At 58.9% G+C, this 57,671-nt stretch carries 44 protein-coding genes, 1 tRNA gene and 1 pseudogene; 12 read left to right on the top strand and 34 right to left on the bottom strand.

Translation table 11 applies throughout. The features are described 5' to 3' along the window. Positions 1 to 99: 99 nt before the first annotated feature. The 13 genes from smpB to glf form a co-directional block, all read right to left on the bottom strand. Positions 100 to 594: an SsrA-binding protein SmpB gene (gene smpB / locus NML54_RS01265; protein ID WP_254755498.1), complete on the bottom strand. Its 495-nt coding sequence runs from the start codon at positions 592 to 594 to the stop codon at positions 100 to 102. A 19-nt stretch (positions 595 to 613) separates the two neighbouring features. Further along, positions 614 to 1,741 (bottom strand): peptide chain release factor 2, encoded by a 1,128-nt coding sequence (prfB, locus tag NML54_RS01260; RefSeq protein WP_254755496.1) that lies wholly within the window; start codon positions 1,739 to 1,741, stop codon positions 614 to 616. A gap of 262 nt (positions 1,742 to 2,003) precedes the next feature. Further along, positions 2,004 to 2,597 carry a pilus assembly protein TadG-related protein gene (locus NML54_RS01255; protein WP_254755494.1) on the bottom strand — a complete coding sequence of 198 codons (594 nt, stop codon included), beginning with the start codon at positions 2,595 to 2,597 and terminating at the stop codon, positions 2,004 to 2,006. Next, positions 2,560 to 3,081 (bottom strand): pilus assembly protein TadE, encoded by a 522-nt coding sequence (locus tag NML54_RS01250; RefSeq protein ID WP_254755493.1) that lies wholly within the window; start codon positions 3,079 to 3,081, stop codon positions 2,560 to 2,562. The genes NML54_RS01255 and NML54_RS01250 overlap by 38 nt, the downstream gene beginning before the upstream one ends. Continuing rightward, on the bottom strand, positions 3,047 to 3,502 hold the full coding sequence (locus NML54_RS01245; protein ID WP_254755492.1) for a TadE family protein: 456 nt from the start codon (positions 3,500 to 3,502) through the stop codon (positions 3,047 to 3,049). Before NML54_RS01245 ends, NML54_RS01250 begins: the two co-directional genes overlap by 35 nt. Then, entirely contained in the window at positions 3,502 to 3,729 is a 228-nt protein-coding gene (locus NML54_RS01240; protein ID WP_005505403.1) for a hypothetical protein, read from the bottom strand. The genes NML54_RS01245 and NML54_RS01240 overlap by 1 nt, the downstream gene beginning before the upstream one ends. Before the next feature lie 108 nt (positions 3,730 to 3,837). After that, a complete protein-coding gene (locus tag NML54_RS01235) occupies positions 3,838 to 4,770 on the bottom strand; it encodes a type II secretion system F family protein (protein WP_254755491.1) in 933 nt (310 codons plus the stop codon). Beyond that, on the bottom strand, positions 4,767 to 5,621 hold the full coding sequence (locus NML54_RS01230) for a type II secretion system F family protein (protein WP_254755490.1): 855 nt from the start codon (positions 5,619 to 5,621) through the stop codon (positions 4,767 to 4,769). The genes NML54_RS01235 and NML54_RS01230 overlap by 4 nt, the downstream gene beginning before the upstream one ends. Then, positions 5,621 to 6,883, bottom strand: coding sequence for a TadA family conjugal transfer-associated ATPase (locus NML54_RS01225; RefSeq protein WP_254755488.1), 1,263 nt, complete (start codon positions 6,881 to 6,883; stop codon positions 5,621 to 5,623). Before NML54_RS01225 ends, NML54_RS01230 begins: the two co-directional genes overlap by 1 nt. Positions 6,884 to 7,350: 467 nt before the next feature. Then, positions 7,351 to 8,124 (bottom strand): ABC transporter ATP-binding protein, encoded by a 774-nt coding sequence (locus NML54_RS01220; protein WP_254755486.1) that lies wholly within the window; start codon positions 8,122 to 8,124, stop codon positions 7,351 to 7,353. 4 nt (positions 8,125 to 8,128) lie between these two features. Beyond that, positions 8,129 to 9,010 (bottom strand): ABC transporter permease, encoded by an 882-nt coding sequence (locus NML54_RS01215; protein ID WP_254755484.1) that lies wholly within the window; start codon positions 9,008 to 9,010, stop codon positions 8,129 to 8,131. Beyond that, positions 9,007 to 11,013, bottom strand: coding sequence for a glycosyltransferase (locus NML54_RS01210; RefSeq protein WP_254755483.1), 2,007 nt, complete (start codon positions 11,011 to 11,013; stop codon positions 9,007 to 9,009). The genes NML54_RS01215 and NML54_RS01210 overlap by 4 nt, the downstream gene beginning before the upstream one ends. Before the next feature lie 2 nt (positions 11,014 to 11,015). Beyond that, positions 11,016 to 12,203 (bottom strand): UDP-galactopyranose mutase, encoded by a 1,188-nt coding sequence (gene glf / locus NML54_RS01205; protein ID WP_254755482.1) that lies wholly within the window; start codon positions 12,201 to 12,203, stop codon positions 11,016 to 11,018. Positions 12,204 to 12,821: 618 nt separating this feature from the next. On the opposite strand from glf, the gene NML54_RS01200 reads away from it, so the two are divergent. Next, a complete protein-coding gene (locus NML54_RS01200; RefSeq protein ID WP_254755480.1) occupies positions 12,822 to 17,288 on the top strand; it encodes an FtsK/SpoIIIE domain-containing protein in 4,467 nt (1,488 codons plus the stop codon). A 32-nt stretch (positions 17,289 to 17,320) separates the two neighbouring features. Here NML54_RS01200 and NML54_RS01195 read toward each other — a convergent pair whose 3' ends face one another. Beyond that, positions 17,321 to 17,761, bottom strand: a complete 441-nt coding sequence (locus tag NML54_RS01195; RefSeq protein ID WP_254755479.1) for an alpha-N-acetylglucosamine transferase — start codon at positions 17,759 to 17,761, stop codon at positions 17,321 to 17,323. A 472-nt stretch (positions 17,762 to 18,233) separates the two neighbouring features. Between NML54_RS01195 and NML54_RS01190 the strand changes: the two genes are divergently transcribed. Beyond that, on the top strand, positions 18,234 to 18,482 hold the full coding sequence (locus NML54_RS01190) for a WhiB family transcriptional regulator (protein WP_006889167.1): 249 nt from the start codon (positions 18,234 to 18,236) through the stop codon (positions 18,480 to 18,482). Between the two features lie 155 nt (positions 18,483 to 18,637). Here NML54_RS01190 and NML54_RS01185 read toward each other — a convergent pair whose 3' ends face one another. From NML54_RS01185 to NML54_RS01175, 3 genes are all read right to left on the bottom strand, one after another. After that, the gene (locus NML54_RS01185; protein ID WP_254755477.1) at positions 18,638 to 20,212 is read right to left on the bottom strand and encodes a sensor histidine kinase; all 1,575 of its coding nucleotides are present in this window, start codon (positions 20,210 to 20,212) and stop codon (positions 18,638 to 18,640) included. A gap of 343 nt (positions 20,213 to 20,555) precedes the next feature. Next, positions 20,556 to 22,235 (bottom strand): CpaE/TadZ family protein, encoded by a 1,680-nt coding sequence (locus NML54_RS01180; RefSeq protein WP_254755475.1) that lies wholly within the window; start codon positions 22,233 to 22,235, stop codon positions 20,556 to 20,558. Next, positions 22,232 to 22,924, bottom strand: coding sequence for an SAF domain-containing protein (locus tag NML54_RS01175; protein WP_254755473.1), 693 nt, complete (start codon positions 22,922 to 22,924; stop codon positions 22,232 to 22,234). The genes NML54_RS01180 and NML54_RS01175 overlap by 4 nt, the downstream gene beginning before the upstream one ends. Positions 22,925 to 23,286: 362 nt before the next feature. Here NML54_RS01175 and NML54_RS01170 point away from each other — a divergent pair, with 362 nt between their 5' ends. Further along, positions 23,287 to 23,520 carry a helix-turn-helix domain-containing protein gene (locus NML54_RS01170; protein WP_254755472.1) on the top strand — a complete coding sequence of 78 codons (234 nt, stop codon included), beginning with the start codon at positions 23,287 to 23,289 and terminating at the stop codon, positions 23,518 to 23,520. A gap of 191 nt (positions 23,521 to 23,711) precedes the next feature. Here the strand turns inward: NML54_RS01170 and NML54_RS01165 are convergent, their stop codons facing one another. After that, positions 23,712 to 24,350 carry a histidine kinase gene (locus NML54_RS01165; RefSeq protein WP_254755470.1) on the bottom strand — a complete coding sequence of 213 codons (639 nt, stop codon included), beginning with the start codon at positions 24,348 to 24,350 and terminating at the stop codon, positions 23,712 to 23,714. Between the two features lie 210 nt (positions 24,351 to 24,560). Between NML54_RS01165 and NML54_RS01160 the strand changes: the two genes are divergently transcribed. Continuing rightward, on the top strand, positions 24,561 to 25,589 hold the full coding sequence (locus NML54_RS01160) for a LysM peptidoglycan-binding domain-containing protein (RefSeq protein ID WP_254755468.1): 1,029 nt from the start codon (positions 24,561 to 24,563) through the stop codon (positions 25,587 to 25,589). A 120-nt stretch (positions 25,590 to 25,709) separates the two neighbouring features. Further along, positions 25,710 to 26,405, top strand: coding sequence for an Rv3235 family protein (locus NML54_RS01155; RefSeq protein WP_254755466.1), 696 nt, complete (start codon positions 25,710 to 25,712; stop codon positions 26,403 to 26,405). A gap of 135 nt (positions 26,406 to 26,540) precedes the next feature. Here the strand turns inward: NML54_RS01155 and secA are convergent, their stop codons facing one another. The 10 genes from secA to NML54_RS01105 all read right to left on the bottom strand — a co-directional run bounded on the left by secA (position 26,541) and on the right by NML54_RS01105 (position 40,507). Further along, positions 26,541 to 29,156: a preprotein translocase subunit SecA gene (gene secA, locus NML54_RS01150; RefSeq protein ID WP_254755465.1), complete on the bottom strand. Its 2,616-nt coding sequence runs from the start codon at positions 29,154 to 29,156 to the stop codon at positions 26,541 to 26,543. A 371-nt stretch (positions 29,157 to 29,527) separates the two neighbouring features. Further along, positions 29,528 to 30,169: a ribosome hibernation-promoting factor, HPF/YfiA family gene (hpf, locus tag NML54_RS01145; protein ID WP_254755463.1), complete on the bottom strand. Its 642-nt coding sequence runs from the start codon at positions 30,167 to 30,169 to the stop codon at positions 29,528 to 29,530. Between the two features lie 209 nt (positions 30,170 to 30,378). Next, positions 30,379 to 31,323, bottom strand: coding sequence for a ComF family protein (locus NML54_RS01140; protein WP_254755461.1), 945 nt, complete (start codon positions 31,321 to 31,323; stop codon positions 30,379 to 30,381). A gap of 36 nt (positions 31,324 to 31,359) precedes the next feature. After that, positions 31,360 to 33,066 (bottom strand): LpqB family beta-propeller domain-containing protein, encoded by a 1,707-nt coding sequence (locus NML54_RS01135; protein ID WP_254755459.1) that lies wholly within the window; start codon positions 33,064 to 33,066, stop codon positions 31,360 to 31,362. Positions 33,067 to 33,348: 282 nt separating this feature from the next. Next, a complete protein-coding gene (mtrB, locus tag NML54_RS01130) occupies positions 33,349 to 35,100 on the bottom strand; it encodes an MtrAB system histidine kinase MtrB (RefSeq protein ID WP_254755457.1) in 1,752 nt (583 codons plus the stop codon). Positions 35,101 to 35,134: 34 nt separating this feature from the next. Continuing rightward, positions 35,135 to 35,836, bottom strand: a complete 702-nt coding sequence (gene mtrA / locus NML54_RS01125; protein ID WP_371925774.1) for an MtrAB system response regulator MtrA — start codon at positions 35,834 to 35,836, stop codon at positions 35,135 to 35,137. A 55-nt stretch (positions 35,837 to 35,891) separates the two neighbouring features. Further along, complete coding sequence (locus tag NML54_RS01120; protein ID WP_254755455.1) at positions 35,892 to 37,199, bottom strand: uroporphyrinogen decarboxylase/cobalamine-independent methonine synthase family protein; 1,308 nt, start codon at positions 37,197 to 37,199, stop codon at positions 35,892 to 35,894. Positions 37,200 to 37,349: 150 nt separating this feature from the next. Further along, complete coding sequence (locus tag NML54_RS01115) at positions 37,350 to 37,739, bottom strand: chorismate mutase (protein ID WP_254755453.1); 390 nt, start codon at positions 37,737 to 37,739, stop codon at positions 37,350 to 37,352. Between the two features lie 101 nt (positions 37,740 to 37,840). Then, positions 37,841 to 39,064 (bottom strand): tRNA 2-thiouridine(34) synthase MnmA, encoded by a 1,224-nt coding sequence (gene mnmA, locus NML54_RS01110; protein WP_254755452.1) that lies wholly within the window; start codon positions 39,062 to 39,064, stop codon positions 37,841 to 37,843. 195 nt (positions 39,065 to 39,259) lie between these two features. Then, entirely contained in the window at positions 39,260 to 40,507 is a 1,248-nt protein-coding gene (locus NML54_RS01105) for a cysteine desulfurase family protein (protein WP_254755450.1), read from the bottom strand. 158 nt (positions 40,508 to 40,665) lie between these two features. Here NML54_RS01105 and NML54_RS01100 point away from each other — a divergent pair, with 158 nt between their 5' ends. Both NML54_RS01100 and NML54_RS01095 read left to right on the top strand, forming a co-directional pair. After that, on the top strand, positions 40,666 to 41,133 hold the full coding sequence (locus NML54_RS01100) for a tRNA (cytidine(34)-2'-O)-methyltransferase (protein WP_254755448.1): 468 nt from the start codon (positions 40,666 to 40,668) through the stop codon (positions 41,131 to 41,133). A gap of 1 nt (position 41,134) precedes the next feature. Further along, positions 41,135 to 41,782 (top strand): uracil-DNA glycosylase family protein, encoded by a 648-nt coding sequence (locus tag NML54_RS01095; protein ID WP_254755446.1) that lies wholly within the window; start codon positions 41,135 to 41,137, stop codon positions 41,780 to 41,782. A gap of 177 nt (positions 41,783 to 41,959) precedes the next feature. Here NML54_RS01095 and NML54_RS01090 read toward each other — a convergent pair whose 3' ends face one another. After that, a complete protein-coding gene (locus tag NML54_RS01090; protein WP_254755445.1) occupies positions 41,960 to 43,273 on the bottom strand; it encodes a S1C family serine protease in 1,314 nt (437 codons plus the stop codon). Positions 43,274 to 43,636: 363 nt separating this feature from the next. Between NML54_RS01090 and NML54_RS01085 the strand changes: the two genes are divergently transcribed. The 5 genes from NML54_RS01085 (at position 43,637) to NML54_RS01065 (ending at position 49,909) form a co-directional block, all read left to right on the top strand. After that, positions 43,637 to 43,804, top strand: a complete 168-nt coding sequence (locus NML54_RS01085) for a hypothetical protein (RefSeq protein ID WP_254755443.1) — start codon at positions 43,637 to 43,639, stop codon at positions 43,802 to 43,804. Positions 43,805 to 44,440: 636 nt separating this feature from the next. After that, positions 44,441 to 44,986: a hypothetical protein gene (locus tag NML54_RS01080; RefSeq protein WP_254755441.1), complete on the top strand. Its 546-nt coding sequence runs from the start codon at positions 44,441 to 44,443 to the stop codon at positions 44,984 to 44,986. Between the two features lie 39 nt (positions 44,987 to 45,025). Beyond that, positions 45,026 to 46,543, top strand: coding sequence for a non-ribosomal peptide synthetase subunit (locus NML54_RS01075; RefSeq protein WP_254755439.1), 1,518 nt, complete (start codon positions 45,026 to 45,028; stop codon positions 46,541 to 46,543). A 269-nt stretch (positions 46,544 to 46,812) separates the two neighbouring features. Further along, complete coding sequence (locus NML54_RS01070) at positions 46,813 to 48,879, top strand: TPM domain-containing protein (protein ID WP_254755438.1); 2,067 nt, start codon at positions 46,813 to 46,815, stop codon at positions 48,877 to 48,879. Between the two features lie 265 nt (positions 48,880 to 49,144). Next, positions 49,145 to 49,909: a PspA/IM30 family protein gene (locus NML54_RS01065; RefSeq protein WP_049342210.1), complete on the top strand. Its 765-nt coding sequence runs from the start codon at positions 49,145 to 49,147 to the stop codon at positions 49,907 to 49,909. A 119-nt stretch (positions 49,910 to 50,028) separates the two neighbouring features. Here NML54_RS01065 and NML54_RS01060 read toward each other — a convergent pair whose 3' ends face one another. From NML54_RS01060 to NML54_RS01040, 5 genes and pseudogenes are all read right to left on the bottom strand, one after another. Beyond that, positions 50,029 to 52,500 (bottom strand): S-layer homology domain-containing protein, encoded by a 2,472-nt coding sequence (locus tag NML54_RS01060; RefSeq protein WP_254755437.1) that lies wholly within the window; start codon positions 52,498 to 52,500, stop codon positions 50,029 to 50,031. Positions 52,501 to 53,970: 1,470 nt separating this feature from the next. After that, the gene (locus NML54_RS01055) at positions 53,971 to 54,471 is read right to left on the bottom strand and encodes a site-specific integrase (protein WP_256370628.1); all 501 of its coding nucleotides are present in this window, start codon (positions 54,469 to 54,471) and stop codon (positions 53,971 to 53,973) included. 456 nt (positions 54,472 to 54,927) lie between these two features. Beyond that, positions 54,928 to 55,521, bottom strand: a complete 594-nt coding sequence (locus tag NML54_RS01050) for a protoglobin domain-containing protein (protein ID WP_005505324.1) — start codon at positions 55,519 to 55,521, stop codon at positions 54,928 to 54,930. A 98-nt stretch (positions 55,522 to 55,619) separates the two neighbouring features. Further along, positions 55,620 to 56,854: pseudogene (locus tag NML54_RS01045) on the bottom strand (IS256 family transposase). A gap of 642 nt (positions 56,855 to 57,496) precedes the next feature. Further along, positions 57,497 to 57,573, bottom strand: a tRNA-Met gene (locus NML54_RS01040). Positions 57,574 to 57,671: the final 98 nt, after the last annotated feature.

Below are 57,671 nucleotides of genomic sequence, written 5' to 3'. Positions count from 1 at the left end.
CGCCGCGAATTTTTAACCATTATACGCAAGGAACCGCGCCCCGCCACCCCCTACCGGCAAGTTCCTGGAGCAGCCGTGCATCCCGCCGTTGCCTCAGCCCTAGCCTAGGTTGCGGTAACGCATCGCACGGCGCGCCTCCAGGTCATCCTGACGCTCACGCAAAGCCTGACGCTTATCGTACTCACGCTTACCGGTCGCCAAAGCAATCTCAACCTTCGCACGACCATTCGAGAAGTACAGCTTCAGCGGAACCACCGTGTAACCGGTCTCCTTCAGCTTCTGCCCCAACTTATTAATCTCAGAACGATGCAACAACAGCTTACGGCGACGACGAGCCGCATGGTTCGTCCACGTACCGTAACCATACTCCGCGATATGAATACCCTCGAGCCACAACTCGTTATCGGTCACTTGGCAGAAACCATCCACAATGGACGCCCCACCATCACGCAGAGACTTCACCTCAGTACCCAGCAGAACAATACCCGCCTCATAGGTATCCACAATGTTGTAGTTGTGGCGAGCCTTCTTATTCTGGGCAATAATCGCGTTATTCGGGTCCTTCTTCGCGTCTTTCTTCTTTTTCTGAGCCATCACTCAATCCTTATACGTCTTAGCTCTCTTCAGCCGCGCGCCCCGAAGCACGCCAGCGAATACCAGCATCAATAAAGGCGTTCAAACCGCCATCCAAAACATTAGAGGTATTACCCTCCTCATAGCCGGTACGCAGGTCCTTCACCATCTGGTACGGATGCAGAACATAGGAGCGCATCTGATCACCCCAGCTTGCCTTAATATCACCGGCAAGCTCCTTCTTCTTCGCGTCCTCCTGCTCCTTACGCAACAGCAACAGGCGAGACTGCAGCACACGCAAAGCCGCCGCACGGTTCTGCAACTGCGACTTCTCATTCTGCATCGACACCACAATACCGGTCGGCAAGTGAGTCATACGCACCGCCGAATCCGTCGTATTCACCGACTGACCACCCGGACCCGAGGAGCGGAACACATCCACCTTAATCTCAGACTCGGGAATCTCAATAGCGTCCGTCTGCTCAATTAGAGGAATCACCTCAACCGCCGCGAACGAGGTCTGGCGGCGGCCCTGATTATCGAACGGCGAAATACGCACCAGGCGGTGAGTACCCGCCTCCACCGACAGACGGCCAAAAGCGTACGGCGCGTTCACCTCAAAGGTCACCGACTTCAGGCCTGCCTCCTCAGCGTAGGAGGTGTCCAGAACCTTCGTCGGGTAGCCGTTCTTCTCCGCCCAACGCAGGTACATGCGCAGCAGCATCTCCGCGAAATCAGCAGCATCCACGCCACCGGCGCCCGAACGAATCGTCACCACAGCCTCACGCTGATCGTACTCACCCGACAGCAGCACCAGCACCTCAAGATCCTCCAGCTTGGCGCGGATCTCACCGCACTCACGCTCAGCATCAGCGAGTAGCTCGGCGGCAGTTTCCTCATCCTCAGCTTCGGCAAGCTCCACCATCACCTCAACATCATCAATGCGAGAAGACAGCGAACGCAGACGATTCAGCTCCGACTGCTTATACGACAGTGCGCTCGTCACCTTCTGCGCGTTCTCCGCGTCATCCCACAAATCGGGTGCGGTAGCCTGCGCAGACAGGTCCTCAATGGCGCGCTCAATCCCCTCAATATCGCTCACAGCAGCAATAGAGGTGAAAATCGCGCGAAGCTCTTTAATCTCAGCAGAAAAGTCGAAGGATGCCATAGCTTTTAACACTATCGCGAAACGGTCAGAAAGTCCCGCCGTTACAGCCTGCAACAGCCCACAGCGCAGAAGGATAGGGCAGGCAGAGGGCAGAAGCCACGCAACGAAGACCTAAAAAGGGCATAAAACGAGGGCGCATCCGCTAGCCGTTACACTACCTTGCAGATGAACCCTCGCAGTCTATGGGGATCACAACACACCAATAAGCGAGTGAACCGATATGCCCGTGCGCCGATATGCCCGTGCACCGTTGACGGACGCACTAATCGGTGGAGGGGCCCTGGCTCGTCTTCAAACGCGACGAACCGTGAGCGGTCACCTCAATACCATCAGGCACCAGAATCGACACCAGCGGCGGACGAATACGAGCCGAGAGGTACACATGCACGCTGTGATCAGAATCCACGGACACGTTCTCCAGACGCAACGCCTGAAAATCCTGCCCCGGCTGAACCTCAGTCAGGTACGCGCTCGCATACTCCCACGCTGCCGAACCACTCGCTTCATCAGGAGTGCGCATCGTGCGGGTAATCGAGTTCGCCTGAGCGTCCGCCATATCCTGCAGATGCTGAGTCTGCAGATACGCGCCCGTAATCGCCACCGTCACCGAGCCAATGAGCAGAAGCAACGCCAGCATGCCCACAATCAGCGGGGCAATACTGCCCTCTTCCGGGTCTGAGGCAAGGCGGTCTGAGGCGAGCGCCCGGCTCTGCACACGGGCGCGAACCTGTAGACGGGCACGACGGTATGCGTTAGCGTAGCGCTCCCGCACAGAGGAAAGCAGGTGATCCGGCGAGAACAGATGAGCGGGCGAACCATTAGGAATCAGCATGACCAGACCCCCAACTCGTCGCATGAGAACTCACCGGAATCACGCCGCCACCCATAAACGAAGGCAGAAGCGGCAGACGTGCCTGAACCGTCACCGTGGCGTACGCCTTCGTACCCGAGACGCACTCCCCCGACGCACAGCTCAACGACACGCTCACATCGGAAGGCTCAACCCCGTAATCAGCGGCAGCATGCACCGCCAGACGCTGAGCCAAATCCGGGCCAACCGACGAGTCCTGCGGCTGCTCCTGCACATACAGCACCACCTGGGCGCTCGCCGCATGAGCCGCCATCACCGAAGACTGCAAGCTAAAAATCGTCAGAATGCCGTAGAGCACCGGGATGAGCAGAGTAATACCCAAACCCAGGAACTCCACAATGGCGCTACCCTCTTCAGAGTCGTGTTGCTCAGAAATAGGCCGATTAGAGCGGCTCTTCAGGCATTCCTTCACCCGCTGCCGAAGCAAAAAGCCGCTAATCACCGGAACGATGCTCCGCATAAATCGCATGCCCCTTCACCTCAATAGAATCCGGAAAACCCCACGGGCCCAGCACCGGCAACGGAGACTTCACCGTCACCTCCAAAGTGCGCACACCCGTAGAATCACTACCCTGACGGTACGAAATATTCTCAGCATACGAAGACGGAAGAACCCCCTCAATCATCTGACGGGTACGCTCCATGCCCTCCTGCGGAGTGCGGTCACGCATCGTACCGTAACGTGCCCCAGCCGCCGCAGCATCCACCAACATGGTTCGTGCATACAGGGCGAAAGAAACCTGCAGAATCGCCATGGTCAGCAACACCAACAGCGCACCAACCATGACGAATTCCGTGCTGGCGTCACCGCGCTCGCTATCCTCCACAGAATATTCCGCGGAGGATAGCTCAGCGGCAGTCAGCTCAGAAGCGATGCGGGGTTTACGCATTACTGGTGAACCAGAGCGATCGCGTCGTTGAACATCTTGGTCAGAGCGGGCTGAGCAATCGCCAGGATAGCGGCAACCAGCACGGCGCTCATCATGGTGATCATGACCCAGCCGGGCACGTCGCCGCGCTCGGGGTCATCCTGCTTGTTCTTCAGGCGCAGAGCCAGCACGGATGCGATAGCCAGGGCGATCAGCACGGTGAGGGTGGTGCGGAAACGACGGAACATGATTTTCTCCTTCTATCAAAGGGTGTAGTGTGTGGTTGGTGCGGTGCTCCGGGCAATCAGCCCAGCCCACCACGGTGCAGCCGGTACGGTGTGTACCCGCCGCAAAATCTAAAAGTTCAAACGCATGAGCGACAAGCCCGGGAAGACCGCAAAAATTACAGTCAGCGGCAGAATGAAAAACACCACCGGGGCGAGCATCGCAATCTCCTTCTTACCGGCTGTTTCCATCAGATCACGCTTAGCGTTATCGCGCACATCCTGAGCCTGCGCACGCAACACATCAGCCAGAGGGGTTCCACGCTCAATCGCAACAGCAATACCCTCAACGAAGCGGCTCAACGCCGGAACGCGAGTACGCTCCGCGAACTCCTGCAGCGCACTCAGCAGCGAAACGCCGGTGCGGGTCTGCGCCAAAATCTCAGAAAACTCACGAGCCAACTCGCCTCGAGAGGTCAAACAGATACGCTCCAAAGCCGCCAGCGCCGACTCGCCTGCCGTCACCGACAGGGCCATCATCTCCGCCAGCGCCGGGAACTCAGCAACCAGCTGCTTCTCACGCTTAGTCACCGCCTCACCCAGCCACCAGTCACGTGCCAGAAAGCCGCTCAAACCGCTCACCAGCACCAGCACAAGAGCCACCATGATGGAGAAACGCTCCTGCACTACGCCAATGACGGTCAAAGCACTCATGACGGTCACTCCGGCAAGAGCCCACAGCAGCTGCTCAGCACGAAACGCGCTCACGCTCTGCGAAGAGCCAGCACGACGCAGACGCTCCTGCACCGAACTATCGCTCAGCGACGAGCCGCTCAACGACGAAGACAGCGAACGCAGAAGCGGCGCGCAGAACGCCGAAATCGCCTCCAGCAGGCTCGGCTCACGGCGCTCCTGCTCTTTCAACAGCGACTCACGCAGAGTCTCACTGCGGAGCTGCGACGCCACACGATCAGAAAACGAAATACTGCGAGTATTCAGCACCGACGAAAGAATCAGACCGACGCCGATCGCCAACAGCAGACTAAAAATCAGAGGCAGGTTCACCCGAAAACCCTCCGTTCACGCGGCAACTCACCAATACGCAACATCAGACGGTACGCCGCCAAAGAAATAGCGGCACCGGCAATCATCAGCAGCGCACCGGCAAACGAGTTATAAACCATGCGCGCGGCAGGCTGAGTCGCCATCAGACACAGCACAAACCAGGGCGCCACACAGGAGAGACGAGCCGCATTCACAGTCCACGACTGGCGAGCCAGAAGCTCCGAACGGGTACGCGCATTCTCACGCAAAAAATCGCTCAGCGTGCCCAGCAGCTTACCCAGGTCCGAACCACCCACCTCGCGGGCAATCTTCAACGCCTCAATAATGGTGTCCGCCACCGGGTCAGAGAGGTACTCCTTCAAACGGTTCAGCGACGGCACAAATTCACCCGACGCACGGTAATCACGCGAGAAATGGGCGAAAGCATCACGCAGCTCTTCCGGGCCACGGTACGAAAGCTGAATCAGCGCCTCCGGCAAGGACAAACCCGCACGAATCGCCGAACGCAGGTGGTCCACCGCATCCGGCCACAACTGCCAAATACGGGCATCCGCCGCGCGGGCACGATGATTCACGATCACGCGAGGCGCCGCAAAACCACCAATCAGGCCCAGCAGACCCAAGGGTAGAAGCTGAGTAAGCATCAGCAACAGAACCGACGCGCTCACACCGCTAGCGACGCTCACCGACATGAACGTGCGAGGAGTCAGCGAATGCATACCCGCCTTACGCAACGCCACAACCAGCGCCGGGTCGTTACTCGGCCTCGGCGGCTTGCCGTTATCAGGAAAACAGGAAAGGTAAATCAGACAGACGCCCAACCCTAAAATCAGGCTCAGAAACAGAGGCATTACTGACCCGCCTTCGCCTCAGCCAGCACCTGCTCGGGGCGGTGACCGGCACGAATCCAACGGTCCGGGTTCGGCAGCTCCAACGCCACGCACACCATCTGACCGCCACGGCGCACAAACAGCGGGGACATCTCAATCACGCCATCCTCAACGCGGCCACCCAGCATGCTAATCTCTTCGACCTGACGCTGACCGCGCGAATCGCGGCCGCAATGCACCACAATGTCAAAGCAGGATGCCACGGTCGGCACCACGAACGCCGAGGAAATATTCTCACCCGCCAGCAGCGGCAGGGTACAAATCTTGGTCACCGCGTCACGCGCCGAGTTCGCGTGAATCGTGCACATACCCGGCAGACCTGCGTTGAGCGCAATGAGCATATCCAGGGACTCCGCCTCACGCACCTCACCAATGAGGATGCGGTCCGGACGCATACGCAGAGCCTCCTTGACCAGGCGGCGCAACTCAATCGCGCCGGTGCCCTCAAGGTTCGGCTGGCGGCACTGCAGACCCACCACATCGCGTAGCGGAACCGCGAGCTCAAAGATTTCTTCGCACGTAATCACGCGCTCACGCGGCGGAATGGATGCCGACAGGCAGTTCAGCATCGTGGTCTTACCCGCCTGGGTTGCGCCCGAAACGAGGATGTTCATGCCACTCTCCACCGCCGCGTGCAGCAGGGACGCTGCGCCGGCGCTCAGCGAGTTCATGCGCACCAAGTCGGGCAGTCGGCGGGCACGCACCACGAACTTACGGATATTGATGCTCGTGTGCCTGCGAGTAATATCCGGAATCACCGCGTGCAAGCGGGAGCCATCCGGCAGAGATGCATCAACAAACGGGGAGGAAAGATCCACGCGACGACCCGAAGGCTTGAGCATGCGCTCCAGCAGACTATTAATCGCCTCGGCGCTCAGGTGCAAACCGGTCAATTCACTTTCGCCGTTGCGGGCGATAAAGATTTCGTCGGGAGAGTTAATCCAGATTTCTTCAACGCTCTCATCATCGAGGAACGGCTGAATCACGCCGAAGCCGCAGATTTCATCGTGCAGGCGCTGAATCACGGATTCGCGGTCACCCAAATCCGGCAGGGAAATGCGGGTGCGCCGCTGCTCATAATCGTTCAGGTGCTCGTCAATGAGCCCGCGAACGGCGTGCTGGTCCTCGTGCGGGTCCAGGCTGCGTTGGCGCATTGCCTCGCGGATATTTTCTTCGAGCAGAGTTAGATGCTCCGCCCGGGTATCCAGTACGGTGTTCTCCATTGAAGTGATCCGATGCTGTGTGTGGTGTGGTTGTGTGGAATACGGTGAAGCATTGATACATCAATGCCACCATCACCCTACCCTCAGCGCATCAAATTTATCAAAATGTAATAAAACGCCCCTTAATATTTACGAGTATAGTATTTGAGCATTTTTGACGCATAGAATTGCACATATCGTTACCCAACGTGCACTAAAATTCAAAACACCTAGTCAGCTATGAATCACAGAACAGCCACACGTACTTCCCTTCAAACCACCCACCGTTACTCACCACCATATTGCACTCGGTGCACACGTAACATTTCGTCTTATAACCCCGCAACCGCCCCTAGTAAAACGCAATAACCCTACCCAGCAGCACCTTCCCGGGCACAACTTTCGAGCACAGTAAATTCGAGCACAGTAAAGGGGCGTGCACTCCCCCATCGGGAATACACGCCCCATTACCAGCAATCACCTAGCAGTTAGTCGCCGCCACGAATCACCTTCACAGCTTCCTTAATCGGACCGTCAAAACGCAGGTTACCGTGCTCCAGCACCACGCCGCGGTCACAAATCTTAGAAACCAAATCCAGGTCATGGCTCACCACGGCAAGAGTCTTACCGGCAGAGCACAGCTCCTGAATTTTCGCAATACACTTCTTCTGGAACGGCTCATCGCCCACCGCAAGAATCTCATCCACCAGGAAGATATCCGGGTTCGTATGAACCGCAACCGAGAACGCCAGACGCAGGTACATACCCGAAGAGTAGAACTTCACCTCGGTATCGATAAAGTCGTGAATCTCAGCGAAATCCACAATCGAATCGAAGGAAGCCTCAATCTCTTCCTTGGACATACCCAAAATCGCGCCATTGAGGTACACGTTATCGCGACCGGTCAAATCCGGGTGGAACCCAGCACCCACCTCAATCAGACCCGCAATATTGCCGCGAGTGAGAACCTCGCCCTCATCGGCGCGCATCACGCCAGAAATCATCTTCAGCAACGTGGACTTACCCGAGCCGTTCAGACCCAGAAGAGCCACACGCTCACCCTGACGAATATCCAGGCTTACGCCGTTGAGCGCATTGAATTTCTCCGAAAGATCACCCTTGCGGCCCTTAATCAGCCACACAAAAGCTTCCTTCATCGAACGGGTGTGGCGCAGAACGAAGCGCTTCACCAAATTCTCCACGTGAATCACCACGGGAGTGTCCGGGCTCGCCGGCGGGAACTCAAGCTTCTTAATATCCACAGAATCAGAGCTCCTGGGCGAAGTTGCCCTCAAACTTACGGAAGAGCAAATCACCAATCAAAACGGTCAGCAGAGAAATACCAAGGGCAATCGGAGTCCAGAAGCTGAAGAGATGCGGAACCACCTGCGAAGCAGGAAGCGCCAAATCCTCAGGACGGAGCGTCGGATGCCAGAAGCCATAGTGGAACAGCTCCACCGCAACAGTCAGCGGGTTAATCATGAACACGTTAAACACCCACGGGTACAGGGTGTCACGCACCATGGTCCAGGAGTACAGCACCGGCGAGAACCAGGTAGCCACCATCAGTAGCATGTCCACAATGTTCTCCGAATCGCGGAAAAACACGTTCGCCACACCGAAAATCAGACCCAGACCATAGGACAGCATCATCACGATGAGCATGCCCGCCAGAATCGACCCAAACGCCAGGAAAGTCGGGGACCAACCCACCAAGAAGCAGGCCAACAGCATCACAGCGATCTGAGGCACAAAATGCACCAGAGCCACCCATACCGTCGATAGCGAGAACAGCTCACGCGGCAGGTAAATCTTACGAATCAGCGCGCTGTTAACCACCATGGCGCGAGCACCATTACCAAACCCCTCCGAGAAGAAGTTAATGGCAATCATGCCCGAGAACAGGTACACAGCATAGTTGTGCATACCGCGTTCCAAGCCAAGGAACATACCCATGGCAATGTAGAACACCAAGAACTGCACACCCGGCTTAATGTACGACCACAAAATGCCCAGTACCGAGCCGCGGTAGCGGACCTGGATTTCCTTATCGACCAGCAGTCGAAGCAGGTAGCGGTTCTTCACCGCATCCAGGATGCCCCGCCCACGGCCGGGCGCCTTCAGGGGAACAGACTTCAGATCGTTCATCGGGTCAGCTCAGAATCCGTATGCTCGGCGAAGGTCTTAGCCCACGCATCGTAGGAGGCAACCTCAGCAGCCTTCGAACGGTACTGTTCACGCAGCTTCTCCCAGCTGGTCACCAGCTGAACGTGCAGCTTAGCGGCCTGAGCTAGTTTCGACTTGAGCTGCTCGGGGTCGCGGCGGTACCAGAACAGGCCGGTACCCTCAGCATTAGTAGCCAGAGCCGAATCGAACTTCGACAGGGTCCACCAGTTAGTCTCACCGTAGTTCAGCTGAATCTGCGGGTGAGCCTTCGCCTCTTCGCTCACCGGCTTGAACAGCTGACGAGCAACAGTCTTCGCGGTCCACGAAGCAAGCTTCTTGTAACCGGGGGACGCAAACGCGCGGCGACCACGGAACGGAGGCTTCTTCGTCTGGATAGCCGGGAAATCATCCACGTTCGGTTTCACCTGAGACTCCGGGTACTCCTTAGCCATCGCACGAATCACCGGCAGACGCTGCGAGAGCGAGGGGTGCAGGTGCTCGGGGCCGGAGAGCAGATCCTCCAGCGCCATCAGGCGGCCAGCCTCGGTATAGTACTGCATGGACAGTGTGTGCTTGACGTCCAAGAACAGGGAGTCCAGCAGCACGCGGCCACCCTTATCGAAGGGCGAGTGCAGCAGCGCCGTAATGAGGCGGTTGCGTTCGTGGTAGTACGCCTGCCAGCCAACCGAGTCATCCTTATCGGTCCAGGACACGTGCCACACACCCGCACCGGGGAAGGAGACAGTAGAGAAGCCCGCAGCCTTAGCGCGCAGACCGTACTCAGCGTCATCCCACTTCAGGAACAGGGGCAGAGACAGACCGATTTCCTTGATGACGGTGGTCGGGATGAGGCACATCCACCAGCCGTTATAGTCCACGTCCACGCGGCGGTGCAGCCACGGGGTGTTACGCAGGTTGTGGTGGCCCAGGTTGTGGCCCATCGCCATGTCATCGTGCGGCTTAGCGTAGAAGTTACGCCACGGGTCAACAACCTCACCGAACGCGTGCAGGACCGAACGGTCGAACATGTCGAACATGTGCGCACCCACGATGGTGGGTTCCTTGCAGTAGTTCGCGAAGGTCACCATACGCAGAATCGACTCAGGCTCAACGATAACGTCGTCATCGAGCAACAGCACGTAATCGGAACCGTTGTTAACAGCCTCAAACATGCCGCGCGAAAAGCCACCGGAACCGCCCAGGTTGCCCTGGTTGATAATGCGGAACTTACCGGAGAGGGGCTTGACGACCTCTTCGAAGTCCTCGTGGTCCTGCACCTTCTGGGTGCCCTGATCCACAATCAGGAACTCGTGCACAGCATCGAAAATCTCGGGGCTCTCACCCAGAGCACGAATGTTGTTGATGCAGTACTCCACCTTGTTCATGGTGGTAATCTGCACGGTCGCCTGGCCACCCTTCACGTCTGTGCGAGGCTCAATGTCGCCCAGCCAGTTCGCTTCAATCAGCTCAAGGTCGCCGGTGCCAGCCAGGTCGAACCAGTACCAGCCGCCGTCACCGAACGGTTCCAGGGGCAGGGTGAAGGTGTTAGTCTCCTCGTCGGAGAGCAACTTCGCATCCACGCGCTGAATCACGCCACGGCCATTGGACTTATACACAATGACCATGCCCTCGCCACGAGTCTGAACGCTCAGCACGACCTTCTGCAGGTCAGTCCAGCGGCGCCAGTACGAAGCGGGGAACGCATTGAAATACGTACCGAAAGACAGGCTCTGACCCGCGTTCACGGTGATGGAGCGGCGGCTGTTCAGGCTGTTCGCGGCATCACGGTTCGCGCTGGCGCTCGACACAGACAGACCGGAGGTGTTCATCGCCTCCGCAATGGAGGTGGAAGCGTCGCCGTCAATACGGGTGGGTAGCTGAACGCCGGTTGCGACACTCGCGTCCACGTACAGGGGCACGACGTCAGTCTCAACCGTGCTTGGGAAAATAACCCGCTGCAGGTTCTTCAAAGTCTTATCATCCATGGTTATGCGTCAACACCACCGGACTCGATCTTCGCACCGTTAGCGAAGTGCGGGCGGATTTTGTTGTCGAACATGGACAGTGCAGCGCCGATAGCCATGTGCATATCCAGGTACTTGTAGGTACCCAGGCGGCCACCGAACAGCACGTTGTTCTCACCCTTAGCCAGGTCGCGGTACGCCAGCAGCTTCTCACGGTCCACGGAGGTGTTGACCGGGTAGTACGGCTCGTCACCCTTGTTCGCGAAGCGAGAGTACTCGCGCATGATGACGGTTGCGTCCTTGGTGTAGTCACGCTCGGGGTGGAAGTGACGGAACTCGTGGATGCGGGTGAAGGGAACATCACCATCTGGGTAGTTCATCACGGAGCAACCCTGGAAGTCCTCAATCGGCAGGACTTCTTCTTCGAGGTCGATGGTACGCCAGGACAGGTCGCCCTCAGCGTAGTCGAAGTAGCGGTCAACCGGGCCGGTGTAGACCACGGGAATCTGACCCAGGACGTTCTCGCGAGAGTACTGGTGACCGGGCTCGAAGAAGTCAGTGTTCAGGTGCACCTCAATGTTCGGGTGCGCCGCCATACGCTCCAGCCACGCTGCGTAGCCGTCAACGGGCAGACCCTCGTACTTATCGTTGAAGTAGCGGTTGTCGTAGTTGTAGCGAACCGGCAGGCGGGAAATGATGGATGCGGGCAGCTCTTCCGGCGGGGTCTGCCACTGCTTAGCGGTGTAGTGCTTGATGAACGCCTCGTACAGGGGGCGACCAATCAGGGAGATACCCTTGTCATTCAGGTTCTGCGGGTCGGTACCAGCCAGCTCGCCAGCCTGCTCAGCGATGAGCGCCTTTGCCTCTGCGGGAGAGTAAGCTGCGTTGAAGAACTGGTTGATGGTACCCAGGTTAATCGGCATGGGGTACACGATGCCGTTGTGGCGGGTGTACACGCGGTGTACGTAGTTGGTGAACTCGGTGAAACGGTTCACGTACTCCCAGACACGCTCGTTGGAGGTGTGGAACAGGTGCGCACCGTAGCGGTGCACCTCAATACCGGTCTGCTTCTCCTTCTCGCTGTATGCGTTACCACCGATGTGGGAACGGCGGTCCAGCAGGGCAACCTTCAGGCCCAGCTCAGTGGCAGCCTGTTCTGCGATGGTCAGACCAAAGAGGCCCGAACCGACTACTACGAGGTCAGCGGTCAATGTTTTCTCCTGTATTATCACGGCGCACCGCCGCTTCTGCGAGGGCGGTATTCACCTACCAGATTGGACACATCCGAGGGTTCTCAGTCGCGCCGCAATCCGCACGGGTGGGTACAAAAACCCCCTCCCGTGATGGATATAGTCATAATCTAAGATACCTGTTTATCAAGCACTACGCATACTTATGACGTGCTTTTAGGGGCTTTTGGACTATTGTTCGCACGCTCTTTCTCCGGGCGAGTATTCTTCGCGAACCCCGAGGTCAAGCCGGTCTGAGATAGTTCTTTCTTCTGCGTATTTTTACGGTCTACTACTCATGGTGAAGGAATTTTATTTACGGGTAAATATTCACCCTGCCTTAGTTGCGGCAGTAATTAGCCGCCACCTAGAGCTGTAGGCACAGGGGGCGAGGGGGGCGTTTCATGGCTCTCACACGCTACAAAGAAGTACCCCCATCAGCACTTTTGGGGATGCGCACCGGTGTATGCGAGAGGTGATTGAAGTGGTTTATCCACAGTTTTTTGAAAAATAGAGCAAAAAATTCAAAAAATACGAACATAATAGTTTATCTATAGATAATTTATTGAGCTTTAATGCTTTTTAATGTTTTCTAAGGGTATGACTCTCTTCTTTCTCGACCACCACAACACCACCCTCCCCTACCCCGGCGTACTCCGACTCGACGGCGAGGCGGCACCCACCGGAATACAGCTGCTCCCCGGTAGCGCACACCAGCAGGCTCTAGAGCAGGCACTCAACCACGCCCTGCAACACCCTGCCACCAGCAGGCACGCTCAAGCACGGGAGACGACGTTCCAGCTACACCCCGCACACGATATGGATCCCGCCTGCGCCTCGATTGCGCCAAACAGCCGCATTCTGAACGAATCTCAAAACCCGGGCGCGCCCGCCATCAGCCTCCTGCACATTCTGCGCGGCCCCGACGCAGGTACAACTTTCCCCATCAGACGCGGCCGCACCAGCCTCGGCAGGGCGGCGCTAGCCACCCGCGGAGGAGAACAGCCGCGCCACATTCACCTGCAGGACCCCTTCCTCAAGCCGATGCACGGCAGCTTCTATGCCGATAGCTCCGGCATCCGATGGATCGAAAAACGCCTCGCCTCGAGCGAGGGCAGCAAGAGGGTGCAGGGCGCCGAGCCACGCATCCTGCGCTGGGACGAGCCTTTCTGCCTCGGCTCCTCACTCTGCATGCTCACCTCACCCAGCGCCGACCGCAAACGTACCGCCACGAAGGCGAGCGCCACCGCTACCCCCGGTTCTTCCCTGGCTTCTTCCCTCGGCTCTTCTCCTGGCAAGCCCGCGCAGATGCTCGCTCCCCTGAGCGATGCCGGAAACCCCTTTGAGCCGGTGGTGGTGAACCCTCCCGCGCCGCGTAAGCTCAAGCAGATTCTATTGAGCGTGTGCCTGCCGATTGTGGTGGGCCTGGTTATTGCGCTGGTGACCGGCATGTGGTTCCTTCTGCTGATGTCTGCGGCGTCTTCGCTGCTGATGCTTCTGCATTTCTTTGGCGGTCGGGCGGAGAACCGTGCGGCATCGCAGCAAACTCATCAGGCGGCACTGCAAGAGAAGGAACGTGCCCTCGCTCTGCCGACCGCGGGCGACCTGGCGATTTCGGGACCCTCTGCCCTGCATGATGCCGCCTACCCGGCTATTGTGCTCGGGTGCGGTCCCCGCCAGCCGTACCTGCGCGGCCGCAACCTCCCGCTGGGCACTCTGGAGAAGCAGGATGCGCCCCACTATCTGCCGCTACCCACCCCGACTCTCGGTCACTACCTAAAGCTGGAGGAGGCACATCTGCGCGCCTACCTGGTGCAGCTAGTGGCGGGTTATCCGGGTTCAGTGCATGTTCTGCTGGCTGGTGCCGATAGCTCTGGTCAGCAGCGAACCAATCGTCTGCTGCTGACTCTGGCTGTGGTGCCGAGTGTGAGCGTGCATTGTCTGCCGGACGTCCAGCAGGAGAAGTATCTGCAGGCCCTGCAGAGCAGCTTGCAGTCGGAGCTCTCGGTTCCGCCGCTGATTCTCATGCCCCTGCAGGCGAGCGCTGTCTACGCTCCCCTGCTGACCGCGCTGAACTCTGGGGCGGTTGCTGAGTCTTCGCAGTCCCGTGCGTTCGCTTCCCCGCGTGATCATAAGATGAACGCCCCGGCGCTCTGCGTCCTGGGCAGCGCTGGGGGCGATAGTTCCGCCCATGCACCCGGTACACTTTTTGGTGCCGCCTGGGTTGAGTATGCGAGTGAGGGCAGCCACCGTCAGAGCATTCGTTACCGTACGCAGGGTTATGCGGCGCCGCCGGTGCAGCCCACCGAGGGTGTCTACCAGGTGCATCCTTTGACGTGTGAGGGTCTGTGTCAGCACGCCGATGGGCTCAGCGTTGAGGCGTTCTGTGCCGCTCTTGAGAATCTGTACCGCGCCGGATGCGAGCAGGAGCAGGGCGCGCTTGGTGAGGCTCAGGTGCACCAGTTGGCGCATCTATTCTCTTCCCTGCAGGCGCAGAGCACCCGGCAGAAGAACCGCACCGATGACATGGCGGTGGAGTCCGTTCTGCAGCGCTGGTCCGCTCAGCGTTACGCCTCCGATATTCGCTGCTACCTGGGTGTTTCTTCGGGCGGATCGCTGAATATTGGTTTGTCTGAGCACGGCCCGCACTGGTTGCTCGGTGGCACGACCGGTGCCGGCAAATCGCAGCTGCTGCGTTCGCTGGTGCTCAGTGCTGCGCTACGTTACCCGCCCGAGCGCCTCGGCCTGATTCTGGTGGATTTCAAGGGCTCGGCTGGTTTGGGTCCTCTGGCTCAGTTGCCGCATGCGCTCAGCGTGTTGAGCAATTTTGATGTGTCCGCGGTGGAGCGTGCGCTCGAATTTTTGCGCGCCGATATTCGCAGACGTGAGGTGGATCTGCAGGCGCTCGGCGTGAACTCCTACCGCGACTACCTGGCGTCATGCCAGGCGGCGGGTACCTCTCCGCGCTACCCCGAGCTGCTGATCGTGGTGGATGAGTTCCGCATGCTCATCGATTCTATGCCGGACGCTATGGCTGAGCTGATGCGCATCGCCACGATTGGCCGCTCCCTGGGTCTGCACCTGGTGTTGGCGACTCAGCGTCCGCAGGGTGCTATTTCGCAGGATATTCGCGCCAATATTGCCACGAGTATTTGTCTTCGTGTGGCGAGTGCGCAGGATTCTTACAACCTGCTGGAGCATGAGTCTGCGGCGTATATTTCGGCGGCGCATCCGGGTGCCGGGTATGTGCGTCTGCCGGATGGTCGTTCCCTGCCGTTCCGCGCCCCGCTAGTGGATGCGGTCCCGTCGAGCAGCGATGCCCGTCCGGTGCAAGTGCTGAGTCTTGAGGAGGGCGGCTGGCGTGAGCTGACTGCCGCTTCTGCCGTTCAGCCGTTGGGTGGCAATGAGGATGAGCTTCTGATTCGTTCGGCGCAGCAGATTCGTACGCTCTATGAACGCGAGTACGCTCCGAAGAATCTTCAGAAGAATGCGGCGGTTCAGGATGAGTACTGCCCGATTCCGCCGGAGCTTCCCGAGAGCACCCCGTTGCCTGTGGTGGAGGCGCCGGTGAGCGAACCGGCATCGTACGGTATTGATCCGGCGGCTACCCCGCAGGAACCCGCAGACTCTGGCGCGGCTTCCGAAGGGTACCTGCTGGGCGAGCTGGAGATTGCCCGCTACGGCGTGCGCCGCGCGGTGAGCTGGTCGGGTCAGCAGACTCTGGCGCTGCTGGCTCAGAGCGCCGAACGGGCCCCGATGCTCTACGGACTTTTAGCTCAGGCATTCGCCGCCCGCACGCCGGTTGTTCTACTGACCTCTGACGGTGCGCTCTACCGCGATCTGGAACCCTATGCCGGTGCCTTTGAAGCGCTCGTGGGCGCGCAGGAGCTTTCGCATCTGCGTTTCTGCCTGGAGGAGCTGCGCGCTCCGAATCTGTGGGGCACCGAGGCTTCCGCCCGCCCGCTCATTATCGTGGACGGGCTGGACAGTTGGCTGGAGGCGCTGGTTCGCCAACCCGATACGGAGAACCTGCTCTACGACTTGCTCTCGCAGGGGTGCCGTCGCGGCTGTTCGGTGGTGTTCACCTCCGCGTTGAACCCGCGTGGTCGTTTCGCTGCTGCGGCACATTCCACGCTGTTGAGCCGCCGTTTCTTGGACTCCGACCTGATGCGTTCAACGAGCAAGGACTACCCGACCCCGGCGCAGAGCCATTACTGCGTGGAGGGTACCATTAACGAGGAGCTGATTGGGGATCAACCACTGAGTGCGTCGATTCTTTCGCCCTGCGTTGCGGGTTTCCGGGAGCTGGTTCAGGTTCTGCGGGGTAACACCGCGAGCACTTCCAGCGGGTCAAATACTCACCCCGGCACTCTTCTGCGGCAATTCCCCGAGTACTATCGTATGCCCTCGACCGAGTACGTGACCGCCACCCACGCCGTCTGCAATCCGCAGGGCGCTAAGCTGCTGGTCGCATTTGACCGCCGGCAGATGCCGGTGTGGATGAGCGCCCCCGCTGGCGCGGTAGTTCCGGTGCAAGGTTCCCGGTCGGCGGGTAAAAGCACCCTGCTGGAAAGCATTACTCGACTCAACCCGCAGCTGAGCACCCTCGCCTTTGAGGGTTCTGGCGGAGCCTCGGGTGAGCCGCCAAGCGTGGAACGTACCCGTGCGCTTCTGGACTCGGTGAAGAACCCCACCCAGACGCTCGTGCTCATTGACGATCTGCAATACCTGCAGCCCGCCGTTCAGCAGCTACTTCTGGAGCGTCGCGGTGAGTTCCGCGCCATGCTGGTCGCCTACACACCCTGGCCGAGGCGCGCCTCCTCACCCCTGCTGGCTGCGCTCATGGGATGCTCGCGTGCACTTCTGCTCGCACCCACATCCCTGGCGGACGCCGACATGTGTACGGTGACCGCGCTACCACTGGATCGTTTCACGCAGGGTAAGCAGCCCGCCGGCCGTCTTGTAGTGGTGGATGGTGCCTCCGTGTGCGCGGCGCAGGTTCCCCTGGCTCTAACCACGGCAACGCAGGCTGTAGCAGCTGTGCAGAAGGTGCCGGTAGCGGTCTAGAACTGAGCCTTCTAGGCTGAGCCGTTTAGGGTTTAGCGGCGTCGGCGGCTGTACTTCTCCGCCTCTTCACCCGACGCCTCGGTGACCGCCTCAATATAGCGGCGGCTACTGGGCATGAGCACAAAGATGAAGGCAGCCGCCGCACCAATAACACCCGCAATCGTGATGGCCTGGCCAATATTCAGGCCGTAAGCGCTCACGTTCATGACGAGGGTGCTTGCTGTGACCCACAGTGCGCAGAGGGTAATCAGGATCATAGGCAGGCGCGAACCGAAGCGGCCGCGGTAGAAACGCAGGCCAAAGTAGGTCATACCCGCGGCAATGAACATCTGGAGCACACCGCCCACAATCGCCTGAGCGGTAGACATTCCGCTGACGATAAAGGGGTAGAGGATACCGCGAATCAGAATGTATGCCGCGAAGATCTCGGTCAGAACGAATGCGTAGATGATGTTGAACGGACGTGACGTCACGGTGGGCTCCTCATAGGCAGTGTTGGCGGCAGACCGGGGTGTATTTGGTCCGATGTGTTGGTCGATATGCTGATACGTTAGCAGGTGGGTGCCCCCTGTCTTGGGTTCACCGCCTCGTCGTCGGTGCGGTATTTCAGGGGTAGGTACCGCTTTATATTATGCCTGAGGCGCCGTTCACCCAGCCGCCCGCGTCTCGCCTATGAGACGCGGCGCAGAATATGTGTGTCAGCATGCGATTCCCCGCCCTCTCAATTAGACAAAGGTTTGCCTAAGTGATAGATGCCTCAGTATAATACTGAAGTTTTTAGAGAAAAGTACTTGTCACATCCGCTCCAACATGCGAAAGTTGATAAGTCAATTTTCACCCCAACCCTGGGTGAGCGTCCCATCAGCGGATGTATTTGACACGCGCACAGGAAAATAGATGTGTCTTGCCACCGCGTGAGACCGTAAATCATGAAGGAGGTCCACCGTGGATTGGCGTAGTCGTGCAGCTTGTTTGGATAAGGATCCGGAGCTGTTCTTCCCCGTAGGAAACACCGGACCCGCCCTGTTGCAAATTGAAGAGGCCAAGACTGTCTGCCGCTCTTGCGAGGTTGTAGACGTCTGCCTGAAGTGGGCCATCGATACCGGCCAGGACTCCGGCGTATGGGGTGGCACCAGTGAAGACGAGCGTCGTGCGATGAAGCGTCGCGCAGCTCGTGCCCGCCGTGCATCCTAACTTCCGGAGTATTCAATAGGGCATCAAAAGCGTGGTGCAGTGATATAGAGTCACTGCACCACGCTTTTGCCATATACAGAACCTATCTGGACAGCAAACTGCCGCCACCCCGCACTCGGGGCGGCGGCAGTTCAACATATCATACGAGAAGGGGCTTAGACGAGCACCGCGGTGATAACCACGCGGGTACCGGTCGGTTCGTTAGCCTCCCAGCGGATCGAGCCGTTCAGCTCGCTCGCCACTAGGGTACGAACAATCTGCATACCCAGGCCTTCCCTACCGGTCACCGGGCGGTAGGCGTTTGGACCGGACTCTTCAATCTTCTTATCGCCCATGCCCTTACCGTCATCGGTAATCACAACGGTGAGGATATTCTCGCCCTGATCGTTGGTGCCGCGAATACCTTCGAGAGTCACGGTGCCGGTCTCGCCGTCCAGGCCGTGCTCCACAGCGTTCGCGACAACCTCGTTGATAACCAGCGCCAGAGGGGTAGCGAACTGGCTCGGCAAAGATCCAAAGGAGCCAATCAGCTCGGTGGACACGTGCTGACCGGGGGAAGCAAGCTCAGCGGCAAGGTGGAACTGACGCTCAATTAGCTCGTCAAAGTCGACGTTCTGAGTCAGACCCTGCGAGAGTGCCTCGTGTACGGTAGCAATCGTTGCCACGCGACGCATCGCCTGCTCCAGGCCCTGATGCGCTTCTTCCGTGGTCATACGACGCGACTGCAAGCGCAGCAGAGCGGACACGGTCTGCAGGTTGTTCTTCACGCGGTGGTGAATTTCGCGGATGGTCGCGTCCTTAGTCATGAGCTCCAGCTCGCGGCGGCGCAACTCGGTCACATCGCGGCACAGAATTACGGCGCCTTCACGCTCGATGCGGGCACGCTTCTGCGCCAGCAGCGGGATGGATCGCATGGTCACGCGAGCACGGGCAATGACTAGTTCGGTGCGCAGGTCACTACGACCGGCAAGGACCAGCTGCAGAGTTTCATCCGCCTGCTCACCGGCAGGAAGCATCGCGCGGGTGACGTCGGCGAGGTTTCGCTTTTCGAGGTAGCCGGTCATGCCCATGCGGTTGTACATGGAGTTTGCGTTTGGAGAAGCGACGACCACACGACCGGAGGGGTCGAGCACAATAATGCCGTCAATCACTCGGGGGTTACCCTGGGTGTTGTTTCCCTCCGTGAGGGGGTCGGGCCACAGGCCGGAGTGCACCATGGAGAGCATGGTGTCGGCGGCGAATTCGTAGATTTCGTCGCTGACGGAGGGGTAGCCATTGGGTGTGGCAATCTTGTGACTGGTCAGCAGTGCGATGGTGCGGTTGTTGCGCACGATGGGCACGAAGGTCACGTGTACGCGCGGGCGGGCGCCAACGCCTTCGCCCCTTCCTTCGTCGGTGTAGGTGCTGATATTCTGGTCGATCCAGACGCGGTATGCCTCGTCGCGGATTCCCTCATCCATCTCGCGCTCAATGATGTCGTGGTGGAAGAGGGTTCGGACGTTGGAAGGGCGCACGTGAGCGATAGCACAGAAATTACTGGTTGCGCTGGGGCCGGAGACGGCATCCGGAGAGCTACCGTCGGCAACAATGTAGTCGGTGGGGAACCATAAAACTAGGTCGCTCTGGGCAATATCAGAGATGATCTGCCATTCACCCTTGATGAGGTGAATGCGTTCAGTATCGCCAGGACCGAAGTCGTAGGCGCTCATAATTCCTTCTGCAAAAGACATATGTTTGTGTGCTTCCCATGAGTTCGGGTGTATTCAACCATTTTACGGTTTGTTCGCCGCAATTCACATTCAAACGACAATACGTGGAATAGTTTACAGAGCATTTCTTGGAGCGCGCTTTTAATCGCATGTATGACACCGTGAGATGAGATGAACCCCTCAACTTTGAGGTGAAATATTCGCGCTACTGCTCTGCCCTCAATATGCGTAAAGCGCAGAAAACCCGACCTACCGGCGCTCCCAATTTCGGGACCTTATACAGACAGGTCGGGTCTTCTTATGACCGCTTCTAGCAGGCGATATTCTTAGTGCTCTGGCATCACGCTACGCACCGGGTTTGACGCTATGCGCCCGGGTGTACCGCGTACATGCCTTCGAGCATCGCTTCCAGGGACTGCACGACCGCGTGGCGGGGTGCGACTTCCAGCAACGCTTCACCGTTGCGGCGCAAACGGTCCATGACCTTACGCTCGTACGGGATCACCCCGGTGAGCGGAACCGACAGGTAGCATGCCCAGTTATCGCGAATCTTCGCCTCGGGGTTGAATCCGGCGGCTTCGCGGCGGCTGCGGTTGAGCCAGTACTGCACATCCGTTTCGGGGGCGAAAAGATCCGGACGCGACTGCACCTCGCGGACGAGGTTAATCAGGCGCGGCAGGCCGATGACATCCGCTTCGCCGAGCGCAATCACGCGGTCGGAGCAGGCGAGCGCGGTGAGGGTCGCGGCGTTACGGCGCGGTGCCGGGCCGTCAAAGGTCAGTTCCTCATCGACCTCGACGGGGGCGGCAACATCGCAGATGACCAGGTCGTAGCGGTGCTTGAGCCATTCGAGCACCTCGGCGAAGGCGCGGGCACGCACCTCGGGCCAACGCGAGGAGGAGGTGATACCGCTCAAGAAATCGAAGGTACCGTTTTTGAGGGGCACGCGCTCCATGATGGCGCCGGCTTTCTTCTCGTCAAGCTGGGCACGGTCGGCGTCCGAGCAGAGAATTGCCAAGCCGGAGCCGGTATCTTCGAGCGCCATAAGCGCATCCAGGCTGGGTGCGTAGGTGTCTGCGTCGATGAGGCAGACCTGCTGACCCTGCTGCGCCGCGAGGGCGGCTAGGTTGAAGGCGATAGTGCTTCGGCCGGGTGCGCCGTGAGTACCCCAGACAGTCACGATCTTGCCGAGGCGGTGGCCGGGCTGGTAGCGGCAGGGCGCGGCGGGGTCCTGGTGGATATCCGGGTGCTGAGGCATAGTGCCATCGTTGTTCTCGTTCTGCACGTGCAGTGCGTAGTCGCTGCCGGGTGCGAAAGAGTCGACGATGGCGGCGGCCTGGCTGAGCACGGATTCCTCGTTGCTGGGCACAACGGAGGAGGCTTCTGCCGGGTCGTGTATACCGGGTGCGTTTCCAGCGGGCACCGCGGGGTCGATTCCGTAGCTTCCGTAGTCGACACCGTAGGGTGCGGTGGTATTTGAGGCAGGGCTCGCGGCGGGGTCGTAGCCGTAGCCCCCCGCTCCATGACCAGCAACTCCGTTATCGTAACCGTAGCCGCCGTATCCGCTGTCGTAACCGTAACCGCTGTATCCGCTGTCGTAGCCGTAGCCGGCATCCTGACCGTAGACGCCCTCCGGTCGGTGGGCAACAGGCTGAACGGGCGGCTGAGCCGGAATCTGCGAGGGAACGCCGTAGCCTGCGGTGGGTCGGGCGAGCGCAGCATCCACAGCCTGTTCGAGCGAGCCCAGGATCTCTTCAAGGGCAGCTTCGGGGCGGATGCGGTGCGTCTGCGTGGGCAGCGGCAGGTTGTCCGGGGCGATAACCGCCAGGAGCACTTCGGAGGCGGCGAGCGCATCCACGGTGGAGGCGCTCATTTCGGCGGGCACGTGAGTGCAAAGCAGCACGCGGGCAATGCCTGTGTGCGCCATGCCGACGGCTTCACTGAAGTCCTGCACGGTACGCGCCACGGAAACGCGGCCGCGCTGGGATTCGATGCAGGTCAGGAGCGAACCGTCATCGCCGTAGAGGATGACGGGGATGTTCACTGGCCCTCCCCGTAGGTGCCGGGGATGAGGCTGATCTTGGAGTCGCTATTGCTTTCCTTGACGAGGGCGGCGAGGGCTTCTTCCTTGACCCACAGCTGCACGGTTGCCTTGCCGTTGGCACCGAGTACGCCTTCGTCGACCGTTACGGCAACGATTTCGGCGTTGGTGACGATGGCGCGGGCACCGTTTTCGGTGCGGTTATCGCTCTTGGTGTCGGGGTTGCGCGGGCCGGAAGTCCACACGTCCACGCGCTCGCCTGCCTTGAGCGCGGAAGCGGCGGTGCGGTCAATGCTGACGGTGGCGAGGCGGCGCCCCGGGGAGGTTTCAATGCCTACCGATTCTTTGCTGATGAAGTTACCGGCGGGGATGCGCTGAGTAGCGATTTTGCCGTTCATCTGTGCGGCTTCAGCGCGGGTGAAGTACTTGTCTTTGGCGGAGTCTATGTTCGCTTCGACTCGGGCGAGTTTGTCTTCGGCAATCTTCTCGCCAAGGCGGATTTCGCTTTTGGCGGTGTAGTACTCGGTTTTGCTGTTATTGGCTTGCACGTAGAGCTGCACGCCGGTGATGGAGACGAGCACGAGAAGTACACCGAGGATGAATCGCCAGTCTTTGACGGTGGGCCTTTTGAGACGTTTGGTGTGGGTTTCGGTGAGGGTGGAACGCTTCGTCGCGTTCTGTTGTATGGGCATGATATGGTTGTGCCTTTCGGAGCGGAAGCCGGCGGTGATTCCGGTGTTGTGCAACTGACCGATGAGCGAGTGGTGTGTTTTCGATAGTGCTTTATTTGGTTCTGACACTAGCCCTAACAGCATATTTCATTTAGTACTCTCTCTCAACAAGAGTCGTGTTTATGAAATATTTTTGAGTCTTGCCCCCTTTTGAAGAGGCGATTAGATAATTTTTCAGCTCATATAAGGCTTTTTGTGAGCAAATTTCACTGTTATGACATATACTGAAAGTACTCAATAGATGTTCTGTATGGACTCTATACAAAAGGCCGCTAACGATGGCTAAGGGGCCCAGGATTTCACTCACGGAAAGAAACAATTCGATGACTGCACCTCGTTTCCTCACTCTGAGCGACGTTGCTGAGGAGCTACAGGTTTCGCTTTCGCAGGTACGTGCTCTGGTGCGTAGCGGCGAACTTCCCGCCATTCAGATTGGTGGACGTAACCAGTGGCGTATTGAACGCTCTCGCTTTGAAGAGTACATTACCGAGCGCCACAAGCAGACTCTGCAGGCGATTGCTTCCGGCAAACTCACTGCAAAGGCTAAGGTCGATTAGTATTTCGGCATGTACCTCGCGGGCGTAATGCTCGAGTGTTTTAGAAAGGTCCACTCCTCTCGTTGAGATTTCAATGGAGAGGGGCGGACCTTTTTTGTGTTTATTACTGCTTTTATAGGGGTATTTATAGTTGTCGAGGCGTTTTTGCGAGCGTACCCACGAATGGTAACGCCCGCTATTTCCCCGTGCTTTTAGCGGGAAATACGGGCGATGACTGCGCTAATACGAGCCAGCGGAATGGTGCGCACGCCAGCACCGCGAGGTGCGCGGGAGTAGCCGGAGGCGCCCTGCCCATAGGTTCCCTGCGCACCGTAGGCTGCACGCGCGTACTGGTCGCGTTCGTAGATACGCGGGTACTGACCGCCATTGAGCAGGCGCAGTTCAAGGAAGTCGGCGCCGACTCGCTCAATAACGCCGTCGTAGCTGACGGTGCCACCTTCGAGGGAGAGGCGGACGGGTTCACGTGCCATGGCGAGGGAGCGGAGGGCGAGCTGGATTTTCATGCGGTAGCGTTCGGGGTGCACATGAGCGCGCCCGGGCGCGATACCGCCTTCCCACCAGAGCATTCCGCGCAAGGGGATGATGATGTTTTCGCCACGCGCTTCGATGCTGACCCATTCTTCGCCTACCATTTCGAGCTTGCCTTCGTAGGTTTGCATGTCGGTGGCGCAGATGCGGATGGGGCCGCCGACCTGTGCGAGGAGGCGGTCGTCGAGGGTGATGGTTGAATAGTGGACGCGGGCAACTTGGCGGGCGTCCTGTTCCATATCCCAGGTGCGTTCGGAGGCGAGGCGCGCCTCAATGTCTTGTAGGAACTTTTCCATGCTCATACTATGACCCTACCCGAGTAGCGGGTGCGGATACGAACCGGGACGTTTTTCTGGTCGGGTAATGGTTCTTGAGCCTGTTTTTTTGGAGCAAATTCCAGCAAATTACATGTTTTTCATATATTTTGATGCGTTTTGCTTCATTTTTGGTGCGGCTTCCTGTATAAATGAAGCAATACCAAAAGATATCAAACGCACCATTTGGAGGTCATCGTGGACCAATTTTCCACTCCGGGATCAGCCCCCGCAGCCTTCGCGTCTCGCCCTGCTATCTTCGCCTCACACTCGGTAGCCGCGCCTCGTACTGTCAGTGCAGAGGTAGCCGCCGCAGCCGGCCCTGCACCCGAGCCCGGTGCTAAGGCAAACTACCAGGACGCGCTGCTCTTCATCGCCCCTCCCCTACTTTCCGCGGCGGTCTTAGGCGCGTTGAACGTGAACATGCACCGCATCCCCTCGGCACACCCGTTGGCTGACGCTTCGTTGCTCTGCGCTGGCGCAGCTGCAATCCTCATTACCGTCTGGTGGTTCATCAGTTTTATCTACGCGCTCTTCTACGCTTGGTCTTTGCGCGTTTCGAGCCACAATGCTGACCGCGCGGTGCTGAAGGTTCCGGCGCTTTTCCGTCCGCGTTTTATGCGCCGCATCGTTCTGACGCTCGGCGGCACGGCTCTTGGAGCGGGGGCGGTCTTGGCTCCCGCGCAGGCTACGGTGGCTACGCCCAACAACCCCGGGGTAAACGGCGCGGAGGGACTGCCGCAGACGACCATTTCGGCAGTCATGACCACAGATTCAATGGGCACTGCGGATTCAATGGGCACCGCAGCTTCAACGGGTACCGCGACGGCAGAGGCCAGCCCAGGCGCTGTCTCAGATGCGGATCCCACCGGTGATATCCCGGACAGCATCGCCCCGAAAGCCAGCTCCGTTCCCCTGACCCTCTCTGCAGAGATTCCGGATATTCCCCTGGCTCCTCAACCCACGGAGGCGGCAGGCTCGCTGCAGGATCGCAGCCCGTTCTTCTCCCCACCCCGCGCTGAGGCGGGCACCTACTCCTACACGGTCCAGGCGGGCGATACGCTCTGGTCCATTGCCGCCGACCAGCTGGGTGAAGGCACCGACGCCTCCACCATTTACGACTACACTCTCGATATTTACGAGGCAAATAAGGACGCTCTGGGTCAGAACCCCGAGCTGCTTTATGAGGGGCAGGTTCTACAGATTCCCGAACAGCCCGTTCACTAACCCTCGCCGTCTAACCCTCGCCGTCTAGCCCTCACCTTCGCTACCTCGAATCTTCTGCCCCCCCGATAGCTTTTCATTCGCTCAATCCACCTCAGACCTTCTGCACCGAAAGGAGCCATCATGAGCTTCGCTAACCTTCTCCCCCGCGCCCCGTGGATGCCGCCGCGTTCTCAGCCTGCGCAGTATTCTCAGCCTGCGCAGCCCGCCTCCCGTAACGATCAGCCTGCCGGTCCGTATTCAAAGCGTCAGGCGGCACGCACCTCCCAGCAGGCGGCTCATCCTGTGACTGCCGAGCAGGTCGCTCCGCTACCGGAGCAGGGGCAGGGCACGATGGCCCTGGTGCAGAGGAGGAACAGCTCGTCGGTCTATTCGCTGTTGCCACTGCCGCGTTATGAGCAGCATTCGGCGCAGCGCCCGCCGGTGGCGAAGAGGGGCCGCCCGCTGCGTCCTGCGGATGCGTTGGCTCGCCAGCTGGAGGGTCGTTGCGCGGGTGTGGCGATTGCTTACCTGGAGATCATGTCGGCTCGTCGTTCACGTCAACAGCTAGCGCAGTGGGTATCAGCGGATTGTTTCCACCGTCTGTTACCCTTCTTCCCGAAGAACCCGCGTCAGGTGCGCAAGGAGATGTTGTTGACTCTTCCGCCGGTTCTGTTGCGGGTGCGTGCGCAGAAGGTACACGAGGAGCTCTACGAGGTGGTGGCGCTACTGCGTTGTGCGGATAAGGTGCGCGTGGTGACCATGCAGATGCGCCTGATTCACGGTATGTGGCTGATTACCGCGATCGAGCAGCCGCAGAGCCGCGTGGACGAAGACTAGGGCTCCCCTTACACAACACGCCCAGAAACGCCCAGAAACGACAGACATGCAGAGACACGCAGAGAGGGTGCGAATCCGGTATTGGATTCGCACCCTCTCTGTTGCGTCTATAGCGTTTTCGGGTTTACGCCGAGGCTACTTCTCCTTGGTACGCTCAACGTGAACATGCTCGTGGCCGTCCTCATCGGGAGCGGAGTACTGCAGGAACTTCGGGCGCGAAGGCTCAGCCAGGCGCACGGCAGAAGCCTGAGTACGCTGCTTGGACAAGTCCAGGTTGAACAGGTAGGTCACGGTCTCTTCACGGACCGCGCCGAGCATCGACTGGTACATGTCGTAGCCTTCACGCTGGTACTCGACCAGCGGGTCACGCTGAGCCATCGCACGCAGACCGATACCTTCCTTGAGGTATTCCATCTCGTACAGGTGCTCGGGCCAGCGCTCTCCAAGGACGGACAGCATGACGCGGCGTTCAATTTCGCGCATGCTCTCTTCACCGACACTCTTTTCACGCTCCTCGTAGATGAGGTGTGCGTCCGCCAAGACTTCCTTCACGATCTGGTCGCGAGTGATCTTGGTGGGGTCACCGGCGTCTTCTGCCAGCTCGTCCACGGTGATAGAGATGGGGTACACCTGCTTGAGCGCGTCCCAGAGCTCATCGAAGTCCCAATCCTCGGCGTGGCCTTCAGAGACGCGGGCGTCAATGATGGTGGTCAGCACCTCGTCCACAAAGCCGGAAATCTGCTCCTTCAGGTCGTCACCGTGCAGGATGCGGCCGCGATCCTTGTAGATCGCTTCGCGCTGGCGGTTGAGCACGTCGTCATACTTGAGCACGTTCTTACGCTGCTCGGCGTTACGGCCCTCAACGTTTGCCTGTGCGGTAGCGATAGCGCGGCTAACGATCTTAGAGTCCAGCGCGGAGTCCTCGGGGGCTGCCGCCATGAGGCGGGTTGCCATGCCGGTGTTGAACAGTCGCATCAGTTCGTCCGTCAGCGACAGGTAGAAGCGGGACTCTCCCGGGTCACCCTGACGGCCGGAACGACCGCGCAGCTGGTTGTCAATACGGCGGGACTCGTGACGCTCAGTGCCGAGCACGTACAGGCCACCGAGCTCGGTGACTTCCTCGTGCTCTTCTGCTGCGGCGTCTTCGCAGGCCTTCAGGACCTCGGGCCAGCGTGCCTCGTACTCTTCGGAGTTGGTGTTCGGGTCCAGGCCGAGCTCACGCATCTTCTCGACGGCCTCAAATTCGGGGTTACCACCGAGCATAATGTCGGTACCGCGACCAGCCATGTTGGTTGCCACGGTGACGGCGCCCTTACGGCCCGCCTGCGCAACAATAGCAGCCTCACGCTCGTTGTTCTTTGCGTTCAGCACCTCGTGGCGCACACCTGCCTTCGCCAGCTGGCGTGAAAGGTACTCGGAGTTCTCCACGCTTGCGGTACCCACCAGGACGGGCTGGCCCTTTTCGTGGCGTTCCATAATGTCCTTGACAACCGCATTGAACTTGGCGATTTCATCGCGGTACACCTTATCGGGGTTGTCGATGCGCTGCACACCCTTGTTGGTGGGGATGGGCACCACGCCGAGCTCGTAGGTGTTCATGAACTCTGCCGCTTCAGTTTCCGCGGTACCGGTCATACCGGACAGCTTGTCGTACATGCGGAAGTAGTTCTGCAGAGTCACGGTCGCCATGGTCTGGTTCTCAGGCTTGATTTCGACGCCTTCCTTCGCCTCAATCGCCTGGTGGATGCCGTCGTTGTAGCGGCGGCCCGGCAGAATACGACCGGTGTGCTCGTCAACAATCAGGACTTCGCCGTCAATGACCACGTAGTCCTTGTTGTTGGTGAACAGCTCCTTCGCCTTAATGGAGTTGTTCAGGAAGCCAATGAGCGGGGTGTTCTTGGATTCGTAGAGGTTCTTCACACCCAGGTGGTCTTCCACCTTGTCAATGCCGGATTCGAGGATGCCGACGGTGCGTTTCTTCTCGTCTACTTCGTAATCTTCACCGCGCTTGAGCAGGGTCGCGGCAATACGCGCGAACTCTGCGTACCAGCGGTTCGCCTCACCGGCTGCGGGGCCGGAAATGATTAGAGGGGTACGGGCCTCATCGATCAGGATGGAGTCCACCTCATCGATAATGGCGAAGTTGTGGCCGCGCTGAACCTGCTCCTCCACGGTCCACGCCATGTTGTCACGCAGGTAGTCGAAGCCGAACTCGTTGTTCGTACCGTAGGTGATGTCCGCTTCGTACTGCTTACGACGCTCGTCAGGCTCCATGGAGGACAGAATCACGCCGCACTCCATGCCGAGGAAGCGGAACACACGGCCCATGAGGTTCGCCTGGTACTCAGCCAGGTAGTCGTTCACGGTCACAATGTGCACACCCTTGCCGCTCAGCGCGTTCAGGTACGCGGGCAGGGTCGCGACGAGGGTCTTACCCTCACCGGTCTTCATTTCGGCAATGTTACCCAAGTGCAACGCTGCACCACCCATGAGCTGCACGTCGTAGTGGCGCTTGCCCAGGGTGCGCTTGGACGCTTCGCGGACTACCGCGAAAGCCTCCGGCAGCAGAATATCGAGGGATTCGCCATCCTTGACGCGCTCGCGGAACTTGTCGGTTTCCGCTCGCAGTTCCTCATCGGTCATAGATGTGAAGCTGTCCTCGAGCGAGTTCACCGCCTTGGTGTACGCTTCGAGCTGTCGCAGAACCCTCTTATCGCCGGTTCGGAGGATTTTCTCCAAGAAAGATGCCACTGAGCTTCTACTCCTTGCTTGTTTCGGTACCCTCACCAAGGGCGCGCGAGAGTGCGCGCGGTGAGGCCTTCCTACATATTGTATGGCAGAGCCGCCTAATTCGCCCGTCCGAGCTATTTTTTACGCTGTACGCCCACGAGGTGACATTTGGTGACGTTGCGCGTCATTCATCCTCTTGCTGAGGTGGAGAGAGCACCGGATTCCGGGGCCGGGCGCATCCCCGCGCTGAGAATCCGAGCCGAGAACCTCAGCTGTAGAAGGCAGAGAAAAACCCGGGGGCCTGGAGATTCACAGTGCGTGTTTCCAGACCGCCCGGGTCTTTAGCCTGCTCGCTGGCATGCCGTCTCAGCTACCAGCAGGTAGGTTGGGTTTTACTCGCTCTCCAGAGTAATGATGCCGTAGCTCCAGCCCTTACGACGGTATGCCGCTGCCGGTGCGCCAGTCTCGCTGTCAATGTACAGGTAGAAGTCGTGGCCGACCAGTTCCATACGGTCAACAGCTTCTGCGGGAGTCAGACGCTCACCCTTGAAGCTCTTGTGGCGAATCTCAATGGGAGATGCTGCCTCATCGGCGAGGGTGACCTCGCTGTTATCGAATGCTGCTTCTTCCACCGGAACATCCGGCAGCAGAATCTCGGTAATTGCTTCGGTAACCACGGGAATCGAGCCGGTAGCGTCTGCCACGGAGACGGGGTGCTTGCCACCGCGCTTGTGTAGCTTGCGGCGGTCACGCGCACGGCGCAGACGCTCCAAGAGCTTGCCGTAGGTTTCATCGAAGACCGCGAATTTGTCGTGACCCTGGGCTTCGGAGCGGAGGACAGGACCGGTACCAACAACGGTAATCTCAACGCGGATGGACTCGCCACCCAGATGACCGTCCTTGCTGAACTTGACGTCGATGTCCTTCACGTTATCGCCGAGCTGAGCGAACTTCTGAACCTTGTCGCTTACGTATTCTTCCAGGCGTTCGGTGACCTTGATATTGCGGCCGTAGATGTTGACTTCCACGATCATTCCCTCCAGGTTGGGGGCTTATACCGCGTCCGGTTGGACCCGGTACGGGGGTTCGACTCCGATGCCGTTCCCTTGTACATATTTTAGTACGGAACATGCCGTATATCACTAGATATGACAAATATTTAGCCCAAATAATAGCTATTCGTCCGTCTGCGAACTTTAAGAGCTAAAAATCGTGTACCTCTTGCAACTAACTACAAGAAACGCTATGTCAGCAGTTTTTTCGGTACCGCAGCAACCGCGCAAACGCCCAGCACCCGCGAACTCGCATCCTGCAGCACACGCACCATCTCAGAGGCAGTCGCGCCGGTGGTCACCACGTCATCACAAATAACGCTGAGCCGCCCCGCACACAGGGCCGGCTCCATGACGCGCAAGGCACCGTGCATCCGCTCGGCACGGCCCACAGCGCCCAGGCTCTTCTGCTCGTTCTTTGCCTCAGAAGCGCCGAGAAGAGAAGACCCCACACGAGAAGCAAAGGAGGCGCCGCTCCCCCGCTGCGTACGAGGCGCGTAACCAATGACATCCACAGCGCGCACCTGTACCGAGGCGGGCAGACGCTGATTGAGCTGCCGCGCCGCCTCCTGCACCAAAAGATTCGCCGGCGCATAGCCGCGGCGGCGCACACTCTGCGCCGAGGACGGTGCCGGAACCAGCAGAACCTCAACCGGTGCGGCGGAGGTGCCCGCAGAAGAGATAGAAGACCCCGGCACGCTCTGAAGCTCAACCCGATGCGCCCGAAGAAGCTCATACACGCTACGCGCCAAACCCTCACCCAGCAGCGGCAACAAGTCAGTGCGACCAGCGTTCTTCAACGCCAACAGGGCACGCGGCATAATCCCCACGTAACGGGATGCCGCACGCACCTCAGGAGTAGCCACATCCTCAAGAGGTTGCAGCACCTGCACTCGCTCCACACGCACCAACGCTGAGCGCAGCTGCGGCAGGCATTGTTCACACAGCGGTGAGCCGGCACCGTAGGCGACCGGTACCGCACAGCACGGACAGGTACGCGGCATCAACACCTCGCCCAAAGCCCCGCTGGCGCTCTTGAAAGCACCGGCGAGGCGGGTCAAAGGTTCGTTGCTAGAGAGCGCCTTGTTTGAGGGCACGCTCAAAGAATCGTTCAAACCACGCTGTTCTGAACTCACCGAAAGTACCCTTTCCTCACTCGCGCCTACCCGAGGCTAACCGGCGTAACTAATCTCGTGCAGAGTCGTATCCAGACGAATCCAGCCGCGCTCCTCCATCAGGTAGCACGAACCGTCAGAACGGTGAGCAATAATATTCGACGTATTATCCGCCGTCGAAATGGTCATCACACCATCCAAACGGTCCAGCTTCGTCTCTTCACCGCTGAGGGAAATCACCTCAGACTCACCGTTCTTCACGTTCACCACCACAACGCTCTGGTCGCCAGCCCAACGGGCATTACGCGGAGTCACAGAAGAACTCAGACGCACCATCTCCGTCAGACGCAAAGGCTTACCGGCATCATCACGCACAATACCGGAAATAATCACAGCCGACGCACCCTCAGTAGACGCCCCAATCGCCATGCGCGCACCATCGTGCGAAACGTTCACGCTCGTAAAGCTCAAATTACGTTGCCAGGACAGACCAATATCAACACCGCGCTCACGCTCGGTTGCATCCTCAGAATCCGGCTTGAAGGCACGAATAGTACCCTCACCATCGGCAGCCCACACCCAGCCATACGCATCAAAACTGGGAGCAGTCAGAGCGGTACTCTGCCACACGCGGCGGGCAGTACCCTGATACACCGTGTACAGGCTCGCGGCATCATTCGCCAAGCAGGCATAAACATCCGCAGAATAGCCCATCGCAGGGGAACTCAACTGGGTCACGCCACGCAGAAGCAACTGCTCACCCGCATTGCTCATATAGTCATCACGCGCCACCATCTGGCCGTTCAAATTAATAGCAACCGTGCGGGCAGGAACACCCGGGTTCAGCCTCACCGCAGAAAAGCCGTTCGGCGCGTTCTCAGGAATCAGAGTGCCGTTATAGAAAACCTCGGTCTTGCCCAGACCCGAGAAGTTCTCCAAGCCGTGCATAATCTGCTCACGCACACGTGCCAAACGGTTATCGTCCAGGTGCTCACCCGAGAGTCGAACCAGCACATCCTGGTTATCGCTCATGTTAGCGGTCTCAAGGCTCATCGACTCATTCAATGCCGAGAACGCGACATCCTTCAAATAGGACGCCGGGCCAGCCATCAGAGTACGCACCAGCAACTCAAAATAGCGGTCCGTATGCGGGAACCAGCGAATATCCGGCACAGCATAACGGAACGCACGATCATAGAAATACAGGCGGCACGGGCTAAACACACGCTCAAACTCGGCGCCGTCCAGCCACAGACCATCCAGGCCGGAGCTAATACGCCACTGATTGTCCTCCATGACCATCTTGAAATCATGGGTCTCAATCTGGGCCTCCGGGAAGGTGCTCGTAATACCCTGGCTGCTCACCGTAGCGGTCTGCTGGAAACGCACATGGTACACGCCCTCAGCATTACCGCTATCGTCACTACGCGCCTGCACCGTATTACGGTACACGCGGGTGGTACCAATCGGGTTCCAACGACCCGCAAAAGAAGAGCTCAAATACTGGCGCGCCACCGCATAGTTATCGATGCTGTCCGCACCGGCACGCACGAAACCCTCAATAATCGCCTCGGGAGTCGCACCAGCCAGCGGTCCGGGAGCACGTGCGGGCGAGGTATTGGTGCTCTTCATATCCAGGTCGCTACTGTGCTGAGTCACTCGAGCATTCGAAGGAAGACCAGCACAAGAGATCACGAGCGTCACCAAAGACACCGTCCCCAAAGACAGCGCGGCGCGTCGAGAAACAATAGCTCTGTGAGACATGGAGGTCTTAACCTTCCTCTACGAACATCGACAAGAATCCACTATCTAACGTTGCAGGCCATCGCAACGGAGTGAAAACATATCTGCCTTGATTGTACTGGTTTGCCAGTGCAAATATTCAAGGATAAGCGCAAATGCTCATAGCATAACACCAGCACCCAAACCTGGACAGAGCTGAAAACCCTTACACCCGGCAGGAAAACCCGCACTCATTCGTGGAGCTTCCCACCAGTTTCAAACTCTGCCGCCATTACTATGCATAATGCCTGTCGGTGCGCACCACTAAGCGCCATCCTCCACATTCACACGAGGAGAAATAGCCGGTAGCGTATCCTTAGCCATTACCGAATGGTGCGCCCTCGCCTCATGCTCACCGGTCACCAGGACCGGCGACTCGCCCAAAGGCGCGCCGTGCACCAGCGGCAGGTTCATCGTGAAGCAGGCACCGCGGCCCTTCTCACCCCACACCTCAATCGTGCCGCCGTGCAGACGCACATCCTCAGCAGCGATCGACAAGCCCAGACCGGTACCGCCCAGGGTGCGCTTACGCGAAGTATCAGCACGCCAGAAACGGTTGAACACCTGAACGGCCTCATCCTCAGACAGACCGATACCGTGGTCACGCACCGCAACGCCCAGGTTCGTGGTGTTCACACCCACGTACACGTCAATCGGTCGGGACTCGCCGTGCTCGATCGCGTTGTACAGCAGGTTACGTAGCACATGCTCAATACGAACGCGGTCCATATCCACCATGATGCTTTCATGGCTCGTATGCACGTTCAGCTTCGTGTTCGTACGCTCCAGGTGCGGCAAAGCCTCCTGCAGAATATTCGACAGAATACGCATAAAGTCTTCAGTGTCGATGGTCAGCATTGCGCTACCGGCATCGAAACGGGAAATCTCCAGCAGGTCAGAAAGCATCGACTGGAAACGATCCACCTGATCGTGCAGAAGCTCCACGGTGCGGCTCAACTTCCGCTCCATATCTCCACGCGAATCGTACAGAAACTCCGTACCCAAACGCACCGTCGCCAGCGGGGTACGCAACTCGTGCGAAACGTCAGAAACAAATCGCTGCTGCAGAGTCGACAGGCGCTCCAGCTGAACAATCTTCTCCTGCAGCGAGTCAACCATCAGGTTGAAGGAATACCCCAAACGAGCCGCCTGATGCTCACCGTACACAGACACACGCTGGTCCAGGTCACCGGCAGCCAGCTTCTCAGCAGTAATAGCGGTCTGAGTAATCGGGCGGACCACTAAACGAGTCACAATCCACACCACAGAAAGCACCACAGCAAGCAGTGCACAAAAACCACCAAAAAGAACAAAATTAATATGCGCAATCGTGGCGGAAGAATCCGTCATATCGTACACAAGGAACAAACCGTAATTAGGGTTCTGCGCAATAGAAATATGGGTACCAACAATAAGCACCGGATAAGTACGCTCACGGTTATTTTCAACAGTAGTCACCGTAGACGTCTGCCAAAAAACACCATTCTTATCACGAACAGTTTCTTTAAAATCATTCGGAATGCTCGAAGAATTCAAAGAATTATTACTACTCTGCTCAGGAATAAAACCCTGTTTACCTTGACCTTCCAAAGGCACAAGAACCCAATTGCGCTTACCCGAACCGCCCGCGTCAAGAATGGTCAGAGTACGGCTCACGTTACGGCGAATTTCGCTATCACTACGAGCTTCAGAGGAGTCCAGCACACTCTGAACGTTACGGAAACCGCTCGTCGATTCCTCCAGCGCCTGAGCCTTCTGATTCTCAAAAAGACTCGTCGCAATCTGGCTCGACAAGGACCAACCCACCATCAAGAAGCTCAGGAACATCATGATGCCCGCAGTACCAAGAGCACGGAATTGCAGGGATTCCTTCCACAGACGCTGAATACGATGAGGCAGGCTCTTACCCTGCTTCTGCGCCTTACGCGGCTTAGATGGGCTGGTACGCGAAGAGGCGGAGGCTATCGCCTCCGCCGTCAAAGCGCCGTGCTCATGGCTCGACTTCGCAACAGACAATCAGGTTATCCCTTCGCCTATGAATAGCTTCCGCTTAGCTACCGGAAGACCCCACCAGCTCGGCCGGAATCTTGTAGCCAACACCGCGAACAGTCTGAATAAAACGCTCCACACCCAGCTCATCGAACTTAGCGCGCAGGCGCTGGACATGCACGTTTACCAGAGAATCGCTCACATCAGTGTAGCCCCAAACCATGTCCAACAGTTCATGACGGCTCAATGCCTGACCGGGGTGGCGCACCAGCGCAGCCAGCAGGTCAAACTCCAGAGGAGTCATGGGAACCTCAGTGCTGTGGTACTTGACGGTACGACCATCCATATCCATGACAATATCGCCAATGGACACTACCAGCTGGCGGCTCTCACGCGGACGCAAACGAGTGCGAATACGCGCCAAAAGCTCAGCGTGCTTAAAAGGCTTAGCGATGTAATCATCAGCGCCAGCCTCAAGACCCTTCACAACATCTTCAGTGTCGCTTTTAGCGGTCAACATAATAATCGGCACATTAGAAGAGCGGCGAATTTGCTGGCAGACTTCAATACCGTTCATGCCAGGAAGCATCAAATCTAAAAGCACCAAATCGGGAGTGGAGCGCATAAAAATTTCAAAAGCGCGGCCGCCATTTTCGCAGAAAACAGCATTAAAGCCCTCTTGCGCGAGCACGAGGCCGATCATTTCCGCCAGAGCATCATCGTCATCAACCACCAAAATGGTGTGTGCGGCGCTTGCGCTCACAGTACCTCCCTAAAGAATTGTCGTAAATACTCACATAAAAAAGCTGATTTTCTAATCATACCGCGCACTCAGCCAATGCACGGGCACACTCTGTCACCCGAGCCAGCGAAGCCGTGGCATCCAGCACACTCACCATACCCGGGGTAGATGCAGAAGGCGCCGAACCCGTTTGCAGGCGCTCATCGGCCATCAAACCCACCGAATTCAACTGCGTCGGCTCAAGACCAACCTCACGCCACAGGCTGTACAGGCGGCGCACCTGATCAGGAACCCGTGCAGAAGTCACCACCGGCAGCCACAACTGAGCCCGCGCCTCCAAAAGCTGCGCCACAGGTTCCCAGGAATGAGGATCGCTCAGCAGCGGAACCTGCAACATGCCCGCCCCCTTCAAACGGGCACGGTCAGGATGCAACAGCAAAGCGCAGGGAGCGGCATCCTCAACCTGCATAGCTTTCAACAGCGCCAAAGTGTCAAGGGCGGGACGAGGCTGGGTCAGAAGCTTCAGCTCCTGCACCGGTTTGAGCGCGGTGCCGTCCACATCCAGGATGAGCTGCAGATTTAGTTCAGCAAAACGCTCCGCCACCCGACGGTACACCTGCTGATAGTAGTGAGGTTGCAACGCCGACAGGGAGCGGAAACCACTCACGGTAGGAATGGCCCCCTCCATCAGACGCTGAAACTCTGACTCGTCCAGTTGCACGGCGATCAGCGCCTGGGGAGCCTGTAGGGCCTCCCGCAGAGACTCCGCCCAACGCTCCAAGCCCTCCAGGAACGATTCCAGCAAGTCACGGCTCGCCCCTGCATCACTGATAGCACGCTCGCCGCCGGGTAGGTAGATGCTGGCTGCGAGGGTCAGCGGACCAACCAGCTGAATCTTATACACCGCAGCGCCGCCCTCAACACCGAAGGTAAACCTCTTCTTCTGCGCGCCCACACGGTCAGCTAGAAGGTTGATATCGGAGAGCAGACGATCCTGCGCCAGGGCAGACTCGCGCGCTCCCCTGCCGCCGCTATGCACCATGCGCCAGCCAAACGAGGCACCGTCAAAGGCAAGTCCCTCGCACACCACCAGGGTGCGTGCCAGAGGAGTACTCCGCCAGCCCAGCGCCGGCAGATGCGGCAGGAACGGCAGGTGAGGAGAACCCAGCTCGCCTTCTACACGGGACATAGCCTCCGCCAAATCATCGCCGGGAAATTCGCCTCGACCGCTAGCACGCACCAGCGGACGCTCAGTGGCGAGCGCGGCAAGGTCCTGCTCGGTCAGTTCGTCCCCTTCGGGAGCGCGGTACTCACCGGGCAACAGCAGGCGCTCCGGCACCGGTTCGGTGCGGGCATTCTGGCGGGAGGAAGATCGAGGGGGCATAAACGGGTGAGGTTAAGACGGGTTAGGGATCAGAGCGGGTAGGTCGAAGCTCAGCACGATGAAAGATCAGCACGGATGAGAGCGGGGCTTGCGAAGAAGCTGAGATCTCGGAGAGGATGGGCCTTCAGAAAGTCTTAGCTTTTCAGACGCTTAGCTTTCAGACTTTTCAGTCTCTTCGTCCTGTTCAGCGTGCTCGTTCGCGATACGCACATGGTGGCGAATAACCTCAGAGATGATGAAGTTCAGGAACTTCTCCGCGAATTCCGGGTCGAGGCTGGATTCCTTCGCCATGGCACGCAGGCGAGCAATCTGCGCCTCTTCACGGCCGGGGTCGCCGGCGGGCAGGTTGTGCTCAGCCTTCAGGATGCCGACGCGCTTAGTTGCCTGAAAACGCTCCGCGAGGATGTGCACCAACGCTGCATCGAAGTTGTCGATGGAGCGGCGCATAGCGAAGAGCTCCTCGTAGACCTCCGGTGCGACTTCATCACCCATGGAAGTGGCGTGGGGGTCAAATTCGCAGGAAGTGTTTTCGGCAGTCATCGGTTTCTCCTCAGTTCGGTTGTGGTCTTCTGTGCGTTGCGCCCAAGCAGGATGTTGCGGCAACGGTTGGCAATAGCGGGGTGAGCGGCTACTTGGTGCGGCTATTCGGTGCTGGTTGAGGCGCCGGCAGACAGGGTTTCCTGAATGTCTTCGCGGTCCAGCGAGTAGGCGCGGGCGATGGTGGACTGGCCCAGTACGCGGGTGCCCTGGTAGAGCACCATGGTCTGGCCGGGCGCCACGCCGGAGAGCGGATCCAGTAGGCGCACTACGGTTTCCAGGCGCAACGCGCCTTCTTCTTCAGTTTCGGGGTCGGGTGCCCAAGTCATGTACGCCTTGGCGCGGACCGGGTCGGCATGTGCGCGCACCTGTGCGGTCACCTCAAACTCTTCACTGCGGGCGCCGGCCTGTGCGGGCTCTTCCAGGAAGCGTACCACCTGTTCCACAGGGACGCCCGCCCAGGTGGCGCGGATACCGCGGATTTCGTGCACGGCAAGTAGCTCGCGGGAGCCGACGATGACTTCATTTTCCTTGGGGCGCACCTCCAGCACGAAGCGGGGCTTACCGTCGGCGGCGGGGCGGCCCAGTGCCAGGCCCTTGCGCTGGCCTACGGTGTATGCCTGCGCGCCGGGGTGTTCGCCGAGCACCTTGCCGTGGGTGTCTTTGATGAGGCCGGGGCGCATCTTGATATGGTCGCCCAGCCAGGCGCGGGTATCACCTTCGGGGATGAAGCAGATGTCGTAGGAGTCGGGCTTCTTCGCCACGGAGAAGCCGCGCTCTGCCGCCTCCGCACGCACCTGCGCCTTGGAGGGGGTGTCCGCCAGGGGGAACCAGGCATGCTTGAGCTGTTCGTGGGTGAGCACACCGAGAACGTAGGACTGGTCCTTGGCCCAGTCAGCGGCGCGGTGCAGTTCGCGGTTGCCTTCTTCGGTGGTGATGACGCGGGCGTAGTGGCCGGTCACCACGGCGTCGAAGCCGAGCGCTAGGGCGCGTTCGAGTAGCGCGGCGAACTTGATCTTTTCGTTGCAGCGCATGCAGGGGTTGGGGGTTCGTCCGGCTTCGTATTCGGAGATGAAGTCGTCGACGACGTCTTCCTTGAAGCGTTCGGAGAAGTCCCAGACGAAGAAGGGGATGCCCAGCTGGGAGCAGACGCGGCGGGCGTCCATGGAGTCTTCGAGGGTGCAGCAGCCGCGGGAGCCGGTACGTAGGGTGCCGGGCATTCGGGATAGGGCTAGGTGAACGCCGACTACTTCGTGTCCTGCTTCTACGGCGCGGGCTGCGGCGACTGCGGAGTCAACACCGCCACTCATAGCTGCAAGAATTTTCACTGCCTATCCTTCTGTTGTGTTGAGCATCTAGGAACGTTCGGAGCGTACCCTGTGTGCGGGCGGACTTTCCGTTACTGTAGCTACCCATTGTACGCAGGGAATCGGCTGGATATTGGGCAGTGCACCCTCAGCCAGCCCTCAGCGAACGCTGAGATTGCAGGCTGAGGGCAGTTCAGTATCTTCTCTTCTGCATTTCTAATGCCAGCGGGAGGCGTCCGGCAGTTGCGAAGACAGTCCCGCCTTTGCTGCCTGTTCGTAGGCGGCGGGTAGTGCCGCGATGAGGCGTGCAATATCGGCTCCGGTGGTGGAGTGGCCGAGGGTGAATCGCTGGGCGCTGCGGGCGGTGTCTTCGTCCATTCCCATTGCCATGAGCACGTGGGAGGGGCGGGTCACCCCGGCGTTGCAGGCCGAGCCGGTGGAGCTGCTGATGCCCTGCATGTCCAGCAGGAAGAGCAGGGTGTCGCCTTCGGCGTTTTCGAAGGTGAAGTGGGCGTTGCCGGGCAGTCGCTTCTGGCCCGGGTATTCTTCGGTGAGCGGGTTTTCGCCGCTCAGGTGCGCCTGCGGGATGAGCGCGCTAATTGCCGCGACGAGTTCGTTGCGTAGCGCGGCGATGCGGGCGGATTCTTTGTCGAGGTGCTGTACCGAGTACACGGTGGCCTCTGCGAAACCTGCGATGGCGGGCGCATCGATGGTGCCGGAGCGCACGGAGCGTTCCTGGCCGCCTCCGTGCAGGACGGGGGTCATCTGCACTGCGCGGGTTGCTACCAGCGCGCCGATGCCCATGGGCCCACCGATTTTGTGACCGGAGATTGCGAGGGTCGCTACCTTGCTGGCGCGGAAATCAATGGGGATTGCGCCGAATGCCTGCACCGCATCCGAGTGCACGGGAATACCGTATTCTGCGGCGATGGCTGCAATTTCGGGGATGGGCTGTACGGTACCGACCTCGTTGTTCGCCCACATAACGGTCACGAGCGCGACGTCTTCGGGGTTCTTTTCGATGAGTTCGCGGACGGTTTGCGGGTTGACGCTACCGTGCTCGTCTACGGGAATCCATTCGAGCTGCGCGCCTTCTGCCTTTTCGAGCCATTCGCAGGTTTCTTCCACGGCGTGGTGCTCGATGGAGGAGACGAGAATTCGGGTGCGTTGCGGGTCTTCTTCGCGGCGCTTCCAATAGATGCCCTTGACGGCCAGGTTGTCCGCTTCGGTGCCGCCGGAGGTGAAAATAACCTCGGCGGGGTCGGCTCCGATGGCGCGGGCGATGCGTTCGCGGGCGTACTCGACGGTGGCGCGGGCATCGCGTCCTACGGCGTGCAGGGAGGAGGGGTTGCCGCCGTTGCGCATCTGTTCGACCATGGCGTCGATTGCGGCGGGCAGTACGTCGGTGGTGGCGGCGTGGTCGAGGTAGACGCGGCCGTTCTGACGGTTGGTTTCTGCGCTCATGGTTCCTCCTGCTGGGTTGTCGGCGGTTTTTCGCCTCGCTTATTTTATCGCGCTCTATCCGTGCTCTTCCAGGTGTGTTCACCTGCGGCTGGGTCGGCGAGCGCTACTGCCCCGGGACGCTCAATGCTGGTCGGGGGCTGCGCGGTACACTTAGGAACGTGTTCAAGATTCTTTTCTATACCCCTGAGATTCCGGGCAATACCGGCAATGCTATCCGTTTGGCTGCGATTACTGGGGCTGAGCTGCACCTGGTGAAGCCGCTGGGCTTTAACTTTGATGATGCGCATCTGCGCCGCGCGGGTCTGGATTATCACGACCTGGCGGTGGTGACGGTGCATGAGACCCTTGATGATGCGTGGCAGGCTTTGACTCCGGAGCGTGTTTTTGCTTTCACGACGACTGCTTCGACGTCGTATGCGGATATTGAGTACCGTCCCGGTGACGTGTTCATGTTTGGTCCGGAGTCGGTGGGTCTGCCCGCTGAGGTTCAGCAGGATTCGCATGTGACTGAGCGTGTGAAGATTCCGATGAAGCCGGGTCGCCGTTCGCTGAACCTGGCTAATTCTGCGTCCATTGCGATTTTTGAGGCGTGGCGTCAGAACGGTTTTGAGGGCGGCGCCATCTAGCATGGCTACAGCACACCATAATCTGCCGGGGTCTCTGGTTCAGCAGATTCTGGAGATGCGCCCTCCCCTGGCTGAGCAAATTCGTTTGGATTCGCAAAATAGGGAGTTCATGGAGCAGGGTTGGGAGCCGGTTTATTCGGCGTCGCCTAATGCTCGTATTGTGGTGATTGGTCAGGCCCCTGGGCGTGCCGCGCAGGAGAGCCGTATCCCGTGGAATGACCCGAGCGGCGTGAAGTTGCGCGAGTGGATGGGAGTGACGGCTGAGCAGTTCTATAACCCCGAGCTGATTTCGCTGTTGCCAATGGATTTCTATTACCCGGGTAAGGGCGCGCACGGCGATAACCCGCCGCGTAAGGATTTCGCGCCGAAGTGGCATCCGCAGCTTCTGGAGCTCATGCCGGACGTTCAGCTGATTCTGCTGGTGGGGGCTTATTCTCAGAAGCACTACCTGGATGGTGTGCACGCCCCAAAGGCGCAGAAGAACCTGACGGAGACGGTTCGTGGGTGGGAGTCTTATCTTCCTAAGTTTCTGCCGCTGGTGCATCCTTCGCCGCTGAATTTTAGGTGGCAGGCGAAGAATCCGTGGTTCGAGCAGGAGGTTGTCCCGGCTTTGCAGAAGCGTGTGGGTGAGGTTCTCAAGGGCGTCTAATTCTCCCCTATCTGCAACGCCAATACAGTTTGTTGTACTAACGAAAGAAAGCTCCCACCCCGCGTGTGGGGTGGGAGCTTTCTTTGTGTACGCCATTTTGCGTTCTTGCTGAACGTTACAGGCAACTGAGCGGGTGTTTCTCAGCCGTATCTTCAACGTTCGATAGTGAAACGCATTTTACTTCTGGCTGTCGGCGTCGCCCAGGGTCACGGTGATGTCCCGGGTGGAGGAGCCGCGCTTGACCTTCAGCTTCAGATTAGAGCCTGCCGCTGCGGCACGTACAGTGCCGTTGAGCTCTTCGCTCTTGGTCACGGCGTGACCGTCGGCTTCAATCACGACGTCGCCGGATCGCAGGCCTGCCTTCGCGGCGGGGCTGTTAGATTCTACCGAGGCAATTTCAACGCCACCGGGGATGAGCTTGGACGAGCCCGAACCGGTGTCCGCGGGGCTGTTCTTTACGCTCGCGCCCAGGTAGCCGTGGGTTGCCTTGCCCTTGGCGATAATCTCGGAGGAGATGCGCTTGGCGTAGTTGGAGGTAATGGAGAACGCCATACCGTCGGCGGTGCCGCCGTCCTGGCTTGCCTGGCCCTGCGCGTTAATGCCGACCAGTTCGCCCTTGAGGTTCACCAGCGGGCCACCGGAGTTACCGTGGTTGATCGGCACATCAACCTGAATCATGGGGATGTAGTTCTGCCCCTTCGTGTCAGCGGGCTGCACGCGGTTGACGTTCGAGACTACGCCCGCGGTCACCGATTCGCTACGACGATACGGCGCGCCGAGGGCAACCACGGCTTCGCCGGAGACCAGCTTGGAGGAGTCGCCCCAGGTGATGGGCTGCAGGTCCAGACCGGAGGGGTTAATCTTCAGAACCGCCAGGTCAGCGGCAGAGTCCAGGCCCACCACTGTTGCGGTGCGCACGGTGCCGTCGCTCAGGCGAACCTCAATGGTGGATGCAGCGTTGGAAGATTCGAGGGTGACCACGTGGTGGTTGGTGAGGATGTGGCCGTTCTTATCGAGGACAACGCCGCTACCGCTGCCGGAGGTTGAGCCGCTTGAGGCCATGATGGTCACGGTGGAGGGCAGGACCTTCTTCGCGGTTTCTGCTACGCCTGCCACGGTGGAGGAGTTGCTGATATTGGAGCTCACGGAGCCGCGCGAGGAGGAGTTGGAGGAGCTGTTATTCGATGCTGCGATGCCGCCTCCGACGCCTGCGCCAACGCCACCGCCAACGAGGGCTGCCAGCAGAGCTGCGGTGAGCACAACGCCGGCACCGTAACGCTTGTTGTTATCGGTTTTCTGGGGTGCAGACTGTGCCGATGCGACCTGAGCAGCGGTTGCCTGGGGGTAGGTGTATCCGGGAGAGGCGTATGCCTGCGGGTATGGGTTCTGACCCTGCTGGTAGCTTGCCTGTCCGTTCACATTCTGCATGGGACGGGTTGCATCCGTGACGCCGTCATTGCCGCCGTAAGACCATTCGTTGTTTTGAGTCATAAGTTCTCCTAGAGTCGAGCGTGTACCTCACCCTGAGTGCACGCTATGTTTCTACTGTAGAGGGTGTTTTATGGTGTTATGTATCTTTTCCCTGTTGGTTATCGGGGAGTTCCCTGGGAATTTTCCTCGCGCCCTTTCAACGGAAGCTGATGGGCCGGTCTGAGGCACCCGGCAATTCACCCGACGGCTAGTTTATTTTGGGGCTTTGTTCGCTGCTCACTCTCAGGTTTCTCTTTTTTACAGCGCCCAGTTTTTCTCCACGGTTTACACAGCATGATGCTTCTTGGTACACAGTTTGAACACAGGGTTGCTCCGTAAGGTTGAAGACACATAGCGACGAGGACAAAGGCAAAGGAGAAACCCATGATGATTGGCACCCTGATTTTCTGTGCAATCTTGGCAAGCTCCATCGGTATTGGTGCAGGTATTGTGGCGTGTTGCTCGGGAATGGTGTACCGCCGTCATCGTGCGGAGAAGGCCTCCGAGTTGGCTCAGCCGATGGCTACCCATGCACTGACTGCCGGTAGGTAGCGTATAAAGTTTGATAGTTTTCCGGGGCGGGAGATGAGAGCCCTGCACCGGGAGGGGCGAGAATCCCCAGTATGTCCCGAAGGATCGGTGTGAGGACCGGCTCGGGTGTGATAGTGAGTTGAGTGATGATTGATGCGGCGTGAGCCCCTACATGAGGGCACACGCCGCATCGTCTTTTAACTGTGAGGCGGATGCGGGTACGGGAAGCACTGGCGGAGAGCACCCGGCACCCCGGCTACTTCCCTTTTAGTATGCGGTAAGGCAACGGCGTTGCGAGCACCCGGGATTTAGCTGGGTTATGGTGAAGTCATGAGGATTATTTCTGCTGTTTTCGCTCTTGTGGGCGCACTGCCGGTCATACCTGCGGCGATGGCGTCTTCTTTGGATGGCGCTACCCGCCTGTATGCGTTGCTTTTGTTTATTCTAATCTGCGCAGCGGTAGCGTTTTTCGCGTCGTTGAGCCCTTCACGCCGTCGTGCGCATGAGATTAGGCGGCGGGTATTGCAACAGCAGCAGAACCAGGCGATAAATCAGCAGGTACCGCCCCCGCAGGCCCCCAATCAGCAGGGGCCTTCACAGTCTGCGCCGCAACAAGTACCCCCTCAGCAGGTTCCTTCGCAACCAATACAGGGCGCGGTGAGCTACCCGATGCACTACCAGCCAAAGCCGGCTCAGCCGGGTAATAGCGCTCAGCAGACTCAGCAGGCTCAGGCGCCCTCACCTCACCCAGCTTCACCTCAGCCTCCTCAGCCGGTGGCTGTGCCGTCCCCACTGGAGCCAATGCAGGCCGGTGGTATCTCCGGTTCTTCAGCGCAGAACCACTCGGCACAGAACCACTCGGCACAGAACCACTCGGCGCAGAACCATTCAGCAGAAGGCCAGGAGCAGCAGAGCATACCCCAGAACACCCCGGCACAGCCTGAAGAGCGCCCGCAGCAGGAAGCGACCCCGCAGGCTCCCAAGAGTAACCCGGCGCCCTCCGACCATTTCTCTTTGAGCACCAACTTCAAGCTCATTCCCCCTCTAGAGAACGCACAGCGCAGCCGCTACCCCATGGTGCTTTCTGTCAGGACATCAGAGGATGAGGTCTTTGCATTGCCGTCGATTAGCGGTGTGCCGCAGCCTCTGCTGGTAGGCACGCAGGAGAATCATGTTCCGCTGATTCAGCGTCCGCGCCTGTAGCAGATCGATATTCTTGAGAACTATCTCATGTGTGCAGTCATGAACCTGCAGACGCTCGAGCGTGCGCAGGTTTCTCCGTTGCACAGTTTCAAGGAGACTGCTCAGGCTGACCGCACGGTGCTTGCCGCCGAGCTGGAGGAGACCATACGGGTATCTCGGCTGAAGCTGAGCGGGGCGCTGGATTTCTATACGTCCCTGCCTCATCTGGCGGATACCCCTGGCTCGTTCACTTTTGCCCGTGATCACGCGCTCTCTTTGAGCGCCGCCGTCATTAGCCTGACCGAGGAGTGCTTTGAGCGTACCTTCCGGTGGCGTCTGCAGGAGGATACCCTCCCAGATTCTTTGAGCGACCGTCTCTACGCCGTGCGTTATCTGCGTGAGAGCGCGCAGAAGCTGGCAGCTTTTGTGGAGCTGAGCGATTTAGATCGCGCTATGCAGCTTGCCGAGACGTGGAAGAAGACTGTTCGTAAGGATTCGAGGATTGATGAGACCAAGGTCTGGAATGAGATGGCCGAAGTCGCCTTTGACGTTCTGCCCGAGTTGCGAAAGCAGGCGTTAAAGGGCGTGCAGTCTACGTTCGAGTTTAGCGAGCTTTTCTACCGTCCCGGCGAGGATGGTACGCACCGCATGCTCCGCTCGGAACAGCTGAGCGAGTTTGAGCTCAAGGGCGTACAGCCCACGCTGGAAGAGCGCCTGGAGAAGGTGCGTCTTGAGCTTCAGGATGCGGAGTTCTGCGCTGCTGTTTTGAGCTTGCAGGCGCGCTCTGTCATTGAGCTCCTGGAGGAGCTTCTGCAGGTTGAGCAGGACGGCGTTCTGGCGGAGATTGTGACCGATTTGCGGGCGCTTGCTCATGACTCGCCCGACCTTGCCGAGCAGCCTATCCAGACGTTGATGTTCAGCCGCGAACAGTACGCCCCCGATGGGGAGGATCTTCCGACCATTGGCGAGCGCATCCGTTCCCTTTCGAGTGTGCCCGAGGTTCTGGCGTTCGTTCACTACGAGGGACCGGTGCTTCTGGTGGGCGTCTCGGATCCGTATAAGGCGTTTTCCGGGGAGGGTGCCGAGGGTCTGCTTTCGGAGGAGAAAAGGTTATCTTCCATGCCGTTGTCAGTGCTGCGCACCCATTCGCGGCTTCTACGGCAGGTGCTTCGTCTGCAGAATCTACGGTTGAAGCTGGCGTGGGTGAGTAGCTGTAGCGGTTACATGCCTTTGAGCCTGGTTGATCGGCATTTCGTCGGTCCCTCTGCCGCGGATGAGGATTTGAAGGAGCTGAGCGAAAATATTGAGGCGCTCGCTGAGCTTCTGGAGGCTCACGCTAGCTCCCGGGAGTATAGGGGTCGTGACGTGCCGGTCCCCCGCATCCTGTGGTCGCAGATGCGGGAGCAGGCAGATCGCAGTTCTAGGTTGCTGAATACTGTGCAGTTCTTAGGCTGGATGTTCGCCTCGTCTTCGCGGGTTCAGGTGGTGAACGGCATAGCACAGAGTATCCACGATGTTGATGCCGCGGAGGTAGTGGAGCACCTGATGAGCAATCTGAAGATTGCCCGTCGGCGCTAACTAACTGAATAGCCGGTGAGCCGGGGTCTAGCATGAGCCTAGACCCTGGCTTTCTTATATACCGGCTTTCCTGTATACCAGCTTTCCTGTATAAAGCCTGGGAAGTCGGTAAACGGTCGGCAAACAGCGGCGCAATATTCTCGTATCTGTGCGTCTGTGTGGCTGTGCCACAGCTACACTAATAATGTGACCAGCACTAAGGTGTGCGATGAACAAGCACGCCGTGAAGTGCAGGTCCGTTCATACTTCACGACAACGGAGGAAAGACCATGACCGAGCACGCCTTTGCGCGTCAGATTCGTCCCGCACGCCCTCGCCTGCGCACTATCTTGGGTGCCACAGTGCTGGCGGCAGGTCTTTCTTGTGCCCCGGTGGTTCTGCCGGCTGGTTCTGCATTTTTGAGCACGTCTGCTCAGGCTGCTGACCCGATGCAGATTACGGGCACCACCGTGTACGATTCCACGAACTCTTTGGGTGATACCGCTACCCTGAAGTCTAAGATTTCTGCTCTGTCGAAGAAGCACAACGTGGATTTGCACGTAGTGGTCATCGATAAGTTTGAGAACCCGTCTACTTCTTCGAGCTGGACGAAGGCGCTTGCCACGAAGAACAATTGGGGTTCTGCCGATGTGGTGCTGGTGATTGCTACCGAGTCTCGCCAGGCGTATTTCTTGGCGGGTAGCACGAAGACCCTGTCGAGTGATCAGCAGACGAAGGTGTACCAGAACTACATCAAACCGAAGCTGCAGAATAGCGACTATTCGGGTGCGGCTCTTGCCGCAGTTGAGGGTATCGAGGCTCAGAAGGGCGGTAGCTCTTCGGGTGTTGTATCCGGCGTGCTCGGTGTGGGTGCTGCGGCGATCGTGGGTGCTGGTGGTTACGCGATGTACCGCCGCCGCAAGAAGAATAACGCGCAGCAGCAGCCTCAGCGTTCCTACGGCGCGCCTCGTAACTACTCCCCCATTCCGGAGGTTCCGCTGGAGGAGTTGCACACTCGCGCCGGTAGCGCCCTGCTGCAGGCTGATACGACGATGAGCCACGCGAAGCAGGAGCTCGAGTTCGCGCGCGCCCAGTACAACGATCAGCAGGTCGCAGAGTTCGCTCAGGAAATTGCGCGTGCTGAGGATCTGATGCGTAAGTCCTTCCAGCGTCAGCAGCTTCTGACCGATAGCATCCCGGATACTGAGGCTGAGCAGCGTGCCTGGTTGACTGAGATTATTGATAACTCTCAGGAAGTCACCCGTATTGCTCAGGAGCAGGACGCTAAGCTGGCTCAGTTGCGCAACCTGGAGCAGGAGGCACCGCAGTCTATTGAGGCTCTGGCTCAGCGTCTGCCGCAGCTGCGTGCCTCGGTGGAGGAGATTGCCGCCCAGTACCACGCTATGAAGGAACGTTACCTGCCCAGCGCCCTGGAGCCCATTTCGAAGACTCCTACCCTGTTGGAGTCAAACATGGTGTTGTGCGCCGCTGAGGTTGAGAAGGCTCAGGAGATTGTTGCGACCACACGTTCGGAGGCGGTTGGCCACCTGCGCACCGCTGAGGAAGCCGCCTCGCAGATTCAGGCGCTGGGTGCGGCAGTGAATACCCGCTCGCATGAGCTGGAGCAGGCTCAGCTGGGTCTGAGCACCGACCTGCTGAGCATTCAGCGTGACGTGGCTGAGGCGAAGAGCCTGGCTGCATCTCAGCGCCGCGATGATTTGGGTGCGGTCGCTGCCGGTATGGAGGCGGTGCTCAACCAGGTCAACCAGAGCGCTTCGGCTCGCCCGAATGACCCGCTGACTCTGGCGAACCAGCTGCGTCAGCTTTCCGCCGAGCTGGATAAGGCAATGACGAATATGCGTGCTACCCGCGAGCGTTCTCGTGCGGCTTCGCAGAACCTGGATCGTACGATGCGTTCTGCCTACGCTGCGGTGAACGGTGCGCGTAGCTACATTAATAACCGCCGTGCTGCGGTGGGCCCGATGACCCTGACCGCTGTTTCTGAGGCGGAGCGTCACCTGGGTCAGGCTCAGCGCTTGGCTTCTTCGGATCCGCTGAACGCCATGAAGGAAGCCAACATGGCGATCCAGAAGGCGACCGACGCGCAGAACCGCGCTCAGAGCGAGGTCGGCAACTACTACAACAACCAGAATGACCGCGGCGGCGGTAGCTTCGGCGGTGACCTGGCAAAGGGCCTGCTGCTGGGCGCTCTGATGACCGCAATGAACTCCGGCACCAGTAGCTGGGGTAGCAGCGGCGGCCACAGCGGTGGCGGTAGTAGCGGCGGCAGCTGGGGCGGAGGCTTCAGCGGCGGCGGCGATTGGGGTAGCGGCGGCGGTGACGGCGGTAGCTTCTAACCGCCTCCGATGCTAACGATTCTGTCGGTCGGTTTCTGTAGGTTTTTCTACAGTCTGACCGGCGGGGTGGCTAGCTTACCTCACCGCTTTCTTCCCCAGTCGGAAAACACCTGAGGTAATTTACCAAAAGTTTAGGTTGCAGAAATCAGGCGTGCATCATTTTCACAGCATGCACCCAGAAATCTGCCACATAATTAGTTATACGGGCACGGCTCACGAGGAGCGTAGTGCTCCCCCGCAGCCCGTGAACAGAAAGTAGGAGATTATGGCTAAGCAGACCATCTTCGGCCGTATTGCACAGCTCACTAAGGCAAACATCAACGCTCTGATTGATGCAGCTGAGGACCCGGAGAAGATGCTGGACCAGATGGTTCGTGACTACACCAACAACATCCGCGAGGCGGAGGCTGCAGTAGCACAGACCATCGGCAACCTGCGTCTGCTCGAGAAGGACCACGCTGAGGACGTCAAGGCCGCTCAGGAGTGGGGCACCAAGGCTCTGGCAGCTTCTAACAAGGCTGATGAGTTCCGCGCAGCTGGCGACGTTGCCAACGCTGACAAGTTCGATAACCTCGCGAAGATTGCTCTGAACAAGCAGCTGCTGGCTGAGAAGGCTGCACAGGCTGTTGAGCCTCAGCTGGCTTCCCAGACTCAGGTTGTCAACCAGCTCAAGGACGGCCTGGAGAAGATGCGCTCCAAGCTTGAAGAGGTCAAGTACAAGCGCGATGAGCTGACCGCACGTCAGAAGACTGCAGCAGCTCAGACCCAGGTGAACGACGCTCTGAAGGCGTTCGACGTTCTGGACCCGACCAGCGAGATGAGCCGCTTCGAAGAGAAGGTTCGCCGCGAAGAGGCACGCGTCATCGGTCAGCAGGAGCTGGCAGCTTCCTCCCTGGACGCACAGTTCAACACCCTGGACCAGATGGAGCGCGAGACCGAGCTGGACGCTCGCCTGGCCGCTCTGAAGGCAAAGAACGCTCCGGCTGCTCCGGCTCCCCTGGCTGTGGAAGCTCCCACCCAGACTCTCTAAGCCTGGTCCAGTAAGCCTGGTCTAGCGCATAGCTTCTTGAGCTAAACCTATAAAGATCCGCCCCGTTCCTGATGAGTTCAGGAACGGGGCGGATCTTTATGCGTTATGGGGTGCGAGCTTTAGTTCGCGTAGATGTACAGGTAGCCTGCCATAGCGGCGCGGGTGATCGCATCCGAAGAGGTGGAGCCGGTACCGATGCCGTTGGAGGCAGCCCATGCCAGAGCCTGGGATGCGTAGCCGCCCTGAGCCTGTGCCGGGGATCCAGCCGCACGGTACATGAATTCAGCCATGGTGGACTCGGTGACGGCCTCCAGGGGGCGGAAGTCGCTACCGCTGATGCCCTGCTGGCTCAGCCAGAAAATCTCCTTGTACGCGGGGTGGTTGACCGGAACATCGCTGAACGGCGAAACAGCCGGTGCGTTCACGGCGGGGCGACCAGCCACGCGGTACAGGTAGGTTGCCAGCTGCGCACGGTTGACCGATGCGTTCGGGCGGAAGGTGCCGTCCGCGAAGCCGAGCATGATGCGGTGATCAGAGTTCCAGCTGATCTCGTTGTAGTTCGGGTTCGAGTCGGACAGGTCGCTGTAGCCCAGTGCGGGGGTCTTACCCGCGAAGTCCAGGGAGGACGCCAGGATGTGCGGCAGGTCGTAGTCGTGGTGGCTGAAGCCGTCAATCAGCTTCACGCGGGCGTCAGAGAAGCCAGCGCCCAGGTATGCGTTGTAGCCGGACTCGACTGCGCCACGTGCGCTCCAGGTGACGGGGTTGGTGTTACCGGAGGTGTCATTAGCGCCAACCCACCAGTACATCGGGGATGCCTTGGTGGTTGCGTCAGCGTCCACGGAGCCGTCCGAGTCACCGCCTGCAACCATGATGGAGCCGCCGCCGTTACGCCATGCGGTGTTGTGGTCGGTCAGCTCGTAGGTGATGAACTCAGCGCCACCGGAGTAGCCCATGGTCCACACCTGGGAAGCGTCCAGGTTGTTCTGGCCGATGAAGGAGGATGCGAAGGAGCGGAAGAACTCACCGTTAGCGTCCATGTCTTCCCACCAGGTGATGCCGTCGCCGGATGCGTTGGTGTCCGGGGAGATGATCGGCACGAAGACCATGTTGCGGGCGTTAGCGATCTTGCCCATTGCCGCGAGCATGCCCTCGTCGGGAGTGTAGACCTTGGACTCGTTACGCTGCCAGTAGTCGCCGTCGAAGTAGAAGACAACACCAACGGGCTTGGAGTAGTCCAGGTTGTTCGCGTACACGTGGTACTGGGAGGTGGTGCCCGCCGGGGAAGTGTAGCTCTGGTAGGTTGCGGAGCTCATGGTGCGGGCACGCTGAGTGTTCTGCTGCTTCTGTTCGGTCTTCTGCTCGGCCTTGGGAGCGGCGGTTGCCTTACCCTTGGTGAGCGAGTTGCTCAGAATCTGCGAGAAGTTGTAGTCGAAGTGGCCCGAACCGTTCAGAACGGTCGCGGAAGCGTTGGTGTAGCCGGCGTTGCGGTAGGCGTTGTAGCCGCCCTCAACGGCGCCTCGTGCGCTCCAGGTCTGCGGGTAGGTCTCGCCGGAGCCGTCGTTCGAGTTTGCGTACCAGAACATGGGCTGGGACTTCAGCGCAGCCGAGGGGGTACCCTCATCGAGGCCACCGCCAGCAACCATGATGGAGCCGCCACCGTTACGCCAGGTCTGGGGCTTGGTGTTCAGCTCGTAGGTGATGAACTCAGCGCCACCGGAGTAGCCCATGGTCCACACGTTGGAGGAGTCCACGCCGTTAGCCGCGATGAAGGAGGAAGCGAAGGAGCGGAAGAACTCGCCGTTACGGTCCATGTTTTCCCACCAGGTCACGCCAGCATCGTAACGGTTGGTGTCCGGGGAGATGACGGGCACGAACAGCATGTTCTGTGCCGCTGCGGATGCAGCCATCTGAGCCAGCTCACCGGAGGGGTCGTAGACCTTGGACTGGTCGTTGCGCCAGTAGTCGCCGTCGAAGTAGAAGACCACGCCAACGGGCTTGGAGAAGTCCACGCCCTCAGCGTAGACGTGGTACTGCGAGGTGGTACCAGCCGGGGAGGTGTAGGACAGGAAAGTCTGGTTGGTGCGGGTTGCCGCCACACCGGATGCCGACTGAGCAGCCTGTGCGGTCTGCGCGGGCTGCGCGGCAGGGGTTGCAGCGCTCTGGGTAGCTGCGGGAGCCTGGGTAGCTGCGGGAGCCTGGGTAGCTGCGGGGGTCTGTGCAACCTGTGCCAGGGTGGGCTGAGCGGAAGGCTGAGCCGCCTGTGCGGACTGGAAGGTAGCCGAGGGGGTTGTCTGCTGAGTTGCCTGGGCAGTGTAGGTCTTCTGGATGGGCTGAACCGCGGTCGTTGCGGGAGCCTGCTGAGTCTGCTTTGCCTGTTCTGCCTGCTGGCGGATCTGCACAGCAACCTGCGAGAGGGTGGGCTGCACGGTGGAGGTGAACAGGGACTTCGGAGCCTGGGTAGCTGCGCCGGGGATGTCCTGAACGACGGGTGCGAATGCGGAAGCGGGTGCTACCAGGGTGCTACCGAGCACGGAGGGTACGGCGATGGCTGCGAGAGAGCCAGCCTTAACGGTGCGGGGGCGAAGTGCCATGGGTTGTCCTCGTTGTTGGTGTTTCGTGGGGCGCGGACGCCCGAGAGTGGTTGAGTGATAGGTGGTCTATAGGTGAGAAGCCTATAGGCGGTCGGCCTGCGAATGTGATGCCGCATGGAGCAAGTCCAGTAACCGTCCCGTGTGTGTTGCGGGGGTTTCCTCGTGTGATGGAGGGGTGCAGTATTCATTTCGGAGAGCTACGCGGCGGACCGCGGTGACCACGTACTCAAAGCTACCAGGTCAAAAAGCCTTTTCCAGCGGTTTTTTGGGGCTATTTTTGGGTATCGAACAAGATTCAATCTTAACAAGAGCTTTTTCTAAGCTTCTAGTTTAACTTGAATCACCCTCAAGTAGAGGTTGAATGGGCTATTTTTCCTTGATTTTCCGGGGTTTTTGAGCGTTTTTTGAAAGAGTTTCAAAAAACTCTACAATTAACTTGAATGTTTCGTATGTGATTACAATCACTTTCAGAGTGAATTGTTGCACTCGAAGCCAAATTTTTGCCAAAAACCGCGGAATTCCGGGGCAAAACGGGTGATTTCCAAGCCCGGAATATAGGCATCTTTCGCATATTCCACTTTGAGAATGCACTTTGAGGCAAAAATATCCCCCTCGCCACTCCCCCGCTCAGGCACCCTTCGAACCCCTCGTTGGGTCCTTGAGACCCGCCCCAGAGTCTCCTTCAGAACCCCTTTCAAGCCCCATTTCAGAACCCCCAAAAGCAGCGTCTCAAGAAGGCATAACCATCCCCCAATAACCACTCGGAAGTGGCTCCGCCACCCCCATGAGCACATCCGCTTGAAGCCCCGATAGACACGCTGAGGAATACCTCGAAAGACACATCGGGAGACGTTCCGAAACCAGTCCAGGGTAACTTTCACGACGGTTCTATGAAATTCCATAAGGAGGTTCCGTGAGGAGGTTTCAAGAGGCAGGAAGATCCACCCCAAACACCCCGAAGGGGCAGCGGGCAAGCCCCTATCAGTCTCCCCGAAGCACCGCCCCAACAAGGCTCAGAAGACCCCCTCCGCAGATTACAGAAGGCAGGGGATATAAAGAAAGCCGCCCAGCAGGCGGCAGAAAGGTAGCACAAGAAGAAGAAAGGTAGGCGGCAAATGAAGACAGGTCGCCAATAGGAAAGGTGCAGGAAGGTGGCGAAAGAAGGCAGGCCGGCGGTCGGAGGGTGAGTCGGAGAGTGACAGGAGGACGGCAGAAGGAGATAGGTCAGCGGGGGGGGTACGGGTTTTGGGGAATAAAAAAACTCCCGATAGCTAAAAGCTATCGGGAGTTATCCGTTGCGGGGACAGGATTTGAACCTGCGACCTCCGGGGTCTGCATCTCTTTTTAATGAAACAGTGAGATACAGCCAAGTAATCGTTGATATTGTGCGGTAACCGTCCCCTTATCCTTCCCTAAAGATACTTGAAGTTACCGGCATATCCTCACGAAAGATAGGGAATAAGGTAGGGACTACCTTTCCTCCCTACGCCGTGCTCGGGCTGCCTCGTACAGCGTTGTGAGGTCTGACAGGTCTGAGTATGCCTGTGCGTTCACATCGACCGAGTGGCCGAGCGTTCGAGCACGCAGTAGCGCGTCTACGTCCGTGCGGTACATGGTGTTGAGGGTGGTTCTCCAGACGTGGGTGCGGTGGGTCTCCAGCAGAGGCACTCCGCAGTCGCGAGCCAGATCCTTGTAGAACGCCTTGAGAGCCTTCTGAGCGTTGTATCTGTCCCACTCGGTGTCTGGGTTGAGCGGTGCGCCCACAACGTAGGCTCCGCCGACTTCATCTCGTCTACGGGTAAGGTGCTCATAGACCGCAGGCTCGACGAGAGCCGCGACGCGGGTGGTGCCTGTCTTGGCGTTTTCAGCCCGAATAATGCACGCTGGGCGGTTTTGGTCGTCGGTGATGATGTCGTCCCACATGAGAGTTCTTGCTTCGCTTACGCGCAGCCCTGTGGCCATTTGGAGCAGGGTTAGGTCGATGCAGCAGCGGTGGACGGCAACGCGGTCCTCTAGCGTGTACCTGCCTCGTTTGGGTGGTACTAGTGTGGGTGACCAGGTATTGGTCGGGGGTTGTGGGTAGAGGTCGAGGTCCTTGATGATGAGCGGACTTCTACCACCGCGATCTTCAAAGGACCTCCTGTTGACTTCTTACCGTGACGGATCATGGGGCAGCCACACACAGAGCACGATGCAGTATTCACAGGAACGAGGCAAACACGACCAACTGAAAGAGTGACTTTCCCGCACCAGAAAGCCGAAAAGTCACCCAACCAGCAACACGTAGTGTCCTATAACCCAGAAAGAAAGCTCTCCCTGGAAGCCACTGAGGCTTCCAGGGAGAGCAGTCAGAGAGTGCGAAAGACGAATACACCGCTATCAAGCGTGAGGCGGCCGATGGGGGAGTCGTAGGTGGCGAGCGCCGGATCAGAATTGCTCGGGGTGATCGCGGTAGGCATACGCCCACACTGTCACGGCGACAGTCACAGCGCGAGTCCACGCGTCACGGACAGCGTCCAGTTCTGCGCCCTCGAAGCCCTCCGCCAGGAGACGGTGCCCGACCTCCACAGTCGGCGCGATGAAGGCGAGCACGTAGCGCAGAGGCACGAATGGCGTCGAGTCCGCCCCATCCGCCGCGTTCTTCGCCGCGGTCATGTGTCGAGCTCCGATCAGGTACTGGTAGTCCAACCACGCCTGATCCCGCTCGCGCGTGCACATGTCGATGATCCACTGGGCGAATCGGGGCTTTGACGCCTGCGCGTACTCGGGGTTCGGCTGTCCATCCGGATGCGCGGAATGTGCTGCCAGGTAGGTCTTTTGAGCCAAAATCCCGCGCCACGTGTCGACCATTTCCATGGCATGCGGCGCCAGGATGGGTTCTGCTCGCGCGAGCAGCTCTGCGTCACCGGGCTGGACGTGCGCGGCGGCCTCAATCTGGCGTAGATCCTCGAGTGTGAGCGGAGACGTGGGGACGGCATCGGTGCCGTAGGTGTACCCCGACGAGTGGTCGTAAGCGGTCATGCGAACCTCCTTGAACTCATGCGTCAATTGTAGAACGTGCTCTTGCTCAGGTCAAGTCCTGTGGAGTGGTGTAATCGTTTTGTGTCCTTCGGGTTGGGTTATGCGCTGAGTTGGAGTGGGGGTTCCTCCTGCCCGGTGGGTTGTGGTGTGAGTCGTGATTTGGTGAGGATGTCGAGGCTGAGGTAGCGTCGGCCTTCGGCCCATTCGTCGTTTTGTTCGGCGAGGACGGCTCCGACCAGGCGGATGATTGCTTGTCGGTTGGGGAAGATTCCCACGGTGTCGGTGCGGCGGCGGATTTCGCGGTTGAGGCGTTCGTTGGGGTTGTTGGACCAGATCTGGGTCCACACCCCGGTGGGGAAGGACGCGAACGCGAGGACGTCTGCCCTGGCTTGATCGAGGTGATCACACACGGCGGGGAGCTTGTCGTGGACGTAGTCCAAGAGCCGGTCGTATTGAGCGTTGACCGATGCCGCGTCGGGCTGGTCATACACCGAGTGCAGCATCGCTTTGACAGCGGGCCATAGTGCTTTGGGGGTGACGGACATGAGATTAGCGGCGTAGTGGGTACGGCATCGTTGCCAGGTGGCTCCGGGTAGGTTGGCGGCGATGGCCTCAACCAGGCCCAGATGGGCATCACTGGTGACCAGGCGCACGCCGGTCAGGCCTCGGGCGACCAGGTCGGCGAAGAACTCCTTCCAGGCTGGAGCGGTCTCGCTGGTGGACACGCGCACCCCAGCACTTCGCGGTGTCCGTCATTGTTGACTCCGGTGGCAACCAGAACCGCGCACGAGACGACGCGTCCTCCTTCGCGTACTTTCATGGTCAGTGCGTCAGCGGCGACGAAGGTGAAAGGCCCGGCATCGTGGAGGGGCCGGTTGCGGAACTGGTCCACGTGTTCGTCGAGGTCGGCTGCCATGCGTGAGACCTGGGACTTGGACAGTCCTGTGATCCCCAGGGTTTTGACGAGCTTGTCCATACGGCGCGTGGATACTCCTGCTAGGTAGCAGTCAGCGACCACTGTGATCAAGGCGCTTTCGGAGCGTTTGCGCCGTTGCAGTAACCATTCTGGGAAGTAGGTGCCTGAGCGCAGCTTGGGGATCGCCACGTCAATGGTGCCGACCCTGGTATCCAGGGGCCGGTGGCGATACCCATTGCGCTGGGCCTGGCGCTGCGGGTCTTGTTGGCCCCACTGGGCCCCGCACACGGTGTCAGCGTCCGCTGAGAGCAACGCGTTAATCACGTGCTGGAGCAGGGAACGCATCAAATCTGGGGACGCCTGGGATAACGCCTCGCCAAGCAGGCCAGCAGGGTCGATAATATGAGGAGCGGTCATCGTTGTGCCTCCAAATCGTTTCGAGTCAGAAGTAGAGAGCTTTCTCGAAGGATCACACGGTGACCGCACCCATATCAAACGGGCCGACCACCCACGGTTACACCACTATGCGGGACGCTACTCTTTCACCGCTTAGTTACCGCCTGTTTGAGGCTAAGCGGTATATCGAAAACGTTGGTATATCAGTCAAAACATGGTGTGTTGCCGCCTCTACCGCCTAATTTCTAAAAAGTGTACACGCGAGTGTTCATCTTCCTACATATGCGTGTGTATATATAAAAGTTTTCGGTTTTAGGCGGTGAAGGCGGTAAAGGGTTGGGATTCGGTTGAGATACGAGGGAAAATGCTATACCGCTTTTGCATTTTCAGGCGGTAAACAGCCGGTATCAACGCCGATTAGGCGGTGAAAATCCTCCTCTGCAACCTCCCTCCCACGAGATCATGCACGAGCGAAGATAGTCATACGCCCCGAAGGGGCGTTGGATGATAGTCCTCGATGTTGGGTGATAGTCCCCCCTCCCCCACCTCGACGACGGGCCTGAGTTTGGCTGAAAGGTAGGGAATAACATAGGGATTCGGTCTCGTCAGGGCAAAACAAAACCCGGTATCTCAGCGACTTTTCGTTGAGATACCGGGTTTTTCTGGTTGCGGGGACAGGATTTGAACCTGCGACCTCCGGGTTATGAGCCCGGCGAGCTACCGAACTGCTCCACCCCGCGGCGACTCATACAACTATACAGACCCCAAACCGGGCATGCAAGCCAAAAACGCGATTTGTAACCAAGCACACAAAAATAGGGGCTGTTGGGTAGAAAGC

It is taken from the genome of Rothia gullae (assembly GCF_024294905.1).
Classification (GTDB): domain Bacteria; phylum Actinomycetota; class Actinomycetes; order Actinomycetales; family Micrococcaceae; genus Rothia.
Note: the sequence above shows the minus strand (reverse complement) of the source record. Positions and strands in the feature narration are given on the sequence as shown.

Excerpts from the sequence above, each read along its gene's own strand:
- smpB (WP_254755498.1), bottom strand. The coding sequence starts at position 594 with ATGGCTCAGAAAAAGAAGAAAGACGCGAAGAAGGACCCGAATAACGCG.
- prfB (WP_254755496.1), bottom strand. The coding sequence starts at position 1,741 with ATGGCATCCTTCGACTTTTCTGCTGAGATTAAAGAGCTTCGCGCGATT.
- NML54_RS01255 (WP_254755494.1), bottom strand. The coding sequence starts at position 2,597 with ATGCGACGAGTTGGGGGTCTGGTCATGCTGATTCCTAATGGTTCGCCC.
- NML54_RS01250 (WP_254755493.1), bottom strand. The coding sequence starts at position 3,081 with ATGCGATTTATGCGGAGCATCGTTCCGGTGATTAGCGGCTTTTTGCTT.
- NML54_RS01245 (WP_254755492.1), bottom strand. The coding sequence starts at position 3,502 with ATGCGTAAACCCCGCATCGCTTCTGAGCTGACTGCCGCTGAGCTATCC.
- NML54_RS01240 (WP_005505403.1), bottom strand. The coding sequence starts at position 3,729 with ATGTTCCGTCGTTTCCGCACCACCCTCACCGTGCTGATCGCCCTGGCT.
- NML54_RS01230 (WP_254755490.1), bottom strand. The coding sequence starts at position 5,621 with ATGCCTCTGTTTCTGAGCCTGATTTTAGGGTTGGGCGTCTGTCTGATT.
- NML54_RS01225 (WP_254755488.1), bottom strand. The coding sequence starts at position 6,883 with ATGGAGAACACCGTACTGGATACCCGGGCGGAGCATCTAACTCTGCTC.
- NML54_RS01215 (WP_254755484.1), bottom strand. The coding sequence starts at position 9,010 with ATGAACGATCTGAAGTCTGTTCCCCTGAAGGCGCCCGGCCGTGGGCGG.
- NML54_RS01210 (WP_254755483.1), bottom strand. The coding sequence starts at position 11,013 with ATGGATGATAAGACTTTGAAGAACCTGCAGCGGGTTATTTTCCCAAGC.
- NML54_RS01200 (WP_254755480.1), top strand. The coding sequence starts at position 12,822 with ATGACTCTCTTCTTTCTCGACCACCACAACACCACCCTCCCCTACCCC.
- NML54_RS01185 (WP_254755477.1), bottom strand. The coding sequence starts at position 20,212 with ATGTCTTTTGCAGAAGGAATTATGAGCGCCTACGACTTCGGTCCTGGC.
- NML54_RS01175 (WP_254755473.1), bottom strand. The coding sequence starts at position 22,924 with ATGCCCATACAACAGAACGCGACGAAGCGTTCCACCCTCACCGAAACC.
- NML54_RS01170 (WP_254755472.1), top strand. The coding sequence starts at position 23,287 with ATGACTGCACCTCGTTTCCTCACTCTGAGCGACGTTGCTGAGGAGCTA.
- NML54_RS01165 (WP_254755470.1), bottom strand. The coding sequence starts at position 24,350 with ATGAGCATGGAAAAGTTCCTACAAGACATTGAGGCGCGCCTCGCCTCC.
- NML54_RS01155 (WP_254755466.1), top strand. The coding sequence starts at position 25,710 with ATGAGCTTCGCTAACCTTCTCCCCCGCGCCCCGTGGATGCCGCCGCGT.
- hpf (WP_254755463.1), bottom strand. The coding sequence starts at position 30,169 with ATGATCGTGGAAGTCAACATCTACGGCCGCAATATCAAGGTCACCGAA.
- NML54_RS01135 (WP_254755459.1), bottom strand. The coding sequence starts at position 33,066 with ATGTCTCACAGAGCTATTGTTTCTCGACGCGCCGCGCTGTCTTTGGGG.
- NML54_RS01120 (WP_254755455.1), bottom strand. The coding sequence starts at position 37,199 with ATGCCCCCTCGATCTTCCTCCCGCCAGAATGCCCGCACCGAACCGGTG.
- NML54_RS01115 (WP_254755453.1), bottom strand. The coding sequence starts at position 37,739 with ATGACTGCCGAAAACACTTCCTGCGAATTTGACCCCCACGCCACTTCC.
- NML54_RS01105 (WP_254755450.1), bottom strand. The coding sequence starts at position 40,507 with ATGAGCGCAGAAACCAACCGTCAGAACGGCCGCGTCTACCTCGACCAC.
- NML54_RS01095 (WP_254755446.1), top strand. The coding sequence starts at position 41,135 with ATGGCTACAGCACACCATAATCTGCCGGGGTCTCTGGTTCAGCAGATT.
- NML54_RS01090 (WP_254755445.1), bottom strand. The coding sequence starts at position 43,273 with ATGACTCAAAACAACGAATGGTCTTACGGCGGCAATGACGGCGTCACG.
- NML54_RS01085 (WP_254755443.1), top strand. The coding sequence starts at position 43,637 with ATGATGATTGGCACCCTGATTTTCTGTGCAATCTTGGCAAGCTCCATC.
- NML54_RS01075 (WP_254755439.1), top strand. The coding sequence starts at position 45,026 with ATGAACCTGCAGACGCTCGAGCGTGCGCAGGTTTCTCCGTTGCACAGT.
- NML54_RS01070 (WP_254755438.1), top strand. The coding sequence starts at position 46,813 with ATGACCGAGCACGCCTTTGCGCGTCAGATTCGTCCCGCACGCCCTCGC.
- NML54_RS01065 (WP_049342210.1), top strand. The coding sequence starts at position 49,145 with ATGGCTAAGCAGACCATCTTCGGCCGTATTGCACAGCTCACTAAGGCA.
- NML54_RS01060 (WP_254755437.1), bottom strand. The coding sequence starts at position 52,500 with ATGGCACTTCGCCCCCGCACCGTTAAGGCTGGCTCTCTCGCAGCCATC.
- NML54_RS01050 (WP_005505324.1), bottom strand. The coding sequence starts at position 55,521 with ATGACCGCTTACGACCACTCGTCGGGGTACACCTACGGCACCGATGCC.